The sequence below is a fragment of the Algoriphagus aquatilis genome (assembly GCF_042657405.1).
In the GTDB taxonomy this organism is placed as follows: domain Bacteria; phylum Bacteroidota; class Bacteroidia; order Cytophagales; family Cyclobacteriaceae; genus Algoriphagus; species Algoriphagus aquatilis.
In genome coordinates, this window is sequence record NZ_JBHSKS010000009.1 from 1 (window position 1) to 57,671 (window position 57,671).

Annotated in this window: 37 protein-coding genes and 1 pseudogene (1 of these 38 running past the window's edge); 10 read left to right on the top strand and 28 right to left on the bottom strand. The window is 43.8% G+C overall.

Features of this window, described 5'->3' with window-relative positions; translation table 11 throughout:
• Positions 1-97: 97 nt before the first annotated feature.
• From ACFPIK_RS11945 to ACFPIK_RS11955, 3 genes are all read right to left on the bottom strand, one after another.
• Entirely contained in the window at positions 98-1,060 is a 963-nt protein-coding gene (locus ACFPIK_RS11945; protein WP_377915530.1) for an NAD-dependent epimerase/dehydratase family protein, read from the bottom strand.
• Positions 1,061-1,376: 316 nt separating this feature from the next.
• On the bottom strand, positions 1,377-2,780 hold the full coding sequence (locus tag ACFPIK_RS11950) for a S1C family serine protease (protein WP_377915532.1): 1,404 nt from the start codon (positions 2,778-2,780) through the stop codon (positions 1,377-1,379).
• A 230-nt stretch (positions 2,781-3,010) separates the two neighbouring features.
• A complete protein-coding gene (locus tag ACFPIK_RS11955) occupies positions 3,011-3,292 on the bottom strand; it encodes a hypothetical protein (RefSeq protein ID WP_377915534.1) in 282 nt (93 codons plus the stop codon).
• A 208-nt stretch (positions 3,293-3,500) separates the two neighbouring features.
• On the opposite strand from ACFPIK_RS11955, the pseudogene ACFPIK_RS11960 reads away from it, so the two are divergent.
• Positions 3,501-3,626: pseudogene (locus ACFPIK_RS11960) on the top strand (HNH endonuclease); the annotation flags it as partial.
• Between the two features lie 67 nt (positions 3,627-3,693).
• Here the strand turns inward: ACFPIK_RS11960 and ACFPIK_RS11965 are convergent.
• From ACFPIK_RS11965 to ACFPIK_RS12015, 11 genes are all read right to left on the bottom strand, one after another.
• Positions 3,694-4,089, bottom strand: coding sequence for a bactofilin family protein (locus ACFPIK_RS11965; protein ID WP_377915536.1), 396 nt, complete (start codon positions 4,087-4,089; stop codon positions 3,694-3,696).
• Between the two features lie 2 nt (positions 4,090-4,091).
• Positions 4,092-4,754 (bottom strand): M23 family metallopeptidase, encoded by a 663-nt coding sequence (locus ACFPIK_RS11970; RefSeq protein ID WP_377915538.1) that lies wholly within the window; start codon positions 4,752-4,754, stop codon positions 4,092-4,094.
• Between the two features lie 582 nt (positions 4,755-5,336).
• Positions 5,337-8,477 carry a VPS10 domain-containing protein gene (locus tag ACFPIK_RS11975; RefSeq protein ID WP_377915540.1) on the bottom strand — a complete coding sequence of 1,047 codons (3,141 nt, stop codon included), beginning with the start codon at positions 8,475-8,477 and terminating at the stop codon, positions 5,337-5,339.
• 201 nt (positions 8,478-8,678) lie between these two features.
• Entirely contained in the window at positions 8,679-8,918 is a 240-nt protein-coding gene (locus ACFPIK_RS11980; protein WP_377915541.1) for a toxin-antitoxin system YwqK family antitoxin, read from the bottom strand.
• 397 nt (positions 8,919-9,315) lie between these two features.
• Positions 9,316-10,728, bottom strand: a complete 1,413-nt coding sequence (locus ACFPIK_RS11985; RefSeq protein WP_377915543.1) for a DUF6600 domain-containing protein — start codon at positions 10,726-10,728, stop codon at positions 9,316-9,318.
• A gap of 382 nt (positions 10,729-11,110) precedes the next feature.
• Positions 11,111-11,962, bottom strand: a complete 852-nt coding sequence (locus tag ACFPIK_RS11990) for an N-acetylmuramoyl-L-alanine amidase-like domain-containing protein (RefSeq protein WP_377915545.1) — start codon at positions 11,960-11,962, stop codon at positions 11,111-11,113.
• Positions 11,963-11,982: 20 nt separating this feature from the next.
• A complete protein-coding gene (locus tag ACFPIK_RS11995) occupies positions 11,983-12,984 on the bottom strand; it encodes a Gfo/Idh/MocA family protein (RefSeq protein WP_377915547.1) in 1,002 nt (333 codons plus the stop codon).
• A gap of 658 nt (positions 12,985-13,642) precedes the next feature.
• Positions 13,643-14,149: a heme-binding domain-containing protein gene (locus tag ACFPIK_RS12000; RefSeq protein WP_377915549.1), complete on the bottom strand. Its 507-nt coding sequence runs from the start codon at positions 14,147-14,149 to the stop codon at positions 13,643-13,645.
• Between the two features lie 146 nt (positions 14,150-14,295).
• Complete coding sequence (locus ACFPIK_RS12005; protein WP_377915551.1) at positions 14,296-15,069, bottom strand: hypothetical protein; 774 nt, start codon at positions 15,067-15,069, stop codon at positions 14,296-14,298.
• Positions 15,070-15,233: 164 nt separating this feature from the next.
• Complete coding sequence (locus tag ACFPIK_RS12010; protein WP_377915553.1) at positions 15,234-15,431, bottom strand: hypothetical protein; 198 nt, start codon at positions 15,429-15,431, stop codon at positions 15,234-15,236.
• 17 nt (positions 15,432-15,448) lie between these two features.
• Positions 15,449-16,489, bottom strand: a complete 1,041-nt coding sequence (locus ACFPIK_RS12015; protein WP_377915555.1) for a zinc-dependent alcohol dehydrogenase family protein — start codon at positions 16,487-16,489, stop codon at positions 15,449-15,451.
• A 161-nt stretch (positions 16,490-16,650) separates the two neighbouring features.
• Here ACFPIK_RS12015 and ACFPIK_RS12020 point away from each other — a divergent pair, with 161 nt between their 5' ends.
• Complete coding sequence (locus ACFPIK_RS12020) at positions 16,651-17,961, top strand: DUF3472 domain-containing protein (RefSeq protein ID WP_377915556.1); 1,311 nt, start codon at positions 16,651-16,653, stop codon at positions 17,959-17,961.
• 52 nt (positions 17,962-18,013) lie between these two features.
• Here ACFPIK_RS12020 and ACFPIK_RS12025 read toward each other — a convergent pair whose 3' ends face one another.
• Both ACFPIK_RS12025 and ACFPIK_RS12030 read right to left on the bottom strand, forming a co-directional pair.
• Entirely contained in the window at positions 18,014-22,366 is a 4,353-nt protein-coding gene (locus tag ACFPIK_RS12025) for a fibronectin type III domain-containing protein (RefSeq protein ID WP_377915558.1), read from the bottom strand.
• Positions 22,367-22,770: 404 nt separating this feature from the next.
• A complete protein-coding gene (locus tag ACFPIK_RS12030; protein ID WP_377915560.1) occupies positions 22,771-24,237 on the bottom strand; it encodes a Gfo/Idh/MocA family protein in 1,467 nt (488 codons plus the stop codon).
• A 454-nt stretch (positions 24,238-24,691) separates the two neighbouring features.
• Here ACFPIK_RS12030 and ACFPIK_RS12035 point away from each other — a divergent pair, with 454 nt between their 5' ends.
• The 4 genes from ACFPIK_RS12035 (at position 24,692) to ACFPIK_RS12050 (ending at position 28,042) form a co-directional block, all read left to right on the top strand.
• On the top strand, positions 24,692-25,816 hold the full coding sequence (locus tag ACFPIK_RS12035; RefSeq protein ID WP_377915562.1) for a Re/Si-specific NAD(P)(+) transhydrogenase subunit alpha: 1,125 nt from the start codon (positions 24,692-24,694) through the stop codon (positions 25,814-25,816).
• Between the two features lie 16 nt (positions 25,817-25,832).
• Positions 25,833-26,120, top strand: coding sequence for an NAD(P) transhydrogenase subunit alpha part 2 (locus ACFPIK_RS12040; protein WP_377915564.1), 288 nt, complete (start codon positions 25,833-25,835; stop codon positions 26,118-26,120).
• Positions 26,117-27,505 (top strand): NAD(P)(+) transhydrogenase (Re/Si-specific) subunit beta, encoded by a 1,389-nt coding sequence (locus tag ACFPIK_RS12045; RefSeq protein ID WP_377915566.1) that lies wholly within the window; start codon positions 26,117-26,119, stop codon positions 27,503-27,505. Before ACFPIK_RS12040 ends, ACFPIK_RS12045 begins: the two co-directional genes overlap by 4 nt.
• A 90-nt stretch (positions 27,506-27,595) precedes the next feature.
• On the top strand, positions 27,596-28,042 hold the full coding sequence (locus ACFPIK_RS12050; protein WP_377915568.1) for a hypothetical protein: 447 nt from the start codon (positions 27,596-27,598) through the stop codon (positions 28,040-28,042).
• Positions 28,043-28,269: 227 nt separating this feature from the next.
• Here the strand turns inward: ACFPIK_RS12050 and ACFPIK_RS12055 are convergent, their stop codons facing one another.
• Together ACFPIK_RS12055 and ACFPIK_RS12060 are read right to left on the bottom strand one after the other, a co-directional pair.
• Entirely contained in the window at positions 28,270-28,872 is a 603-nt protein-coding gene (locus ACFPIK_RS12055) for a ribonuclease HII (protein WP_377915570.1), read from the bottom strand.
• A complete protein-coding gene (locus ACFPIK_RS12060) occupies positions 28,844-31,516 on the bottom strand; it encodes an MGH1-like glycoside hydrolase domain-containing protein (protein WP_377915572.1) in 2,673 nt (890 codons plus the stop codon). Before ACFPIK_RS12060 ends, ACFPIK_RS12055 begins: the two co-directional genes overlap by 29 nt.
• Before the next feature lie 321 nt (positions 31,517-31,837).
• Between ACFPIK_RS12060 and ACFPIK_RS12065 the strand changes: the two genes are divergently transcribed.
• Together ACFPIK_RS12065 and ACFPIK_RS12070 are read left to right on the top strand one after the other, a co-directional pair.
• Positions 31,838-32,203, top strand: a complete 366-nt coding sequence (locus tag ACFPIK_RS12065) for a BlaI/MecI/CopY family transcriptional regulator (RefSeq protein WP_377915574.1) — start codon at positions 31,838-31,840, stop codon at positions 32,201-32,203.
• Positions 32,203-33,438 carry a M56 family metallopeptidase gene (locus tag ACFPIK_RS12070; protein ID WP_377915576.1) on the top strand — a complete coding sequence of 412 codons (1,236 nt, stop codon included), beginning with the start codon at positions 32,203-32,205 and terminating at the stop codon, positions 33,436-33,438. Before ACFPIK_RS12065 ends, ACFPIK_RS12070 begins: the two co-directional genes overlap by 1 nt.
• Positions 33,439-33,440: 2 nt before the next feature.
• On the opposite strand, the gene ACFPIK_RS12075 is transcribed toward ACFPIK_RS12070, so the two are convergent.
• Together ACFPIK_RS12075 and ACFPIK_RS12080 are read right to left on the bottom strand one after the other, a co-directional pair.
• On the bottom strand, positions 33,441-34,571 hold the full coding sequence (locus ACFPIK_RS12075; protein ID WP_377915578.1) for a glycosyltransferase family protein: 1,131 nt from the start codon (positions 34,569-34,571) through the stop codon (positions 33,441-33,443).
• A 3-nt stretch (positions 34,572-34,574) separates the two neighbouring features.
• Positions 34,575-35,447 (bottom strand): UDP-2,3-diacylglucosamine diphosphatase, encoded by an 873-nt coding sequence (locus ACFPIK_RS12080; RefSeq protein WP_377915580.1) that lies wholly within the window; start codon positions 35,445-35,447, stop codon positions 34,575-34,577.
• Positions 35,448-35,682: 235 nt separating this feature from the next.
• Between ACFPIK_RS12080 and ACFPIK_RS12085 the strand changes: the two genes are divergently transcribed.
• Positions 35,683-36,642: a glycosyltransferase gene (locus ACFPIK_RS12085; RefSeq protein WP_377915582.1), complete on the top strand. Its 960-nt coding sequence runs from the start codon at positions 35,683-35,685 to the stop codon at positions 36,640-36,642.
• A 102-nt stretch (positions 36,643-36,744) separates the two neighbouring features.
• On the top strand, positions 36,745-39,219 hold the full coding sequence (locus tag ACFPIK_RS12090; protein WP_377915584.1) for a S9 family peptidase: 2,475 nt from the start codon (positions 36,745-36,747) through the stop codon (positions 39,217-39,219).
• A 422-nt stretch (positions 39,220-39,641) separates the two neighbouring features.
• On the opposite strand, the gene ACFPIK_RS12095 is transcribed toward ACFPIK_RS12090, so the two are convergent.
• From ACFPIK_RS12095 to ACFPIK_RS12130, 8 genes are all read right to left on the bottom strand, one after another.
• Positions 39,642-41,858 carry an ATP-binding protein gene (locus tag ACFPIK_RS12095; protein WP_377915585.1) on the bottom strand — a complete coding sequence of 739 codons (2,217 nt, stop codon included), beginning with the start codon at positions 41,856-41,858 and terminating at the stop codon, positions 39,642-39,644.
• A gap of 314 nt (positions 41,859-42,172) precedes the next feature.
• Complete coding sequence (locus ACFPIK_RS12100; RefSeq protein WP_377915587.1) at positions 42,173-48,790, bottom strand: S8 family serine peptidase; 6,618 nt, start codon at positions 48,788-48,790, stop codon at positions 42,173-42,175.
• Positions 48,791-49,105: 315 nt separating this feature from the next.
• Positions 49,106-51,898 carry a formylglycine-generating enzyme family protein gene (locus ACFPIK_RS12105; RefSeq protein ID WP_377915589.1) on the bottom strand — a complete coding sequence of 931 codons (2,793 nt, stop codon included), beginning with the start codon at positions 51,896-51,898 and terminating at the stop codon, positions 49,106-49,108.
• 60 nt (positions 51,899-51,958) lie between these two features.
• Positions 51,959-53,653 carry a SulP family inorganic anion transporter gene (locus tag ACFPIK_RS12110; RefSeq protein ID WP_377915591.1) on the bottom strand — a complete coding sequence of 565 codons (1,695 nt, stop codon included), beginning with the start codon at positions 53,651-53,653 and terminating at the stop codon, positions 51,959-51,961.
• 190 nt (positions 53,654-53,843) lie between these two features.
• Positions 53,844-54,263: a hypothetical protein gene (locus ACFPIK_RS12115; protein WP_377915593.1), complete on the bottom strand. Its 420-nt coding sequence runs from the start codon at positions 54,261-54,263 to the stop codon at positions 53,844-53,846.
• Positions 54,264-54,402: 139 nt separating this feature from the next.
• Positions 54,403-55,695 carry a M20/M25/M40 family metallo-hydrolase gene (locus ACFPIK_RS12120; RefSeq protein WP_377915595.1) on the bottom strand — a complete coding sequence of 431 codons (1,293 nt, stop codon included), beginning with the start codon at positions 55,693-55,695 and terminating at the stop codon, positions 54,403-54,405.
• A gap of 367 nt (positions 55,696-56,062) precedes the next feature.
• Positions 56,063-56,494 (bottom strand): PH domain-containing protein, encoded by a 432-nt coding sequence (locus ACFPIK_RS12125; RefSeq protein WP_377915597.1) that lies wholly within the window; start codon positions 56,492-56,494, stop codon positions 56,063-56,065.
• Positions 56,495-56,602: 108 nt separating this feature from the next.
• Positions 56,603-57,671, bottom strand: the 3' portion of a protein-coding gene (locus ACFPIK_RS12130; protein WP_377915599.1) for a sensor histidine kinase. 275 nt of this gene lie beyond the right edge of the window; 1,069 of the gene's 1,344 nt are visible here — the last part of the coding sequence; its start codon lies beyond the right edge, outside the window; the stop codon is at positions 56,603-56,605.

Below are 57,671 nucleotides of genomic sequence, written 5' to 3' on the forward strand. Positions count from 1 at the left end.
GAGCTGTACTTTAGTCGGATAACCCATATCTAGTCTAATAACTAGATACAATATCCATAAAAAAAGGCCATAACTCCAAATTATGACCTACTTTTTTTCATCGACTAGTAAAGAGCCAAACATCAGTGGCCCACGGTTTAAACCGTGGGCCAAGAAAATGTAACTTTTGTTCCCCCTTCACATACTTTCTCCAGTTGTGCTGCTCCTTGAATCCAAGTACTTCTTTGATTTTTCGGTTGGAGAAAAGTGCCTCGTGCTCTTCCAATTCCCGTGTCAAGGGTACTCCGGGGAAAAAGCGTTCTGCCAGTTCCTTGCTTGGGATAATTGCTCCATTGTGATCATTGCCGGCATTGAAGACCTGATAACCCAAACCGTCTTTTTGCAAACACAAATCCACGATCTGACCCAGATCACGGGCATCGATGTAGCAGAAAGCATTGCGACGGCGAACCTCAGGGTGCTTGAAATAGTGTGGGAAAAGGGACTGGTATTCATGCGGCTCGATCACGTTGCCGATTCGGAGGGCATAGATGTCTACTCCTGTTCTTCGCTGGAAAGCTCTTGCAGTTTGCTCATTGACTACCTTCGAAAGGCCATAGCTGTCCATGGGATTGACATCGTAGTTTTCATCTAAAGGCAGGTAAGCAGGGTCTGTTTTTCCATCGGAAAAGCAAATGCCATACGTTGTCTCAGAGGAGGCAATGATGATTTTTTTGATACCCAGTTTCACAGCCGCTTCGATGACATTGTAGGTACCAACGGTATTGACGCGAAAAGTCTCATTGTCCGGCTTGATCAGGATTCTTGGTACAGCAGCAAAGTGAACCACCGCATCAAAGGCTGGTACACCCGTACCAGGCTCCATTTCGTCAAATCCTGCATACATGCTCATGGCGTTAAACATCTGCCCGGAATCTGTAATGTCTGCAGTAAGGTTGTCCACACCGGGATGGTTGAGAGGAGTGAGATCTACATTCATGACGCGATGACCTTGCTCTTGCAAGTAGGGTATGACGTGCCGTCCGGCTTTTCCGGACCCTCCTGTAAAGAAAATACGCATGGTTTTAGGGTAAGATTGGGGTGAGTAGTTTAGGATAAGTTAAGGTTTGATCTATTCTTGGGTTTTGTCCAACTCAAGTTACATTCTGATTATAGGATTTAAATTTTATTTGAATATCCGCAATCTTACCACTAGCCAAGTCATCGGTTCTAAAGATCGCGGATATTCGTCGACTGACCACGGACGACAGTCCACCGCACATCTAAATGGACTTCAAACCTTGTCTTATTTGGTCAATGGTAGAAAAGCGGATAATCAGAAAATTTTAATTGGGAGAATAACTTACAAGACAGGCAATGACTTATTTTTTAGCAATCTATTCCAAGTTTTCCAGAGATTCATTCACCTGAAAATACCCCAATCTTCCACTGCGACATTCTAATAAAACAGCTCCTCCCTGACTCTTTTTTACGATTTTTTTCAAATCCTCAAGGGTGTGAATTCTTAGTTTATTCGCCTTGACGATAAGTTCGCCAAGAGGCCACTCCATCTCATCAGCCTGAGTGCCTTGGTAAATATGGGTGACGACCAAGGTGGGTTTTTCCTGATCGATGGTTTGCAACATCTCCAACTGAGCTGCGGGGTCCACTTCCTGAATTGCCCGGATAATTTCAAAACTCAGGGGTTGAATGATCATGCCAAAAATCTCTAAGTATTTTCTGTCATTCAAAATCGGGATAGAAGTGATGCCTTTTTCAGGATTTCGCATGGCAATGGCTTTCGTCTTGTGAATCACCCCATCTCTCTGAAAGACGATCTCCGTGGCCTCACCGATGGGCACGAGTTTCATGACATCATAGATGTTTTTGTGTCGATAGAGTCCGTCTTTTCCTATGACTATCCCGTGTCGGTCAAATTCCATCTTGTTGATCGAAAGGATGACATCCCTCGGTTTGATTTTGGCTGAGTCCAGAAATCCATTCGGCAACACTTGGGATACGATCACCCCTTTAGCTTCCGACTGCTTCAATAGCGGATTAAAGTTTTCAGCATTCTTCTGCAATTTTCCTCCGATGTCGGCAAAGTGAGGTTCATTGAGCAAGAGTAGGTTTTCGATGATGATTTTCACGAAACTGGCGGGGGTGATGAACCCGATGTTTTCAGCATCAATCATTACAGCCGTATTCAGTCCCACTACTTTGCCGTCTTCGTTGACGCTTGGGCCTCCCGAATTGCCGGGATTAATTGCGGCATTGGTGACAAATCGCTCTGTGGTATACTCTGACCCCGATATGAAATTAGTGATTTCGCCGCCCGTGATATTGGGTTCGATCATTCCCATCGGGTATCCGATTGCTTTGATAGCCTCCCCTCGGGTTGGGCTTTTACCTTCTTTCAGTTCGAGGTATTCGATCTCTTGGATAGCCAGTTTTTTAAACCTAATCAGTTCTTTTTCAGTCAGTCTGATCAAGGCTACATCCGGTTCCAGCTGTTTTACCAATCCGACGACCTCTGCGTCAAAGCGTTCTTCGCTGGTAAGCATGGAGCTGATTTTAACTTTCACCGCATTTCGCACCACATGGGCATTGGTCACGATGTAGCCCTCTAGATCCTTGTATTTCACAAAAAATCCCGATCCAGACCATACTCCTGGGACTTTAATGGATGGATTTAAGACTGATTGGATGTCCTCTTCGATGTAGCCTTCTACGAGGATTTGGACCACCCCGCTCATCATTCTACTTGCACTGCTGGTAAGTTTATTTTTTGACTTTGGCATAGGTTATTAAAAATAGGGATTTCTGGGAAAGCCTCGTAGAATTCTCGAAGGGGAAACGAAATGTGTCTGATTTAAATAAATAAAGGATAAAAAAAGAAGCGTAGCCCCATGGATAATTAAGTAAAGTCGTATTGAAGAAAAAGGAAAAGTGGTAAAGTGCATTATTTACCTTTTCCGGCAGTGCCAAAGCTGGACACCGTGTCCGATGTGTGAAGTAATGGGATTTGCTTTTAGCCCATGATCATCCCTACAAGTAAGGTTATGGAAATGATAAGGGTGAGGAGAATTAGTGATCGGATCTTGAATTTTGCCTTTGCCCACAAAAAAATAGAGACTGCAGGAATGCCAAAAGCCAATATCAAAAAAGGCAGCCAAAGCAGCTCATAGATAGCTCCCATCAATGCAAACTGATAAACATCCATCACTTGACCGATGCTCCAAAAAGCAGAAGTTCCAAGGCTTAGAAAAAACACCAATCGCTCTGTTTTTTTATTCGGTATTGCATGCTTCATTATGAATAAGTTACTGCTTCAATTTAGAAGGAGCAATTTTATTTCGCAGGTTGTCTGTTTTAAACTCAAATTCTTTGTCCCTGGAGAATGAAACTAAGATTTGCCAATATCGAAGACGAAGTAAATGTTGTGAAATTCTTTTCTAAATACCCTTAATAATGTTCAGGATAGTGGTTGGCGAAGAGATCAAGGCAAATGTGTTAGTTGTGGATCTCAAGAAAAATTGGAATTTGACCACGTTATTCCTTTTTCAAAAGGTGGTTCAAATACCTATCGTAATGTGCAACTACTCTGTGAAAGTTGTAATAGACTCAAATCTGATAAAATAGGGTAAGCTTTGTTTAATTCTATTGCGCTTTAAGATTGCTCTGAAGTCATGGGCCTTTTTAGACGACATCAACTTATTCGCTAGGAGTTTGCACTATAATTTTTTCTGACTCGATTTTCATGTCGAGCTTGCCGTTGTATCTGCCACCCATCTCAATCACTAGATTTTCTGTTTTTACATCACCTTCGATTCGCCCGGTCTGCTTGATTTCAAGATGTTTGACTTTCAGATTTCCATTTACTGTACCAAAAACAATCGCCGTTTCTGACTCCAGATTCCCATGAATAATTCCTTTTTCTCCTAGAATTACCCCTTTTTTGATCGATACATCTCCGCTAATCTTTCCTTCTATACGAGCACTGTTAATGCATCGGATGTTTCCTTCACATTCAAAATCCTCACCTAAAATCGTCAGGATTTCCTCTTGGTTTAGCTGGGTAATTGGCGATTTTTGATTTTTCTTGAACATACCTAGTTTACATTAATGAATGTTTTGGGATTGATTTTTTTATCGTTTTTGTGGATCTCGTAGTGTAGATGTGGTCCGCTTGAACGACCGGTAGAACCCACTTTTCCAATGAAAGTATTTGCTTTGACCTCCTGCCCTTCCTTCACCAAAATTTCGGACAAGTGGCCATAGAGTGTTTCATAATCACCTCCGTGACTGATAATGACCAACTTTCCATAATCCCCTTTGTATCCTGCAAATACAACTTTCCCATCCGCTGTGCAACGAACAGGGCTACCATGACGGGCACTGATGTCAAGCCCTTTGTGGGATTCTCTTTTTTCACCGAAAAATGGGTTTGAACGAATGCCAAAGCTTGATGTAATCCGTCCTTCGATGGGTGAACCTATCGGAGTGTTTGAAATGGTCCGTTTGAATTCTTCAAGGTATTTTTCAAACTCAGAATTATCCCCAACTTCTAGCGGGGAATTGAATTTTGGAACGATGACCTCACTTTGGTGAGGGGGTTGGGGGATGCCTTTACTGTCCAATAATTTATTTACTTCAGTGATTTGCCGAGTAATAAAGTCATACTGTCGATTAAGCTCTTGTGAAAAGGTTTTGATCTGTGCATGCTGAGCCTGGATTTCATTTTTCTGTTGAATGAAATAGAGTTTGCCAATCATTACGAATGTGTATATCCCGAGTCCAAGAAAAAGAAGTACACTCACTGAAATGAGCTTCCAATAATCTAGCAAGAAGGTGGGTATCAAGATTGGTTTTTTGAACCTTTGATTGGTATCCACTAGAATAACTGTAGTCTTCTTTATCAGAGTAGGATTTTTTCTTAAAGGAAGCATAGCATCTAAGAAATGATTCTATTTGGAGGTGAATTTCCAAAAAGAGATGTCAACTACTATTCAGAAATACATCTCATTATTCTATGATTAGATTGTTAAACAATTGATAATCAGATAAATAAGTGTATCCAAATTTCAGGCAACTTATACAGGGTGATAGAAGGGTGCCGAAACGGGCCTGATAATACAAAAAATAATCAGAGGATTAAAAAGTTTTTAGCTTTCCTCGAACGCCTAAAGAGAGGATAATGGGTTGATTTACTGTAGAAAATAGGTTTCGTTTAGACCTATAGTTTGATCAATACGCTTCTAAAAAAAAAATAGATCTCCACGATTAAAAAAAATGCTGGACACTCTGCAGATCTTTATCTCCACTAGTGCCCAGCAAATCTTGTAGGTAGCTTTATTCTATTCCTTCACAAACAACACCCCCACACCCTTCTCAGTCGCTAGCTTGTTGAATGCCGGAACGGCGGTTTGGATCAGGCGATCGCCTTCGGCTTTGAGGGGTTTCCACTGCTCCATCAGTTCGGCATAGCGAGCTTTGGTGCCTTCGTTGATTTTCGGGATGGAGCTTTCGCCGTGGTTCATCATGTACATGAAGTTGGCTGTAAACTTATTCGGGAAGTTTTCCACGTCATCGTAGGCGGTAGACTTCCGTTGGATCATGTTTTCATCCCAAGTTTGGATTTCTTTGATGAGGGTTTCAGCAGCGGTTTTCAGGTCTTTGTATTCGGCTTTTTTGTCCAGTCGGCTGACTAGATCCTTTAATTGCTCTTGGTAGGCTTTGGCTGTGTTTACCATGGTGTGCATGGTGGTGACCTCGCTCTCCAGCTGACTCATCCATTCGTGGTAGGCTTGGTAATCGGCAGGTGTCAGGTTGTAACCCAGGATATCCTGGATTTCCCCTTTGGCTTCGGTCTTCACTCCACCACCGCTGAGTCGGAGCGTATATGTGCCAGGAATAGCCTTGTGTCCGGCATAGCTGGATTCGATGTATGCTGTCGGAATACCTGGTACGGTAGGATAGCGCAGGTTCCAGACAAATCGGTTAACTCCCTTTCGGGTGGAAAGCGTAGGGTCTGGGGCTGGACCTCCAGCATAGGCTTGGAAGTCTGGATTGCGCTTGGAGCTAAGCTTTCTTACCAATTCGCCTTTGGCATCGAGTATTTCCAAAGTCAGTTCGGTGCTGTCAGCAAAGGTTTCTGGTAAGTGAAAGTAGATCACCATGCCGTTGGCTGGATTTTGACCTTGGAAAGGATCCGTTCCGGTGAATCCATCCAAATTTCCTCCGTTCATACTGGAATACCAGTTACCCAAAAGGGCTTTTTCTGGTGTGTAGAGCGTGATTTTTTCGACTTTGGCTTGAACTTCTCTTACGGCATTGAGCTCATCGAGGATCCAGTAGGATCGGCCGGCAGTCGCCACGATCAGGTCGTCATGGGCAACTTTCAGATCGGTAATCGGAGTGAGCGGGAGGTTGAGTTGGAAGGAAACCCAATTTACACCACCGTCCTTGGAAATGTACATCCCAGTCTCAGTACCTGCGAAAAGCAGGTTTTTCACTTTCGTGTCTTCCCGTACCACTCGGGTAAAGGCTCCGTAAGGGATTCCTTTGGAGATGTTGACCCAGGTCTTTCCGTAGTCGGTAGTCTTGTAGAGCGCTGGCGTGTAATCGTTGAATTTGTAGCGAGTCGTAGCGATGTAGGCAGTGCCGGGATCGTGAGGGGATACCTCAATGGCATTGACGAGACATTCCTGTAGACCTTTTGGAGTGACATTGGTCCAGGTTTTTCCTCCGTCTCGGGTCAGCTGCACGAGGCCATCGTCGCTTCCTGTCCAGAGTACGCCTTTCTCATGTGAGCTTTCGATCACGTACGCGATGGTGCCGTAGTTTTCGGCACCCACAGCTTCATTGGTATAAGGCACACCGCCTTTTCCTTGCTTGGATTTCTCATTGCGAGTCAGATCTGGGGATACTTCTGTCCAGGTTTGACCCCAATCCTGAGTTTTCAATAATACTTGCGCGGCATGGTAAAAGGTATTGGGTTCGTGCTGGGACCAGATGATCGGTGCGTTCCAGTTGAAGCGGTACTTCATGTCTTTAGCATCCATGCCCAGGTATTGGATCGGGGCGGCCATGATGTTGGTCGAACCTTGAGTTTGCATGTCAAGCACCTCGATCGTGCCCTGATAGCTTCCCCCTAATACATATCTAGGATTATTTGGGTCAAATGCCAAGAAGGCACTTTCCCCTCCTGCAGAATAGCTCCAATGCTCTTGCGTAATGCCACCTCTTCCCAAAGCCATGCTGGAAATCACCACTGAAGTATTGTCCTGTTGCCCTCCATAGATACGGTAAGGCCACTGATTGTCGGTGTTGATTCTGTAAAACTGGGCCGTAGGCATATTGCCTTGAACTGACCAGGTTTTACCTCCATTGAATGAAATCGATCCGCCTCCATCATCAGCTAGGATCAGGTTATTGGCATTTTTTGGATTAATCCATAGGTCATGGTAGTCGCCGTGGGGACCGTCGATGTCTTCGAAGGTTTTGCCTCCGTCGATCGATACTAAGAAAGGAGCGCTTTGCACATAGACTTTGTGCTCGTTCACAGGATCTGCGAATACTTCGATGTAATACCAGGCCCGCTGAGTCAGTCGGTTGCTTTTGTTGACCAAAGACCAGTTTTCTCCTGCGTCGTCGGAGACAAAAAGACCTCCGAGATCCTTGTCGGAATCACTTTCGATGAGCGCATAGACTTTATTGGAATTGGCTCTGGAGACCGATATGGCCATCTTTCCTTTTTCTTCCGGCAAACCGTTGTGGATTTTCTTCCAGGTTTTCCCTGAGTCGGTGGACTTGTACAAGCCCGAGCCCGGACCACCGGATTTCACCTGCCAAGGGAATCGCTGGTGCTCCCACATGGCAGCGTAGAGGATTTCCGGATAATTCATGTCCATGGACAATTCCACCGCACCGGTCATGTTGTCCACGAAAAGGATTTTTTCCCATGTCAAACCGCCATCAACAGACTTGTAAACACCACGGTCTTCATTTGGAGCATGCAAAGCTCCTTGAGCGGCTAGGTACAAGATGTCTGGATTGGTAGGATGGATTTGGATACGGGAAATGTGCTGGGTTTTTTCCAATCCCATTTTTTTCCAGGTTTTTCCTGCATCGGTGGATTTGTAGACACCGTCTCCATAGGAGGTCATCACGCCTCGGGGAGCATGCTCTCCCATTCCGACATAGACGATGTTGGAGTTGGTTTCGGCTACGGCTACCGCTCCTACCGAACCTGTGGTGAAAAATCCGTCGGAGATGTTTTCCCAGTGCTGTCCTGCATCGGTGGTTTTCCAAAGACCACCTCCCGTGGTGCCGAAGTAGTAGGTGAGTGGATCATTGACTACTCCAGTGGCAGCAACCGACCGGCCACCACGGAAGGGTCCGATGTTTCGGTATTTTATCGGTAGGGAGGAATCGTAAGTTTGGGCAGTTGCAGTAATGCTCCCCAGCAGGAGCAAAAAGGCAAGGACTTTTTTCATAAGAAATCGGTGGTTTTGAAAAAGTAAGTTAGAAAAAAGAAATCAGAAGAAGGTTTTGGGATGGTTAAATCCTATTTCGTGTGATCAAATGGCTGTCATGGATAATTATTTAGTCAATCTCGTTTTATTTATTGACTTGAAATAAAAAAACAGTAATTGACCATTCCTCAGGGATGAAAATGGTTCACTAAATTAAGTTTACTAGAAATTACATTCTGTTTTGATGCCATCTTTCCAGTATTCTTTACAGAAGATTTTTCCGTCTTCAAAGTAGTAAATCCATTCACCATCCTCTTTTCCGTTTTTTAACATGCCTTTCCATCGAACATTTCCATTTTTATAATAAAAACAGAATTTGCTCTTCTGATTTTCAAAATCGTAAGTCACCTTGTATTTCAGGTTCCCATTCTCAAAAAAAGATTTTTTAGTAGTAGCTCCCATGACCGTATGATTTTAAATCTGCCTGATAACTTAAATCTATTTCACAATCCCTTTCCAAAGAATTCTTTTCTGGAAATCAATGACTAACTACATGAAACTATACTTTAAAAATCTTGATTAAAAGATATTTTAGGTAATTTAGGTTACTTACCTATTACCTGAAATGGATTAGAATTCTTCCAATTCTTGAGAAGAATGGTCTTCTTTTTTTGTGCAATTCAAAAATTAAATCCAGGATAAATTTTGTTGATGTTGTTTTTTGAGTCACTCCAAAAACAAATTGAGGAGGTAAAAATTGTTTGCTCAAAGGTGGGGCACATAAAATGATTCCAAATGGAAAAGCCCCACCGGATTTCCGGTGGGGCTGAGTTGGTTTAGTTTACTCTGTCAAAAGGGCTTAATTATTACTTCGTTCTCTGCTGTTTCCTCTGCTTGGTGAGGTGGATTCGGTTCTGCCTGCAGGTGCATTTCCCCTGGATGGTGCAGATGATCTGACCTGAGGCTGATTTCCCTGTCTAGAAGGAGCCTCCATTCTTGATTCAGAACCTCTGGACGGAGCGGTTCTCACCTGAGGAGCTGGCTGCTGCCTTACTTCTGAACCTCTCGAAGGAGTTGAACTTCGTGATTCCACTCGTTCCCTAGGGGCTGACTGTGGTTGGGTTCTCACCTGACTTTCTCTGGAAGGTGCAGGCTGGGTTCTTACCTGATTTTCTCTTACAGGGGCGGGTTGAGTCCTCACTTGAGATTCTCTGGAAGGTGCCGGTTGAGTCCGGATTGATTCCTGACGTGATGGCTGGGTAGATCGAGAAGGTTGATTCATTTCTCCACGGTTACGGGTATCAGAAGGAGCAGGTCTCAACTCAATGTCACCATTTCCTCGGGTACCGGATGGAGAGGCGGCTCTTCCTGAGGAACCATTTTGACCATTGACAGAGCGACTAGGCTGATTGCTTTCACCTGCACCAGAAGGATTCACAGTTCTGCTCGCACGGGCTGATCTGGCTTCGGTAGATTCCAATACTCGGGAAGGTCTAGCCTCAGCGTTTCTGCCTCTTGATTCTTCCACTTCAGGACGATACATTTTGACCTCATTTCTTCCCACTGCTGCTCTTCCGGGAGCCTCCGCAGATCTAATGTTGTATACCGGCACCACTTGTCTGGTGACCCGCTCTACTTCCCGATGGCTGGGTCCCGCGTAATAGTTGTGGTTGTTGTAGACCACGGTATTATTGATCACAGTAGTCCGGTTGATGATTTTGATCTTAGTGCGGTGATGCGCATAGGGCGCATAGTAGTTGAAGACATTTCGGTGGTGAATTCGTCCATAAGGGATAAATACCCAATGTCTGGTAGGAATGTTGATCCTCACATTGATCGATACACCCGGACCAAGTGGAGCCCAGCCGTAGTATCCTCCTCCTGATCTCCAGCTTACCCAAGCCGGTGCCCAGTCGTATCCTGGAATCCAAGCCCAGCTCTGATAGTAGTCGTCAAAGTACCACCTTCCGTAATGGAAGGTTGCCCAACCCCAATCGTAATCAGAGACCCAGGTGTTGCCGTATTCGGTCATCACCCAGTGACCATTGGTACCATAAGGATGAAATTCCTCATACACGGCAGGTAACCAGATGTAGCCGTATCTGGCATCTTTGACCCAGTCACCATAAGGAGTGAGCGCATCGTAGAAAACCTGAAAAGATACCCCGCGATAGTAGTTGGATTCGGCTTTTGCGTGGGAGAGATTGCCGAAAAGGAGACCGAAGAAAAGCGCCAGAACTCCGAGTTGATTTTTGCTGAGGAGGGTTTTCATGGTGTTTGTGGTTTAGTGTGAGTAGTGGGTAATTTTGGGTTAGGTTATAGTTGGCTTTTTTTTTTAGATGCAGAAAGCGTTTTTAAGGTTGCATGTGAGTGTTCTAAAATCCTGCCAGTTTTTGAAATTTATTCGTGAACACACGGAATAAGGTTTTGTAAAAAATCACATTTGATGAAATAAAATTTTACTTAATTAAAAAAATTAAAAATGATTTTTTATCTCTGAAAAAAAATTGAAAACGTCTTTGCTCATCCGAAAATAAAATCAATTTGGACGCGCTGCCTTGGAGGATTTTTTTGGCCAAGATTTTTTTGAAAAAATCAGATGATACCCAAGAAAAGGGAATTTTTTTTGGCTCTGTAAAAAGTTGGGCTGAGACTTAAGGTAAAATCAACCGGCTGACCATGATCCCGGATTGGGACTTGTTGCCAAGTAGGTAATCGCTCAGAGGTAGGGTGCTGATTTCAACTTTTTTGGATACCGAGCTGGCATGCATGAGATGGATACGTCCGTTTTGTCGGACTGCGAAACCGACATGCACGATGTCGAGATTTTTCAAAGGAGTAGTAATCGCAATCAGATCACCGGTTTCCAGTTTCGACTCCAACTGCTGGAATTTTTCTTTAGGAATAAAAAAGTAAGGTCTGGTTTTGATGAGGGCTTCCCGTTCTTTGAGTTTTTCGACCAAAGTCAGATCAGCCAACTGAGGGTAAAACCGGGGATTTTCGGACATGAAAGTGGGTTGATTGGGATAGGTTTCTCCTCCGATTTCCTTCGTGATGTCTTTCAAAAGACCCTTTTGCTGGTTTTCATAAATCCAATCGCTGAAATAATGAAGCCGAGAAGGGTACCCGGTATTTTGCCCGTTTAGGTAGCGGAGGTATTCTAGTTTTTCCTCAAATCCTTCAAAGCTGAACTCCCTTTCCCGAATTGTCTGTGCCACAGCCACTACTGATTCGAGGTAAGTGGTGCAATCCAAGCCCATGAGATTGATCACGAGCTTTTCCTCTCCGGAGAGTTCAAGGGTTTTTTCGACATAGGGAGTGCCGAGAAAGCTTTTCCCGATCTCCAAGATTAGGTCTTGAGAAGTTTTTGCTGAAAGTTCGGCCTGGGAAAACTCCTGCAAAAGCCCTTCTAATCTTTCCCTGCTTTCCAAACTGCAAACGGTCGATTCCTGAGCAAATAAGCTCATGGAGAACAACCAAATCGGAAGAATCAGGAGAAGTCGCATTTTGATGTAGAGGAAGATTTTTATACGTTGGATTTTACAAGTTGGTCCATCACCCAATTGGCACGGGCTCCAGATTCACCGGTGCTTGGGCATTGGTCGTGCCCGAGGAGTTCGCCTACGATGTGCTGAATCAAAGGCTGCTGAATGTGTTTTGGCAAGTCTACCTGGTAATTGATGGGGGCCTCATGATCTTTGATCAGGGTAAACTCACCTTTTCCAAAAGTGGCAAATCGAATCTGACCTTTTGCGCCATCGATGATGACTTCGTCGATCTCAGCTGATGCTGAAGTGCTGAAACACCAATTTCCTGTGCCCAAGACTCCGTTTTCAAATACAAAACTTCCCACCACAATGTCTTCTGCAGGGTACGCTTGGGCCTGATTGGAAGAAAAGCCGCTGGCATGGATGATTTTCCCAAAAAAGAAATCCAACAAGTCCAGTTGATGCGAGGCGAGATCGAAGAAATACCCTCCGCCGGCTATTTCGGGATTAATTCTCCAATTGTTTTCCAACTTGGCAATGATTTCAGGCTCTAAGACTTGCTTGAGGTTGATATGAACCGTTCGTATCTCACCGATTTCCCCTTCATCCATCAGCTGCTTGATTTTGACAAAATGCGGAAGTGCCCTGCGGTAGTAGGCGACAAAAAGAGGGACTTCGTGTTTTTCACAAACCGAGATCATTTCCAGGCATTCGGCATGGTTGCGAGCCATGGGTTTTTCCACATAGACAGGCTTTCCTGCTTCAGCAGCCATTCGAGTCAATTCCAAATGGGCATTTGGAGGAGTGGCAATGTAGATGGCATTTACTACGGGGTCATGGATGAGATCCTGTGCCGAGGTGTACCACTTATCTATGCCATGTCGGGCGGCGTAATCTTTGACTTTGGCTTCGTCGCGACGCATGACAGCGACAAGTTTGCTGTGTGGAATATGGTTCATCGCAGGGGCAGACTTGAGTTCGCAAACGTTGCCCACACCTAACACTCCCCATCTTACTTCCGAACCGGTAAACTTCTTCATGCTTGAAAGTAGGAAAAGATTTAGGCTTGTGAAAGGAGAAATAGCTAGGATGTCAGGGAGTAAGGATGTTTGGGAGGTCTCATAGCAAGTTGGAAAAACTGGGATTTGTAGAAGAGAAGTAACGAAAGCGAAATCTATTCTTTGTTCGGCTATTTCTCTTTTAAATACCTTTTTGACCACTAAACTTAGATCAGATGGGCGCGTGGGGGAGACACAGCCCTGCCTTTGCCGGCAGGCAGGAGCGAGCCAGCGTCCGGCCTTGTGCGGTAGGAGCTTTGCTGCGTCTTGACCTTTTGGTTCTTTTGGGTCAAGCCAAAAGAACGAAGAATAAAATGTTTCTTTAGCACTATTCAGTAATTCAAATGATGTAAGTATCATTTTTAACTGGGTTCGAAAATTAAATTTTGAAAAATCAAAAACCGCGTAATAAAGCTAAAAACATGATTGGTGGAGCTTTTTACCTTCTTGAGACAAAAAAACAAGATGACCTTCCCCAAAGATCGACCTTTGTTCTAAGGTAGATAGGCAATCTCTTAAAATAGTTTTCCTTGATTCTTTAGAGCTTGGGCAGACATCCTCTTCTATCAGTTAAGTTATACCCTTTGTAAGAAGAAAACTGAAATAAAAATGCCCCGAAAATTTTCGGGGCAGATAGACTTTATTGTGCCGGTGCAGGTCTTGGTTTCATTTTCAGACTGTCTGCTGGGTATTTCGAGGCGAGCATGGCCATTTGTTCATTGGCCCAGTCAACAAGAATTTGTCTTTGTTCACCGCTTAGATTGGCTTCAGGATGGAGTCCGAGGTAGGTGTAGTCCGCCAGAGGCATTTCTCCACTTTCGACCGTTTCTACGATTTCTTCAAACTTATGATTTTGAACCCGTAGGGGTATTTTGGTGAATTCGGAGAAGTTTAGATGTCCTTTTCCTTCCTCCACGTGGTGGTTAAGCCAAAAGCCAACAGGTTGCACCTTGCTGTACCAAGGATAAATCGTGGTGTTGGAATGGCAATCGTTGCAGGCCCCCTTCAGAATCATGGAGACATTGTCCGGTACGTTGTAACTCTTCGTGATGTCAAATTCGGTAGGGCCTGACTCGTTTTTTTCCATAGGGATAAACTGAATGGCCACAAGCAGGACCACGAGCACTAAGGTGATTTTCTTGATCATAGTGTGTTGGGATTTTGGGATTGGATCAAAAGTTAAATCAAAGGTTTAATTTGAAGTATGTGATTGACCTAATTTGTATTCAATCCAGTCAAATCTTAATCATTTCAAAAAAAATCACCGGCTTTGAACCGGTGATTTTTACATTTTTAGAATTTGATTCCTAGCGAAAGTCCTCCCCTTAAACTGGCAAATGGCCCGTTGAAATCCAACTTTGCCCCATTTCCATCCACTGTTACCGTGTAGTCCAAGACGGGAATGTCCAGATTGTTCAATTCATCTCTCAAGCCATCTTGCTCGTTTTTATCCAGATTGGTTAGCGCATTGATCAGACCCGAGGAAGTCCCCACCGAACCTCCAATGATCCACCAATCCAGATAGACAGCCTTGCCCAGTCTCCACTGAGCTCCAAACATCAGTCCTCCGGTGATCCCGGTGATGTCTCCATTCAATTCTACCGTTCGTGTTTCTTCGAATGTCTGACCGTTTAAGGTTTCTTCAAAAGTGAATTCGAATTCCTGAAGATTCACTTGAGATTTGGAATAGCGCGCGTAAGGGGCGATGTAAAATCCTCTTGGTCCACCTTTTCTACCCAGGTAGAAGCGGATTTCAGGTGTGAACGCTGTGTTGCCATAGCTGATTTTTTTGAGTTCTGAAAAGGTCTCCGGATCATCAATTTGGTTTTCCAAAAAACCAAGGAGTGGAAGCTCACCTTGAGGCTGAGTTCGAAAGCCTAAGGCAATCGAGGTCTTCCGGCTGAGCATACGTTCGTATTGGAATCCGTAATTTTTGAATATAAGCCCTGTAAGGTTGACTTTGAGGACGTTTTTGTCATAGGATTCTTTTGTGAAATTTTCTTCTTGGGCTAGAGAAGGAGTAATCAGGATACAGCTGAACAGTGCGAGGAGGGTGATTTTTTTCATGACTGGGTCGAGTAAGATGTATTCAAAAGTAACTAAACCCTCAATGGAAAATGAATTGATCCATGAAGTGATGCTACTAATGACTGGGCGTTTGGTTCATTTTTTTGATTTAATCCTTTTTTCTTTCTGGCAGGAACTATCTTAAAATGAATGGGATTTAGTCACTATTTGATCCTAAATCTAAATCCGTCTATAATCAAGCAAAGTCCAGCCTGAAAAATGACCAAGGCAAAGGTTCCATACCAAAACCATTCACTTCCTGCAAATCTGGCAAATCCAGCATCTATGGTCATACAAAGACCTGTGCCTGTAAGTAGTAATCCAGAGATTGACTGGACAAACCAGCGGGTTTTTGGGGTCATTTGTTCCTCATTTAGATTTAAAACCGATCAATCATTATCATCCCGTTTTCCTGAAAGCTATCCATCGAGATCAAGGCATCAACAGCTTCATCTAGACTGATTCGCTTCCCAATGAGCGTTTCGGGGGCGATTTTACCCTGCAAAATCATCTGCATCATCTCAGGATAGGCATGCGCCTGCATCCCATGGCTGCCGAGTAGCTCGAGTTCTTTGGCGATCACCAAATGCATGGGAACTTGCGGATTGGCTTGGTCTCCGGACATCAGTCCGATTTGAATGTGTTTTCCTCGTTTTCTGAGACAGGAAATGGAATTGTAGCAGGTGATTTTGCTACCTAAGGCATCGATGGAGACATGAGCTCCTCCTTTTGTCAGTTCAAGAATGGCTGCAGGTACGTCTGAATTGGTTTTTCCATTGAGCAAAAAGTTGGCTCCGGCTGCTTTGGCCAAGGCCAGTTTTTCCTCTGAAATGTCCACTGCAATGACATTGGCGCCTAACGCTGCGGCAATCATAATGGCAGAAAGTCCCACACCACCGCAGCCATGCACGGCCACCCATTGTCCTCCGGTGACTTTTCCTTGCGCCACCACACCCCGAAACGAAGTGGCAAATCGGCAACCCAAGCTAGCAGCCGCCTCGAAACTCACCGAATCCGGCAGTCGGACCAAGTTGGTCTCAGCGCGATAGACGGCTACATACTCCGCAAAAGATCCCCAATGGGTAAATCCAGGCTGGAATTGATCGTCGCAGATCTGCTGGTTTCCGCTGTGGCAAGTGGGACAAGTACCGCAAGCGCAGACAAAAGGAACCGTCACGCGGTCACCCACTTTCCAGTTTTTTACTCCTTTTCCCACTTCTCTGATCACGCCGGCAAACTCGTGACCGGGCACATGCGGCAATCGGATATCCGAGTCATGTCCCATCCATCCGTGCCAATCGCTGCGGCAGAGTCCGGTCGCTTTGACTTCCAAGACCACTCCGTTTTCCGGTACTTCTGGATCGGGTACATGTGTAATTCTTGGTTTTTCTTGAAAGGATTCGACGAGGAGGGCTTTCATTTAGGGGTGATTTGGGTGTTGAAATTTAGAAAACAGAGCTGGAAAATGTTGATTAAAGAGAAAAGGAATTCTTGAAAATGGGTTATGCGGTGATTTCTTTCTGCTAGGGGTGGAGATCAATGTCGCTGGGCTTCCTATCTTTCTAGCCTATTGCCTGACTTATGAAAATCAAATTTCCCCCTTTGTTTCTTGTTTTGCTTGCTTTTTCTACCGCCTGCATGGCTTCCGATTTGGAAAAAGATGGGCCGGTAAGTGAGTTTTCAAATTATATAGCTATTCCTCTGGGAGGAAACGTCTACCAGACAAAGGGTTCACAAAAGGAGGAAATTAAAGAAGATGGCTTGGTGACTTGGCAAAATCCAGAAAGTGAATTCAGTGTATTTTTTAAGTCCTCGCTTGCCACAGAGGCTGTCTTGGAACTTTATCTTTTGCCGCAGGCAGCTCCTTCCAGAATTGTGGTCGAACTAAATGGGAAATCGCAGGAACTGAGTCTGAAATCGGGCGATTCTGGACTGATAAGGATTGGAAAAGTGAGCCTATCCGCCGGGTACAATGAGGTGAAGTTTCGTGGAATGCAAAAGTCCGGAAGCGATTTTGCCAAGATCAAGGCACTGCGTGTTGGGTTTGAAGGAGAACTTGAGTTGGACTTTGTCAAGGATAATATCGATGGTCGCTTCTATTGGGGCAGACGGGGCCCATCGGTTCACCTGAGTTACACGGCTCCCACAAACGCAAATTTCAAATGGTTTTACAACGAAATGACCATTCCTGAAGGGGAAGATCCCATCGGTTCCTACTTCATGGCGAATGGATTTGCGGAGGGTTACTTTGGAATACAGGTGAATTCGCCTACGGAGCGTAGGATTCTCTTTTCTGTTTGGAGCCCTTTTGCCACCGATAATCCCAATGCCATCCCAGAGGATCAAAAAATCAAACTGCTTAAAAAAGGCGAGGGAGTCTACACCGGCGAGTTTGGAAATGAAGGTTCGGGAGGACAGAGTTACCTCAAGTATTCTTGGAAATCCGGAACCACCTATCGCTTTTTGAATTCTGTGGAGCCTGACGGGAAAGGCAATACAATTTATACAGCCTATTTCTTTGCTCCTGAAGTCGGGGAATGGATGCTGATTGCGAGTTTTCTCAGGCCCAAAACGGATACTTGGTATAAAAGGCCTCATTCTTTTCTGGAAAATTTCATCCCCGAATCAGGCCGAATCGCCCGCCGTGTAATTTATGACAATCAGTGGATGGCTGATGCCCAAGGAAATTGGGTGGAGCTTACCGAGGCCAAGTTTACCGGTGATGACATAGCCCGAAGAGGCTACCGCAAGGACTTTGCGGGTGGAAGTGATGCAGGTAAGTTTTACTTGAAGAATGGAGGATTTTTTAATCAGTCCACAGATCTTCAAAGTATGCATCAGCGGCCTGCGAACGGAAAAAAGCCTGAGGTTGATTTTGTGAAATTGAAGTAGTGTTAGATGATAAAGAAAAAAAAGCGAGTGATTTTCACCCGCTTTTTCATTTCTATTGTATGATGATTTTTCGATTCAGGAGTGTTCGATTGGATTGCATCCGCAGGAGATACATTCCTGGTTTTTCTCTGCTTAACTCCATAATTATAAGGTTTTTACCCTTGATTACGTCTGGGTTGACCACACGCACCACTTTGCCGGATGGATCTAGCAACTCGACAATGGCAGTATATGCAATAGGAGAGTAGAATTCGAGGTGGATTTTATCTTTTGTCGGATTTGGATAAAGCCTTACCGCTTCATTTTCCACCATCACCATAGGATTTGTTTTTTCGGTTTGCTCAAAAATCTCGTCCGAAAGTTCTCGGAAGGCTACCGGGTAGGCTTTGGTGTTATTCTCTACCAGCAGTCGGTAGCAGCTGCTTGAATTTTCTCCCGCAGCACTGATCACTCGGACAAAATAAGTGGTGTTTGTTGCTGCATTATTGAATACAATTTGCTCTGGATTGGTACCTCCATTGGTAGAGGTGCCGATCAATTGACCGGTTGAGTTGTAGAAATACAAGTCTAGATTCACAGGGAGGCCATCCAGTGTGATTCTCAAGTTGGCTGACTTTCCTTTTCCGGAAGTAAATGCAAACCAATCTTCATCTCCGGAATGGGAGATGGTGGCATTGATTCCTGTTCCCGTAGCTATGGTCTTTGCTTCAGCACGGGTATTGTTGTTTTCGTAAATGTCCACGCATGTACTGCTCGCCGTAGTAAAGGTGCTTTGTGCATAGGAACTTGACGATGCAGAGCAATTAGTGCGGACTCTCCAGTCATACACCTGGCCCTCCAACAAACCTGTCAATGAAATGGAGGTGCTTTGAACCTGGGTAGCAGCCACAATCCAAGTTGCGGAAGTGCCTAACTTATATTCAACCAGGTAGCTTAGACCTCCAATCACAGCAGACCAATTGACTGTTGCAGCACTTAGGTCAACATTTGTTGCATTCAGTCCCGATGGAGGATTACATGCCAGAGGATTAGAATACGCCTGTGTATTTGTCTCTGCAAGTAAAGTGTAGCAGCTGTTTGAGAAACTGGCTCCATCACCTATTACTTGGACGTAGTAGGAAACCCTTGTAGCACTTGAGTTAAAGATCACAATCTGCCCTGTAGCTCCACTTTGTTCGGAGGAGGCCAATAAGGTTCCGCTGGCATTGTAGAGATGGAGGTAGGTGTTGCTTGGGAGATTGCTCAAGCTCACGCGGACGTTGGTGGATTTTCCACTTCCAATCCTTACTTCAAACCAGTCCTGATCTGTAGGGCTTGCTATTCTAGCATTGATCGGAGTAGTGCCAATTAGTTTTGCAGTGGCACGAGTTTCGTTGGATTCATACGGATCAGGGCAAACTTGGACTAGGGTAGTGAAAGAGGATTGAATGAAATCACTTGCGCCACTGAGGGGTCCGCAATTTGTTCTCACTCGCCATTCAAAGGTAGTTTCGCTACTTAGTCCTGTGAGGCCAAAACTGTTTCCGCTGATGTTGGTGCCCAAAGAAATCCAAGAGCTATTGCCTAAAGTTCTGAATTCAAGATCATACCCAGTGGCGCCAGTGACTCCTGTCCAGTTCAATTGAGCGGAAGAAGAAGTGATTCCTGTAGTTTCCAAATTGCTTGGCGCCAGACAAGTGATGGCTGTAGTAAACTGGGCTTGAGAATAGATGCCAAATTCAGTCGAACAGGCAGCCCTTACCCTCCATTCATAGCTAGTACCTTCTTCAAGTCCGGTCAGCTCCGTCTCTGTTTGGGTGACACCCATGGCCCAGTTCAACCAAGTGGTAGATCCTGTGGTACGGTATTCTACTTCATAGGAAGTGGCTGGAGTGACAGCGGTCCAGCTGAGCATCGCAGAATTTTTTGTGACCGATCCTGTCTGTAAACCAAGTGGTGCAGGGCAAGAGGTACCGGTCGTAAATTGGCTTTCGGTGTTGCCACTACTTCCTGCGGAGCATATTGTGCTTACCCTCCACTGATAGGTGCTTTGTTGGTTTAGTCCAGTCAGTGTGTAAGAAGTTGAAGTTGTTGATGCAATTGCTAAGGTCCAGGTTGAAGCGATGCTTAGCTTGAATTCCACGCGGTATCCAAGAGCCCCTGTGACAGCATCCCAATTCAGCGTAGCTGACGTAGGTCCTACCTGAGTGGTGCTAAGTTGAGTTGGACTAGGACAAGAGACATAGGTTGATCTTTCCCAAATTCCTCTACCATAGGTTCCAATTCGTATTTTATCCGCATTCGGAACGATTTCAACCTCATTTATAGCAACTAAAGGGAGGTTTTCAGAGAGGTTGACCCAGGAGGTCATCTGATTGTTTTTATAATATACGCCAAGGTTCATTGCGACATAGATGCCATCGGAACTCGAATTTTCTACGGCGACACTTCGCGCAGCCAAATTGGGCAGTCCTGTCGAGAGGTTGGTCATCGTCTCTCCTGCATTCTCCGAATAAAGTAATCTACTGGCGGTGGTTGAACTTGCAATCCAGATTTTTTCAGGATTAGTAGGGTGAATGCTAACTTGAGAAATCGTGCCTGCTATTGGAAAAGTAAGCCAGGAACTGCCTCCGTTTTTGGTGACATAAAGTGTGGATCCCACGGAAGCATAGATGTATTGAGGGTTGGAAGGGGAAACTGCTAAGGTGTTCAGATTGCTGGTAATTGTTGTTCCCGAGATTTTAGTCCAAGTGACCCCAAGATCGGTGGATCGGTAGACTCCATTCCAACCTGCATAGATGGTATTTGAATTATTTTCAATGGCTACAGGCGTTACCCAGTTTCCGGTGGCAGGTTCTGAGATACTGCTGTAAGAAGAACCACCATTACTGGTTCTATACAAGCTTCCGTTTTGGCTGGTGCCCCAAATCAAATTGGCATCCAAAGGACTTACTATGCAATCCATACCATCAGCCCCAAGCCAATCGATCCAACCGGTGGATTTATATATACTGGTCCCATTGTCCTGAGCTCCTCCCATGACGAGTGCCGGGTTGGTTTTTGAATTGGAGATCCTGTAAAACTGACGAATCCCTAGCCCACTCGTAAGGTCTGTCCAATTGTCTGCAAAGTCAGTGCTTTTATAGATTCCGCCATCCGATCCGGAGTAGATGGCATTTCCTACCCATTCCAAGACATGGACATCGGCATGGTTATACCCAATTGAATTTGGCAATGACCAAGCCGTGGTGGGGACAAAGGACGTGCCCCCGTTGGTGGATTTCCAACAGATGATTCCTGCAATGTGTATTTCGTTAGCATTATTAGGGTTGACTGTCATGGCCATGTCATAGCCTGCTTGCCCTGTGGTTCCTCTTCCGGTGGTCTCATAGCCAAAATAGTTGGTGCCCAATGAGGGATCTCCAGTGACTGTGACATAAAAACTGGCTCCTCCATCATCAGATCGAAGCAACCTTCCAAACAAACTTCCGCTTGCCTGAACTGCATAAACCCGAGATGGTGACGCCGGTGATACAGAGACTAGGGTTCGGGCTGAAAAATTCACGCCTTGGTTGCTTCCTAAAGTAGCCCAAGTTTCTCCTCCGTCAGTTGACCGCTGTATTACATTGTCAGAAGCAATGAGAATATTAGGATTAGCAGGTAAAAATTCAATGTCTTCAGTCATGACATTGGATTTGAGCGTGAAGGAGGTTCCGCCATTGATGGATTTGCTGATTCCTGAAGTGCCCACCGCAAACATGATAGACGGGTCAGCGGGATGGAAAGTAATCTTCCAAATCGTTCCTACCCCTGTGCTTGCGGCAGTCCAAGTGTTGCCACCATCTGAGCTCCTGACTACCTGCCCATTACTTTTTCCTGCATAGACCAGATTTGGGTTTGTCGGATGTACAGCCACGGCAAACATGTTCATCATGCTGTTGTCATAGTCTGCCAGAGGAATCCATTGATTGCCCCCTTGAGTGCTTTTCCACATTCCTCCTCCTGGTGTACAGATATATATGAAACTCGGATTGGAAGGTGAAACAGCTATTGAAGTAATCCTGCCCACACCCGGATTCCAGCTCGAAGTTCTGTTCCAATAAGTGGGGCCAACTTCGGTCCATCCGGTCGTTGTTGCCTGTGCTTGAGGGGCTGTTAGTTCGTATTGCTGCTGATCAAATCCTTCTGGCAGAATGTAACCGTTTTGATCAAGATGAAACTGCTGTTCATATTTCCATCGCTCGTATTGCTTATAGCCTGTACCTCGCTCTCTTCCTACTGCATCAAAGTATCGCTTGGCGATTGCATCGATCTCCTGAAGTCTCAGATCTCGTCGCTGCATCAGTTCCCAAACGTTTACTCGATTGGCATCCGATTGTCCCTGAGAAAAGGTCTGAATAGATGCTCCCAACCAAAGTAGCAGCATTATCATAAATGGTACTAGTCGTGTTATTTTCATAAAAACAGCTGGTGGTAAAAAGTTGATGTGTTGGCAATTATCTGGAATAAAATTTTACAATTTATTACTTTTAACCATTTTTTATTTCAAAAAATAATAGAAAAAAGAATAAAAATTTATGTAAACATGATACTAACTGTAAAAATATAGAGTCAAAATCCACTTTTTTATGTTATAATTTTTCTAAATGAAGATAAAATCAAAGTCTGGATGAATTGGTTTTTGTGGGTTTTACCTGAATTACAGGTGTGATTTTTATAAAAAAACCGTGAGCGTTTCCACCCACGGTTTCTTCATTTTTGATCTTTTTCTGTTTGCTGCGACTGATCACTGATTCCGATAGCTATCGGAACTGACCACCGCCTACTGAATTATACTTCGAATCCTTTTCTATAGGTTCTGCCCACAAACTGATTGGCTTCTTCCAAGTTGGTGATGCGCATGTTTTCACCATCCCAAAGGAGCTTGCGACGACCGAAGAATTCATCTCTACCCTGTGCATTTTGACGCTTCAGCATGTAGCTTCGGATAGCCAAGTTACCCATCAATACCGTCTCAGTCATCGGTCCGGCGTAATCGAATGATGAAGTCAAGGACTTGTGTTCAGCCGAGCCAAATCCTGCCTTGCAGGCATCCACCCACTTGCGCTGATGTCCGTACTCAGGCTCGGTACCTTCGATACGATCCGGACCAAATTCCTGTGTGCCGTCATATAGGTAAAGCTTTGGCATCAGTGGCGAGCTGTCGTTGATGTTGTGGGTGATGATTCCTTTTTCACCAATCATCATGACGCCATTTGCTGAATTGGCGCCACCTAGATCGTGATCTGCAGGGATGATATCAGGATGTGAAGGTCGGATACCGCCATCCATCCAGGTCATTTCCAAAGGAACCGGGTTTTTGGCAGTTGGGCCATAGTGAAGTGTGATGAATGAGGAAGCGGGGCAGCCTTCCGGATTGTAATCTGCGGTCCACATCTGAGAGAATACCGATCCCACAGAGCATTCTGCATCGGTTGGATAGTTCAGTCCAAGCATACGGAACGGAATATCCATCAAGTGACATCCCACATCACCAAGTGCGCCTGTTCCATAATCCCACCAGCCTCTCCAGTTGAATGGATGGAGGTTTGGAGTAAAAGGGATCTCAGGTGCCGGTCCCAGCCAAAGGTCCCATTCGAGTTCGCTTGGTTTTTTGCCTGCATCTGCTTTAGGGAAAGGACCACCCTGAGGCCATACCGGACGGTTGGTCCAGATTTGTACTTTGGAGACTTTACCGATTTTATTGGAATCCATCCAACCTCGGATCATGTCCATCAGTGGGTTGGATGCACCTTGATTACCCATTTGAGTCACGACTTTTTGGTCGCGTGCCATTTGAGTGAGCATTCTGGCTTCACGGATGTTGTGTGTCATGGGCTTTTGCACGTATACGTGCTTGCCTCGCTCCATGCAAAATTTGGCAGCAGGGCCATGCACGTGGTCAGGTGTGGAGATAGTCACCGCATCGATGTCTTTTTGCTCCTCGAGCATTTTCCGGTAGTCAGCGTACAGCTTAGCATTTGGAAAGCTTTTCACCGAGTCTTTGGCAGAACCCGAAAAGTCCACATCGCAAAGTGCCACCACTCGCTCTCGTCCGTTGACGGAGGCATTCAAGATGTCACTTCTACCTTTTCCACCCGCTCCAATCGCAGCAAGGTTGAGTTGGTCAGAAGGGGCGGTGTAGCCTGACCCACCCAACACGTGGCGTGGGACAATAAAAAACGACGAAGCGATCGCCGCATTTTTGATAAAGTCTCTCCGGGATTGACCCGAGGAGGGAGATTCATTTTTCTTCATGGGGTTTATGTCAATTAGAATTTATGGATTAGGGTTTTTTGACTTGTTTGGAATGAATGGAAGAGTGACGATTAATCCAAGAAAATAGAGTTTTCCTTAAATCGATTTTTAAAATAGCGAATTCTAATTCCTTGTGGATATCAAACAGTAAGTTTTTCAAAAAAATTGGATAAGTGGTTTAGTAGGGTGAAAATTTTAATCAATAAAAACCGACAGTGGCAGACGGATCGGTAAGGATTCCGTAATTTTTTTGAAAAAAGTTTAATGAAAGTGAGTTGCTGTTAGAAATCGATTACGGTAAAGCCTAGCGATGAAATTGGGCTTTATTGAGGCAATAATTTCTCAAAGATCCTTCAAAAGTCAATTTGATCCCTTTTCTCTTTTGCCAAGCATTCTTTAGCTTTATCTTGATTACCCTAAATAAATTTTGCAATAGCCCTGTAAAACATAAAAAATGCTAATTGGAGTCATCAAAGAAACCAAGGAATTTGAGCATCGTGTGGCATTGAGCCCCGATGCAGTCAAACTATTGAAAAAGAAAGAATTTGAGGTCATCATCGAGTCAGGCGCAGGTCAGTCCTCTTATTTCTCTGACCAGGATTACCTGGATGCAGGAGCCAAAGTGGGATCTCCTTCAGAAGTATTCCAAGCAGACTTGCTTCTCAAAGTAAACCTGTTTACTCCCGAAGAAATCGCCCAAATGAAAGACAAATCGGCATGCATCTCCTTTATGTATGCCTATCAGCATCCTCAAATCATCGAAGCACTGAATGCCAAATCGATCACGTCCATTTCGATGGATGCTGTACCACGCATTTCCCGTGCTCAAAAGATGGATGCACTTTCTTCCCAAGCCAACTTGGCCGGATACAAAGCCGTGCTTTTGGGAGCAAATCACCTTGGGAAAATTTTCCCCCTGATGATGACAGCTTCCGGTACGATCACCCCTGCCAAAGTCTTGATTTTCGGAGCAGGAGTAGCCGGGCTTCAGGCCATTGCTACTGCCAAAAGGCTCGGTGCGATCGTGGAATGTACCGATGTGAGACCTGAAACCAAGGAACAAGTCGAATCACTCGGTGGGCGATTCCTAACAGTAGAAGGTGCGGAAGGTGTTAAAGTAGAAGGCGGATACGCTAAGGAAGTATCTGCCGAATACCTTGAAAAGCAGCAGCAACTCATCCGTGACAAAATCAAAGATGCCGACTTGGTCATTACTACGGCTTTGGTGATGGGGAAAAAATCTCCAATTCTGGTTACCGAAGAAATGGTCAAAAGCATGAAAACAGGCTCGGTCATCGTCGATATGGCGGTGGAGTCGGGTGGCAACTGCGCCCTTTCGGAAAAGAATAAAACCGTAGTCAAGCATGGCGTGACTCTGGTTGGAGAGTCGAATTTGCCATCGTTGCTGCCAGTCAATGCCAGCAACCTCTATGCGACCAATATCACTACGCTTTTACTTCATCTGGCTAATCCTCTTGGGCTCAACCTTGACATGGAAGAGGAAATCACCAAGGGTGTTGTCATTACCCACGAAGGACAGCTTGTCCATCCATTTACCAAAAGTATTCTCCAAGCTTAGACCCTGAAATAAACCTATGGATGCTTCAGCACTGATTATTTTGATTTATGTGTTGGTATTGGCGAGCTACTTGGGATTTGAATTGATCACCAAAGTACCGCCTACACTTCACACCCCATTGATGTCGGGTTCCAACGCCATCTCAGGCATAACGATTGTCGGTGCCTTGATTGCCACTTCGGAATTGGGATTTACAACCCTGAGCAAGTGGATGGGATTGCTTGCCCTTGTCCTTGCCACCATCAATGTGGTCGGAGGATATGCTGTCACAGATCGTATGCTAAAAATGTTTAAGAAAAAATGAGCAATCTCGTCCAAATCGCCTATCTGATTTCTTCGGTTCTGTTCATTATCGGAATCAAACTTCTTGGCAAAACGAAAGATGCCCGAAAAGGGAACGTCATCTCGGCTGTCGGTATGCTCTTGGCAATAGCAGCCACTCTGGTCAATCTGAATTTGGCTACTTTTCCGGAGATGCTGGCTGCCATGCTCCTCGGTGGAGCGATCGGGCTTTATTATGCCAAAAAGGTAGAAATGACCCAAATCCCGGAAATGGTAGCCTTATTTAACGGCTTTGGTGGATTGGCTTCACTCGGTGTGGCCATTTCAGATCATTTTCTCAAAACCCAAGTACAGGCTGTGGAAATCGAAATGGTCAACTCAGTCAGTATCATCGCATCGGTACTAATTGGTGGGGTGACCTTTACAGGTTCGGTAGTAGCATGGCTCAAGCTAAATGGGAAAATGTCCGGTCAGCCCATCACTTTCAAAGGGCAGCATGCCCTCAACTTGATTTTGCTCATCTCATTTGTGGTGATCGCAGTTTTCACGCATCTCAATCAAGTGGATCCCATGTATATCACCCTCCTTGTTATTGTGGCCCTGCTGGTAGGGATCTTGATTGTAATCCCCATTGGAGGAGCGGATATGCCGGTGGTGATTTCACTGCTCAATTCCTATTCGGGGATGGCTGCTTGTGCTACTGGTTTTATCCTTAATAATAACGTGTTGATCGTAGCTGGATCCTTGGTGGGTGCATCAGGTATCATCTTGACTCAGATCATGTGTAAGGCCATGAATCGATCCTTGACCAATGTACTGTTGGGTGGATTTGGCCAAACAGTCGCAGGGCCTGCTGCAGACGGACCGCAGATCGTGATCAAAGAAGTAGGAGTGGAGGAAGCAGCGATGCTGTTTGATTCAGCTTCTTCCGTACTTGTGGTTCCTGGTTACGGGATGGCAGTTGCCCAAGCGCAGCACGTCATCCGCGAACTGATGGAGCAATGCGAAAAACGAAATATTGATTTCCGATTTGCAATCCATCCGGTGGCAGGACGTATGCCGGGACATATGAACGTGCTTTTGGCAGAAGCAAATATCAGCTATGACAAACTGATCGAGATGGAAGCGATCAATGACGATTTTCCGAATACGGATATTGTCTTTGTGGTCGGTGCCAATGACGTAGTCAACCCCGCTGCACGAACTAATCCTGCCAGCCCAATCTATGGAATGCCGATCTTGAATGCAGACAAAGCCCGAACAGTTATCGTCTCTAAGCGTAGTATGGGCAAAGGTTATGCAGGGATTGAAAATGAGCTCTTTGGCTATCCTAACTGTCTCATGCTTTTTGGCGATGCCAAACAGACCATCACCAAGGTGGTGGGAGAATTGAAAGAGATGAGTTGATTGAAAGATTAATTTACTTCCTTAACAAGAGGCTGGAAATTCATTTTCCAGCCTCTTTTACTTTGGCAAAATAATTGCCCAGTGAGCGACATGAAAATTTCTGTTTTTCTCGCTGCCTGTGGGATGATGTGGTCTATTTGGATGACCTCCGTAATGATTGATTACAAAGAATTGATCGGATCTTGGCAGTTGGTTCATTTTGACGGGATGGAAAAAATTGTCTATTCGCCTCAATACCAAAATGCTACTCCTGCCCAACGTGCAAGCATGGACGCCAGAATCAAATTCAGACTGGAAAACACCGTGTATGAATTTCTGGAAGGAGGAAAGCTGAAATACATCGAACTCCAGGACCAAACCATTGTTCGAAAAGAAGCTAAAGTAGAGCTGAGTGAAGGAAATCTACTATTGATTCACGACGAAAAAGGTGACCGACTCGCACAGATTGTGGAGTTTACTCCTGACAAACTCGTCCTTCAGCCTATCAGCAAAAATGCCAATACGGGAAAACTCATCTTCGAACGCATTAAGAAATAATTCGCCCTTAAAATAAACCGAAAGCCTCCGGAGATTCTTTGGAGGCTTTTTTAACCCGCATTATGCATTAGGATCCGTAGTGAGAGCTCAAAATGCAAGAAAATCAAGCATTTAACGAATGAGTCATAGCACCGCTCTGGTGAATGAGTTAAATGCAGAAAAGCGATTGATTTTGAAGCATATTGGGCTCGGAATAGGAAGTCTAATGCATATTGCGGGTTTAATGCTTATAGATCGAGTCCCAATTGACTGGGAAGCAGTTGAAAGCTTTTTCGGTGCCAAATGGTGCTTCCATGTTTTTCGATTCCCTCTCTGTGGGCTTTGGTGGGATAGCCGGCATTTCGTTCCCAGGCATAGTGGGGAAATTCGATTGCCAATTTCTCCATCAAATCATCCCGATACACTTTGGCTAGGATGGAAGCTGCTGCGATGGAAGTGAATTTTCCGTCTCCTTTGATCACACAGGTAAATGGAATAGTCAGGTCGGATTTCCATCTATTTCCATCAATCAATAGATGATCAGGAACTTGATTTAATTGTAAGACGGCTCGTTTCATGGCCAAGAAAGAGGCATGAAGAATATTGATTAGATCGATTTCATCTACACTGGCTTCTGCAATTGCCCAAGCAAGGGATCGTTCTTTGATCTCGGAAATGAGTTCCTCTCGGTTGTTTTTACTCAGCTTTTTGGAATCATTGATCCAAGGATTGTGATAATCCGGTGGTAAAATCACAGAAGCCGCCACTACAGGGCCTGCCAAGCAGCCTCTACCTACTTCATCGCAACCTGCCTCAATTCGATTAGCTTCTAAATAGGGGAGAAGTGACATCCTTGTGGCCGTAGGAAGGTTTGTAATACTTGTGAATCATTTCGGCTACGAGGGCCGTCCAGCCTGTCTGATGCGAAGCACCAAGACCTTTGCCCGTGTCCCCATGGAAATACTCATAAAAAAGGATGTAATCCTTGAAATGAGGATCTTCTTGGAATTTGCGCTGATTTCCATAGACAGGGCGATCGCCGTTTTCATTGCGCATAAAGATCTTCATGCAGCGAAGGGAAAGCTCTTTGGCAATGATATCCATCGTAAGGAAATTCCCCGAGCCAGTAGGATACTCGATGGAAAAATCTCCTCCGTAGTAGTAGTCAAACTTTTTCAGGGACTCAATGATCAGGAAGTTGATTGGAAACCAAATCGGACCTCTCCAGTTGGAGTTACCTCCAAACATTCGGGTGTCAGATTCTCCCGGAGTGTATTTGATGGAAAGGGTATCTCCATTGATCTTCATCGCATAAGGATGCTTTTCATGGTATTTGGAAAGCGAGCGGATACCAAATTCACTCAGAAATTCATCCGAACTCAGCATGCGATGAAGTACGCTTTTCATCCGGTGTCCCCGAAGAAGAGAAAATAAGCGACGCTTGTCGTAGCCAGGTTGAATCCAGCTTGATACCAGTGCGGCGAGTTTTGGTTTTTCCCGTAGGAAAAAGTCCAAGCGCTTTTTGAATTCGGTTAGCTTATCAAACAAGTCTTCCCGAATCGGCTCAACAGCAAATAATGGGATCAAACCTACGATTGACCTTACTTTCAGTTTTTTAGGTTCTTTTCCCTGATAGTGGAAAATATCATAGAAGAAATTATCCTCGTCGTCCCAAAGTGAAATGTGCTCAGAGGAGATGTTGTTCATCGCACCGGCGATGTAGAGGAAGTGCTCCAAAAACTTGGTCGCGCTAAATTGATAGACCGTATTGAACTCACACAAGTCCAAGGCAATGCGCAGCATATTGAGCGAAAACATCGCCATCCAGGAAGTGCCGTCTGCCTGCTCTAATTTCCCTTGGTAGTATTGGGCGTGGTTTCGGTCAAAAAGGGAAATATTATCCAATCCCAAGAAACCACCTTCGAAAATGTTGTTGCCTTCATTGTCTTTGCGATTGACCCACCAGGTGAAGTTGAGCATCAGTTTGTGCATCGCACGCTCCAGAAACTCCCTGTCGCCAACCCCACCGTTGCGTTTTTTGTCTATCTGATACACACGCTGCACCGCCCAAGCATGGACGGGCGGATTGACATCAGAGAAATTCCACTCATAAGCCGGAATCTGTCCATTGGGATGCATGTACCACTCATTCAGCAGGAGTAAAAGCTGGTTTTTGGCAAACTCAGGATCTATTCTTGCGATTGGGATACAGTGAAAGGCAAGATCCCACGCCGCGTACCATGGGTATTCCCACTTGTCGGGCATGGAGATGATATCAAAGTTTTGGAGGTGGGTCCAGGTGTGGTTTCGTCCCTTTTTTCGCTGCTGAGGAGGTTGGTACCTTCCTGCATCTCCTTCCAGCCAGCGATTGACATCGTAGTAGTAAAACTGCTTGGACCACATCAAGCCAGCATAAGCTTGTCGCTGAATGGATTTGTGCTCTGGATCGGTGATGTTTTCCTGAAGGCTGTTGTAAAACTCGTCCGCTTCTTTTTTTCTCAGTGTCACACTTTCCTGACAAGACTTGAGTGGCTGCTCCTCTATCTGGTGCTGCATCCTCATTTTTACTTGGACTTGTCCTCCAGCTGGGATGGTCAATTCATAAAGTGCAGCGGCTTTGGTGCCTACGTTTGCAGGGTTTAGCTTAGAAGCATCGCCATGGACGACATAGTCATTGATTCCGTCTTTGGTGTACTTTCGCTCATTTGGGATTCCATAGAGGCGCTCTCTGTTGGTCTCGTTATCACAAAAGACGAGTTTGGAACTCTCGCAGAAATTAAAAATATAATTGCCTGACTTGGGATTAAAGGCTTTAAAGGAATGCTCGTTGAGTTTGGTGATTTTGGGCATGAAAGGCTCGTGCCCGGTAAACCAAAATTTACGAAACCAAACCGTTGGCATGACCCAGATTTTAGCTTCTTCAGGCCCTCGGTTGTGGATAGTAGCCGTAGCGACAATATCTTCTACATCGTTTTTGGCATATTCCAGAAAAATGTCAAAATACCGATCTTCATCAAAAATTCCCGTGTCAATCAGTTCGTACTCGGTCTGGAGTTTTCCGGCTTTTTTATTTTCATCGATGAGTTTTTGATAGGGGAATTCGCTCTGAGGATACTTATAGAGCATCTTCATGTAGCTGTGAGTAGGCGTGGAATCTAGGTAAAAATAGATCTCTTTAACGTCCTCTCCATGATTACCCTGATTTCCGGTCAGACCAAAAAACCGTTCCTTGATAAATGGATCTTTTCCATTCCAAAATGCCCAAGCCATGCAAAGGATTTGGCGATGATCGCAGATGCCACCGATCCCTTCTTCACCCCAGCGATAGGCTTTACTTCTTGCATCATCATGGGTTACATTTTCCCAAGCAGCACCATCAGGGCTATAGTCTTCGCGAACGGTACCCCATTGCCTGTCGGTGAGGTAGGGGCCCCACTTCTTCCAATGCTTTTTGCGCTCCTTATCTTCTTGTAATCGTATATATTCAGCTGACATGTACTATTCTCCTTTAGGCAGGGGTCGAAATTATCATTTTCAACCAATTAAAGGGCAAAATGATCAAATCTAACGGAATAAAAATGTGCAGTTTATTTCAGATTTTGAGCAAAACCGCAATTGCGATGGAGAAGATTTTATTCATTTCTAATAAGGAAACCGATTGATATGTAAGGGTGGAGTGATTTTTAATTTTGGTCAGACGTTTAGATTACCACGCCCGATTTTCAAGATTTTTTCCAAATTCGCTATTATTTTTTCTTCTACACTTGTAGAAATAATATTGTATTCTACATTTGTAGAATATTGATACTTAAAATTATGTTGCCTAAAGCTGAAGAAGAATTGATGAACTACCTGTGGGAATTGAAAAAGGCCTATTTGAAGGACTTGATTGATTCCTATCCCGAACCCAAGCCTGCTGCTACGACAGTTTCTACCTTGCTCAAGCGGATGCAGGATAAGCAGTTTGTAGGCTATGAATCTACCGGCAAATCCAGGGCTTACTTCCCTTTGGTGACCAAAGAGGCCTATTTCGGAAAGCATATTCAGGGTTTGATCAAAAACTTCTTCAACGATTCTCCTGCCCAGTTTGCTTCCTTTTTTGCGCAGCAAACCTCCTTCACGGAAGCCCAACTTCAAGAACTTAAATCCATGATCGACGACCAACTTAACCGCAAGAACTAATGGAATACTTGCTCAAATCCATCCTTTGCCTCCTTCTCCTGCTGCTGTTTCATCGTCTTGTCCTCCAGCAGGAAGTGCTGTATCGGTTCAATCGCTTTTTCCTGCTTGCTGCGGTGATCGGTTCATTTTTGATTCCTATGGTTACGATTGAGGTAGCGCAAGAAGAGGCTAATTCACTTGTTCTGGAAGATGTTTACTCAGAGGAAATTACTTCAGTTGAGCCTTTTCAAGCGGTGGTAGAAATGCCGGTTTTGGAAGGAGAAAACCATGGGGCTGACAAGGTCCAAATCCCTTGGAAGGAAATCGGTTGGACGGTGTATTTGATCGGTGTGGTTGTTTTTTTGGTCAGATTTCTACGAAATCTTCGATTGATCTTTAACCAGGTCAACGGCAACCTTAACGTGACCTACCGTCAGGAAACCTTGGTGTTGATTCCAGAACTTGTCTCGCCGTTTTCATTTTTGAAATACATTTTTTACTCAAAGAATGCTTTTGAAAAGTATGGGATTTCCGAAGCGGTCTTTCTCCACGAGCAATGTCATGTGCGCGAGAGACACAGCTGGGATGTGATGTTTATCGAGGCATTATTGGTGGTTTTTTGGTTTCATCCAGGTTTGTACCTCGCGATACAATCCATCCGACTCAACCATGAATTTATCGCTGATCAGCAAGTCATCCAGCGATTGCCCGTCAGTGAGTACCAGTCGCTTTTGCTTTCCATTCTTTCAGGTCAGCAAGTCTTTGCACTTGGCAGTAGTTTGAATTTTCCATTAACCAAAAAACGATTTGCTATGATGAATAAAACCACTCCAAAAGGAAAAAAATGGGCGTTGATAGTGCTTTCATTTTCCTTAATCCTAGTTTCTGGATTCCTGTTCTCGACAAAGGTGGTAGCTGATAAAGCCGAGAATAGTCAGTCTACCTCTGAGACAAAAAAGAGTGTGGCCTTTTCTCCTTCCTCTCAAAATTTATCAACTTACACAGCGCTTTACGGTAAGTATCAAACCCAAATCAATGCAAATCGGCTTTTTTCCACCTTTACTCAAGAAGAAATTATTCGCATGGAAGGGGATTTTCGTTTGTTGGAACTTGGTTTTGCAAGACTTTCTCTAGAAGAAAGAAGACAAGTCAAACGCCCATCCTTTCCTTTTGCCAAACTAACCCAAGATGGGAAAGTCATCTATAAAAAGATAGAAGACCTGACCGAAGAAGAACGGAAAAACATGGCCTGCTAGGTTTAGCTGAATGCAGGTGAGGTTGGGTTTGCTCTGTTTTCAAAGACCTGTTTTTCAATCGTGTGCTTTTCGATAAGGTCACGCAAGATCCTTGGCCAGGCGAAATTCCATGTTCGGACTTCCAAGCTAGCCTCGAAATTGGATTGAGTCAGGTTTTTCAATTTCCCAAAGTCGAAGCTATCTGAGGCCATTCCCGCACCCGAAGCTTCCGCATCCAATGCATTGCAGGCTTGTTCGTATTGTCCTGCTACTGGGATCATGAGGACCGGTTTGCCCAGATACATCGCCTCGCATACGGATTCAAATCCCGCGGTACAAACCAGTCCTTTGCAGGCTGCCATGGCTTGAAGGAAAGTTTGGTCATTGACGCGGTGAAAGCTGAGATTGGGCAAAGGTTGCTCTATTTCCCTTGCCTCTTTCTTATCCCAAAAGGCTTTGATGCTGATTTCAGGATGTTTGTTTGCAAAATCTAGTACTTCTGTGGCATAGCCGGAATTGACCATGTAGGCTAGGTAAAAATTTTCTTCTGAGCCGGACAATTGCTTGACTTCCTTTCTCAATAAGGGTGGGACCACTTGTAGGTTTCCGTAATTTTCTTTCGGCAGAAAGGAAAGTGCCAATCGCTCCTCTGCACCCATTGCGGTGATTCGGGTGTGGGTTCGAAAGAGGAATTTCCCCAAAGGTCTACCCTTGGCAAAGTGGAACTCGGGGTGCGCTTCCAAGTATTGGTGCCCGATGGCCCACCAAGTCGCTTTGGATTGAAAAAACAGGTGGTACCAGCCACCTAAAGCTTCGTAGAAATTCACCACAAAGTCAGGTTGGGTTTCTTCTAGGATCTCATTTATTTGCTCAAGGCTATTCCAAAATTTGGGAAGCTTACCCAAATTTTTGAAGATGGTCTTTCCAAGTAAAATTCGCTTTTCAGCCCCGTCAGATTCAAAGTTGGGGCTGCTGACAGGGAATACTTCGGCTCCGATTTTTTGGAGGAAAAAGTCAGGAATAACTCTGCGTTCGCTTTTTCCCACTACTACCGCTGCAAGTTCGTGACCTTGCGACCGGATCAATTCAGCAAAAGAGAGTGCCTGTGTCATGTGTCCACGACCTTCACCCTGAACCAAAAAGACAAATTTCATGGCTTAAATCCGGAAAGAGTTGGGTTGGATCGAATCATCCTTGATCAGATCAAAAGCGACTCGGTGAAGGGGGATGATAGAAGAAATTTCTTCATCAGTTGTTAGTGATGCTGTGACTTCTGTTTTGAAGTTCTTGAAGTCTAACTCGCGATAATGGATCAATTCCCAATTACCCTCGTGGTCTTCGGCCAAAGCGCTCATGGATTCCACCCAATCTCCGGAATTGAGGTAGTGGATCCCATCAATCATCCGGTTTTCCGGCTTGTGGATATGCCCACAGATGATGCCGTCACAGCCTTTTGCTTTAGCCATTTTGGCAAGTTCGGATTCGTAGTCGTCGATGTAGGAGACTGCTTTTTTTACTTTTCCCTTCACATATTGAGAAAACGAATAGTAGGGTAGGCCGGCTTTGAATCGGTAGTAATTCACGATTCGGTTGAGCCAAAGCAAAAAAGTGTACCCAATGTCTCCCAAAAAGGCGATCCAACGAAAATGGGTGGTGACGCTGTCAAAGATGTCGCCATGGGTGACGAAGTATTTCCTACCATGGGACTCATAAGTCATGTCTGACAGAATCTGCAATCGACCGATTTGTAGTGGCAGGATTTGATCCAAAAAGTCATCGTGATTGCCACGGAGGTAGTAGACTTGAGTCTGATGGTTTTCCATCAGTTTGAGGATTCTGTTGAAAAAACGAGTGTGCTTTCTTTTCCAACTACCTGATTTTTTGAGTTGCCAACCATCAATAATGTCTCCATTTAATATGAGGTTTTCACAGCGAAACTGCTTCAGAAAACGTGCGATTTCTTTGGCCTTAGATCCCTTGGTGCCCAGGTGGACATCGGAGATAATGAGTGTTTTGTAATTGGTTTTCAATGTGTTGGTTTTAGTCGAAAGCTAGCTTTGAGATGTAAATCCATCATGTTTAGGTTGTTAAGGATTTGTTTTGATTTTAGAGTTTTTGGATTTGAATATGAAAAATGGATTATTGGAAGATGAACAAATCCTATTATACACTAAAAAGTTTTTTGGACACTTGGTTTAATTTATAACTTTAACCTTGTTCTTTGCTATCTCACCCCAAAGCAAGCAAAGGTTTCACGCTACAACTATGGATATCACAATCTTATTAGAATGGGAAAATGCGATTCTTTCAGAATTGGATAGATCAAAAAGTCTTTTGAATGAGATTTTTTCCCAAACACAGGCACGTTCAGAAGAATTTGAACTACTGATTCTACATAATGAAAAGCTTGTAAGCAAGTCGTTTATTGAGTCATTTATTCAACAGATCATTGAGGAATTCGATGGAGAGCCAAAAGTTCCTTTTTCTGTGATTAATGTAGATGATGCTCATTACTTTCAACTTAAAAACAGAGGGGTGGAATTGGCCAATGGCAATAAAATTATCTTTTTTGATAGTGATATTATTCCACAGGAGGGCTGGTTTGAAGCTATTTTGGAAGCAAGCAATCAACACCCCAATTCCATTATTTCGGGTTGTTCTTACATAGACAATTCCGATCTTACAGGAAAAGCCTTTGCCCTATCCTGGTTTTTCCCACTCCCTCCTTCAGACACTAAGCTCAATGAAGTTTCATTGATTTTTTCAAATAATTACCTGGCACCTAGGGAACTCATGCTGTCTAATCCTTATCCTAAAATGGAAGAAGGAGTCACTAGGGGTGCTGACACACTGCTTTGGCAAAGGTTGAAAGAAAAGGGGATAAAACTCTTGACTCATAATGGGGCTAGAGCAACGCATCCAGCACCCAATGGAATTCAGCATATATTGAAAAGAGGTCTGGCAGAGGGTAGAGATGATTATAAGAGGTTATTTGAAAAGGAGTTTGAAGTAAGAAAACCAATGCTTCGATTTTTCAAAATTTATCTTTACCGATGCCGAAAAGTCTTCAAATCTACTCTGATTAATGGCAAAAAAGTAGGATTAAAAGGGCTTGAAATTCCCGGTGCGATAGGGCTGATGCTTTTTTATTATCAACTTTACCTGATCGGTGCTTTGACAACCAAGTTTCTGCCTTCTGTGGCTAAATCGAGTTGGAGGATATAATTTTTTGTGCTTCTTCCTGACTTTCAATTGCTGTTTTATGTAAGCGGTAATTGCGTATGAAGCCCTTCATTTTAGTTTCGTCTTGCTGAAATGTAAACTCAAATGAAAAAAGTACTACTTGTTTTAATGTTAGCTTTTGCCTTTGGAATGGCAAATGCGCAAGAGCCTATTTACAAGGGGAATTACGAGCTCGCAGCTCGTTTTTCGCCTGAAAAGCTCCGAAAAATGATTTATTCCACCAGTGTTGACCCGCATTGGATGAAAAAGTCTGACCGATTTTGGTATGAATACGAGACTAGTGAAGGCAAAAACTGGTACATCGTAGATCCTGTCCGACGAACCAAATCACCGATGTTTGACCGTGACAAGCTGGCTGCAGAAATCACCAAGGCAGTCAAAGATCCCTTTGATGGACAGCACCTGAAGTTGGACGACCTCAAACTCTTGGAGGACGAAAATACGATCCAGTTTAAGGTGAAAAGCACTGCAGACGTCGTAAAAAGTGATTGGGCCGAGATCAAAGCTAAAAACAAAAATTCCAAAGATTCACTTGAAAAGAAGGTTCATACATTTCGTTTCAATCTGACTTCTCAGCAACTCACAGAGATTAAAACCGAAAAAGACCCTAAGCGCTTGGCTTGGGCGAATATTGCTCCAGACTCATCCAAAGTGGTTTTTGTCAAAAATTTCAACCTCTATTGGATGGATAAAGCCAATTTTCTCAAGGCAGTAAAGGATGAAAAGGACTCGACGATTGTGGAGAACCAACTCACCAAAGATGGTGAAAAAGACTTCCCTTACGGTGGAGGTAGCTTTGGGGACGATAATGAAGAGGTGGAGAAAAAGAAAAATGACCGCAAGCGCGCAGCAGTCCTTTGGAGCTCAGACAGCAAGCAATTTATTCTGACCAGGACCGATCAGCGAAAAGTGAAAGACCTGTGGGTAATCCACAATACCCGTGACCCGCGCCCTACCTTGGAGACCTACAAGTATGCGATGCCGGGAGAAAAAGAACAACCACAGACTCACCTGTTGCATTTCTCTTTTGATTCCAAAGAGCTAAAAAACCTACCGATTTGGACATTTGCCGACCAGACGGTTTCCCTATGGTCCACCACTCTTCCAACCAATTCCCGAGATGATGACTTCAGACCGGCAATTTGGTTGGGTGATTTGAAGGAGTTTTATTTTGCAATTACCTCGAGAGATCTGAAGCGCGTGGATGTGGTTCGTTGGAACCTCGCAACTGGCCAAAAAGAAGTGGTAATCGAGGAACGTAGCAATACCTACATCGATTTTGAAAAATTGGAGATTGTCGGAAGCGAACTGATCTGGTGGTCAGAGCGTGATGGTTGGGGACATTTTTACCTTTATGGAAAAGACGGTTCACTGAAGCGGCAGCTCACTTCAGGTCCTTATCACACCGCAGGTGCTGCCCGAGTAGATGCCAAAACACGCAGACTTTTCTTCACTGCCAATGGCCGCGAAAAGGGTGAGGATCCTTATTATGAGCACCTGTACAGTGTAAGTTTGGACGGAGGTGCTGTGTCTTTACTCAATAAAGGAGATTTCAACCACGAGATCAGCATCAATGACAATGCCTCTTTCTTTGTCAATAATTTCTCCCGAGTGAACACCACACCCGCCTCAGTGCTCTATGACCGCAACGGGGCAAAAGTGATGGATTTGGAGACGGCAGACTTGAGCCAGCTTTTTGCAGCAGGCTACAAATTCCCTGAGCCATTTAAGTTTAAGGCAGACGACGGCATCACTGATTTGTATGGGGTGATGTACAAGCCATTTGATTTTGACTCTACCAGAACCTACCCATTGATCCAGTATGTGTATCCAGGACCTCAAACTGAAGCTGTGAATAAGTCTTTTGGTAGAGGAATGGATCGTACAGACCGACTGGCGCAGTTTGGATTTGTGGTCGTTACCTTGGGTAACCGTGGAGGACATCCTGCCCGATCCAAGTGGTATCACAACTATGGCTATGGCGATTTGAGAGATTACGGTTTGGCTGATAAAAAGGCTGCAGTAGACCAGTTGGCTGACCGTCATTCGTTTATCGATCGCAACAAAGTAGGAATTCATGGACATTCCGGAGGTGGATTCATGTCCACGGCAGCGATGCTTGTTTATCCAGAAGTATTTAAAGTAGCTGTTTCCTCTGCCGGTAACCACGAAAATAATATCTACAACCGCTGGTGGTCTGAGAAGCATCATGGGGTGCAAGAGCGAGTTTCACCTACAGGTGACACGACTTTTGTTTACCAGATCGAGAAAAATCCAGACTTAGCTAAGAATCTAAAAGGTCATCTCATGTTAAGTACTGGTGACGTGGACAATAACGTGCATCCCGCCGGTACCATCCGAATGGCCAATGCGCTCATTAAAGCTGGAAAGCGTTTTGAGTTGGTGATCCTACCCGGCCAAAGACATGGCTATGGCGATATGACCGAGTACTTCTTCTGGAAAATGGGAGATTACTTCGTAGCGCACCTGCTAGGAGATCATAATCCACCACCTGTTGATATGGTGGAAATGCAAAGGGACAAGCCAAAGGATAAGTAATTGTGTCAGGCTGAGCATAGTCGAAGCTTCTTATGAGAACCTTTGATTCCGATATATCGGGATCAAAGGTTTTTTTTTACCATTTAAGTCACTGCAAACTTGCCTTTCAATGGTATGGTAGGGGGCTTAGAAATTTTTAGCTTAAAAAATTCAAAGGAAAGGGTGGATGAGAATCAAGGCTTTCAAAGGCCCTCATCTTTCTTGATTTATTCAGGTTTTTGTCATTGAGATCAAGGAAGTGAAAAGAATACAACGCATAGGGTTTTAATTGCTAAATAGGGTTACGGTGATGTTGGTAAAAATCTTTGATCGTGGAAATTGGATTTTATTTTATCTCCTGAAAGATTCAAGAAAAGATGGTCTAGCGTTGGTTCGGTTTCAAATAGCTGACTTTTAAAAATTGATATAAGGATTTGATGATTTTAGGCTAATGGTAGTACAATTGAAAAGCTTGATCCTACATTTTCTTCAGATTTCAAATCTATGAAACCTCCATGAGCCTTTACAATATCATAGGCTAGACTAAGACCCAAACCAGTTCCTTTCCCAGTAGGTTTGGTGGTAAAAAAAGGCTGAAATATTTTCTCTTTAATTGAGTCTGGTATTCCTGTTCCGTTGTCTTTGATCGTAATTTTTATACTTTTTTGATTGGAAGTGTGGCTTTTCCCTATTTCAGGTGATTTGATTTCAAGTTTATCCAGACAAGTGGAAACTTCTACCGTTGGGATATAAGAATTACTTTCTTTTTTAGCTCGTTCAGTGACAGCGTAGAAAGCGTTGTTAATCAAGTTTAAAATTACTCTTCCAATATCCTGGGTAACCACTTCGAGTTTAGGTAGTTGAGGGTCAAAATCAGTGGTGAACTTGGCCTTAAAATCCTTGTCTTTGGCCATTATTCCATGATAGGACAATCTTAAAAACTCGTCCACCAATGTATTTATATCTGTTTCTACTTTATCTCCTACGCTAGACCTACTATGCTCCAGCATTCCCTGAACAATTGAATCTGCTCTTTTTCCATGCTGATTGATTTTTTCCAAATTTACCTTAATGTCTTCCGTGATCTCAATTACTGAGGGAAGGTTACCTTGGGACAATTCCTCTTTCATCTCATCAAGTAATTCAATAGAGACCTCAGAGAAGTTTTTCACAAAGTTCAAAGGGTTCTTTATTTCATGAGCAATCCCGGCAGTAAGTTCGCCTAGACTCGCCATTTTTTCGGACTGGATGAGTTGAGCCTGCGTAGATTTTAACTGATCTAATGCTTGCTCTACTTTTTCCCGTTGCGTGTTGATTTCTTCTTTTTGCTCTTGGAGTATCTGATTAGCTTTTTGTTTATTGATGTTATTTCTGAAAAGATAGATACTCAATAAAATAAAAATCAGCAGACCTGAAAATGAAGCGAAAATGATCAGTCTTTGGTTAAAAACTGCTGCATTTTTCAATTCGGTATCCTTTTGAAGTAATTCGATTTCAGCCTCTTTTTTATTTAGTTCGTATTCAAATTGAAGCTGTTGAATCATCTGCTCTGTGCTAGATTTTGCAATTTCTTCTTTTACAATTTTTGAGTTTATCTCATTTTCATAAGCAGCTTTGAAATTTCCAGTAATGGCCTGGATTTCGGATAGATTTTGGTAAATATCCAAAAGTTCATTTTTTGCATCGACTTCGATTGCAAGACCTTTTGCTCTTTCAAGAGTGGTCAGGGAATTTTCAAAGGCATTTTGTTTTTTTTGAGTTTTAGCTAAGCCAATCAAGCTTTGAGTTAATTCAAACTTAGCTTCTAACTTTTCAGAAAGTTGGATAGCATTACGATGAAAATTATATGCTTTTTGGAAGTTACCTATGGCTGCATTTATCTCTCCAAGTTGGGTCAGTGGAAAAGTGGCATCTATGGTCCCATCTGATAATTTCAAGGCTTTTTCATGAAAATAAATTGCAGAATCGTAATTGGCTTCCATGAAATATACCTCTCCTATATTCATCGAAGCAGTGGCCATTCCCTGCTGTTCATTAATTTCTTCAAAAACAATTAATGATTTTTTGAAGAAAGAAAGCGCCTCTTGAATAGTGCTTGTGTTTTTAAGATACACTGTTCCAATGTTATTTAAAGAAGTCCCAATTCGTAATTTATTCCCTAGTTCTTCGGATAATTTCAACGATTCAAAGTGTAACTCTAAAGCTTTTCGGCTATTGCCCAGCATGTAATAAATTGATCCCATGTTACTAAGGATATTGGCTTCACCTGTTTTATTGTTGGTTTCGTGGAATAATTTTAAGGCTTCTTGAAAACTTAAAATTGCATCTTGAAATTGCCCTTGTTGGGCAAATGCTCTCCCCTTGGCATTGTGGGCCTTCCCCAATCCGGATTTAAAATCAAGTTCTTCTCCCAGTTTGATGGCTTTGTCAAGATAAGTTAATGCGGTTTTGAGATCTGATCCTAGGTATTCTAGACCTAGCTCCAGATAGGCTGTCACTTTGGTACTGTCTTGATCTAGACTGTTAAGCTTAGTCAAAAGGCTGTCTTTCTTGGATAGTTGCGCAAATCCTTCAGAATAACTAAAATATAAGAAGGCAATAAAGAGAATAAGTGTTCTTGAAAAAGTCATAACTTTCTGATAATGATGTTTTTTATTCATTCAAAATGGTTTCTTACCTTATCCAAAAAAACCTTTTTAGATTAAAGTGACGACTTTATCCGATTTAATTTTTTCAACGATTTGATTGGATACAAACCATCACCTTTTTTCCGATGAAAGGTTAGTGGCAATTTTATAAGTTGCCTTCCCTCATTTGCGGCTGCAGAAGATATTGAATTTTTACTTATTATTTCTCAATTAGTGAATGGCTTGAGTTTAAAACGTTTTTTTTTAATAAAAAACTTGATCTGTAGAATTGAATAAAAAAAAAGAATGGAGGTAACCCCATTCTTTTTTTCAATGTTAAGTCAATATCAATTTTTCAAGACTCGTATTGACTTTAATCCAGATTTGGTTTGGATCCTGATAAAATAGATACCTGCATTCAAGTCTGAAAAATCCAGTTCAATTCTACGGTTTGCTGAATTCCATGTCCCTCTCCATGTCAAATCCCTTCCCATGGCGTCGGTTAATGTTAAAGTTGAAGCAGAAGGAGCCTCATCTAAATGACCATTCAAGCTAATGGTAAATTTGTCTTTAACCGGATTTGGATAGGCATTGATCATTCCCAGTTCTTCCTCCACAAAAACAGAAGGATTTCTTTCAAGACTTTCTGCCGGGACGTTGCGTAGATTTATTACTGATACTTTTGGTCTAATCGCGATGGCTTGAGCAGCCCAACTTTCTCCTACGCTTGCTCTTGCACTGATCTCACCAGTTTGTCCAGGATCATTTTGAATGGTGAAGGCCATCATGTTTGAAGTTAATCCTTGTTGGTTATTTGGATCATCATACACTTCAGTATAACCTGAAGGGGCGGTCCAAGTTGCATTTTGTTTATTAGTGAAATATGCCAAAACCAAAGTTTTGCAATCTGCTATTGTGAGGGATGGTGCAGTCGCTATCATACCAGATGCGCCAGATGCGCCACTGTCTGTTACAATAGGCCCATGTTCATTTTCAACATCAGCTCCGCTTATTCTTGTAATACCCATGGTCCATTTTGGACTCTGACTGATTCGGAATCCATAAGTTGGAGGTTCGTTGGCTGTGGCGACTTTATAGAAGGTAACTATGGCTACCTGATTGAGCTGATTAGTTCTTCGAATTAATTGCCAACCGGCAGGAGGAGTCACTGCCGGTGATTGACCTTTTTCAAACATCAATCCTACTATCAGTAAATCTCCGGCTACCGTATTTGCTGGTCTGGAAATTATTGCAGGATTGCTCGTGTTTCCTCCGCCTTTTGCTGTGGCAAATCCTGCAACAATTGGAGCTTCGTTTACACATCCTATAATCGTAATCAAGGCAGGATCTGAACTTGCCTCACTGTAGTTTTCGTCACCGATAAAGGTGGCAATTACACGGTAAGTTCCTGGCCAAACAGGAGCGATATCAGTTGGGCTGTAAGTTGTCGAACCTGTTCCGGTGTACTTGAGTGTTAGCAAGCTTTGATTCAAGACATCTTCTGGTCCTCCTATTCCATATGCGGTAGCTGAAGCAGAAACAGGATCGCCTGTAAATTCAATTGGGCTTTTTGGGACAGAAAGAGTTACTATTGGAGTAGCCTTGTTTACCGTAAGATTTCCCTTTTTGACGGATGATACCACATAATTTGAAGGAGAAATTAGTGAGATAATTGGTTCGATTTCATAGGTTCCTCCCGGTATTCTATCGCTAATCTCAGTTGAAGTATCATCTTTTTTCAAAGAATAGGAGATTGTTGCGACAACAGTATTCTCATTATCCTCCAACAGTACAGTAGAATTATTTTCATCTTTAAAGGATGTGCTCAATCCAAACCCTTCGAATGTAGTAGTAAACTCTGGTGTGGAATCACCAAATGTAATCTCATCTGGATCTGCAAAAGTAGATGCAGTCAGGTCTCCAGAAGTAATAGTCAGTTCTGCTGGCAAATAGGAAATTTTGAAGTTTCTGGAAGCATAGGTTCCCGGTATTATAAAATGATTACCCACGTCAGTTCCAGTGACCATATTTATGGCAAAGAATTGAAGATTAGCTGCAGTGGTATCTGTCTCTTCACCAAAGTCATAGAAATCTCCCACTTCATCATTTTGGCCTAGTTGGGCTTGCTCTAGATCTTTTTCTCCGAATACAACCAAGGTTTTTTCCTCTTCCTGAACGCTTCCTTCGGTGCTGTTGATTATCGTGCGTGAATTAATGAGCGTTCTGCCATTGATGATTGAACGTGCATTGATTATTGTTCTTCCATTGATGATAGTTCTTCCATTCACAATGGTTCTAGCGTTGATCATGGTTCTAGCATTGATCATTGTCCTACCATTGAGACTGACATCCTGAAGTGTCTGATTATCCTGATTTTCCAAAAAGTCTGTGAATGAAGCCGCAGGAACATCAAATGCTGAATTGATGATTGGTCTACCATTGATCAATGATCGGGCATTAATCATGGTTCTGGCATTGATCATTGACCTTGCACTTACCATGAAGCTCATATTTGTCAGAGTCGCCTTGTTGATGATGGTTCTTCCGTTGAAAATTCCCAATGGTAAAGTATTGTCACCTTCCAGTTTTGCAAGCTCAAGTTGATTTAAGTAATCTGATAAAATTTCACTTTTGAGTTGATTCAAATCTGCAATCAATAGTTTACCATCTGATTCAATAAATTCTTGAGGGATGATGATTTCAAACTTGAGTTTTTCGCTGATTGATTCACCATACTTCAGTGAAGATTCTCCAGTCAAATCCACGGGTTTGATTGTAATAGGTAATCCTTCGATTTTTAAGATTCCAGGGCCATAATTGCCCAAGGCATTATTAGTGCCGTCATAAAGGATGCTTCCATTTTCCTGTAACACTCCGACATAATTGAAGAAGTCTGAGAATGTAATGCTTGTTTGAGGATGTGATGCAGTGATAACATAGCTTCCCACCTCCGGAGTCTCACTAGTAATTGTACTTGAAAGGGTAAGGGGAACTAGATCATTATTTTCACCCACTTCGGTCAAGGTAATACCAACATCTTCCAGGGTTAAATCACTTTTTATCCAAGAATTATTCGAACGTTCATAAACGCTTGCCGTGAATGGATCAATTCCTTGTCCATATTTTTTGGATTGATCATCCGCACGAATAGCAATTGTCTTTTTGGTAGGATCGAAGAAAAATACAGGGCCTGCAGTCCCACCGTCTATCTTGGTTTCAGAAATAGGGGTATTAACAACCGTAATACCTGGATTGCCCTCAAAAGTTGGGACAGTTAATTCTAAATATCCCACCCCATTTTCATCCACTTTATAGGTGGATCCGACTGATTCTCCTCTAATAAGTACCTCAGATCCTTCGTAAATATTGGTGCCTTTTATTATCAAGGTAAATTCTATTTCCCCAGGAGTGATGTTTTCGCCATATACCAATTCAAGATTTTCTGGTTTTGGCGCTGCCAATTGTAATAGAGCTTTGTCTGCCCGTACAAGTCCCGAACCTGATTTGTTATCTGGTCCTGTTTCGTGCATGTCTTCTGCACTTGTGGTTAAAACTCTGCGTATATCAGCTGGTAAGCTTTCACCTACCTCACCTAGCCAGTTTTCAGGTTTGGTATTTGGGTAATATTTTAGTCGCGCTTGTTTAATCAAGGCTGCCACAGCTGCTACATGGGGAGCTGCCGCAGATGTACCAAAGAAGTTTGGAAAATTATCTCCTTCTAACTCCGGCGCAAATAGATTAACAGTGGTGTTTACACCATTAGGACCAACGAAATCCGGCTTAGCTCGAGTAACTCCATTGGTCAAGGTTCCCCCTCTTGAAGAGAAAGTTGCAACCGTAAACGGAGGTGTGCCTGCTGGTACAAGGGAAGAATTAAAGCCAAACACTTCTGTATTAGCATAAAGCACTGCACCTACAGTCATTGCACCTTCTGAATTGGCATGTCCGACCACGGTAGATGCATTTATTCCATTCTGATTAGTAGGATCCAATTCCCCTCGGAAAACCACATATTTAAACTTGATTCCCTTGTTTGAATCCAAGTCCCCACAGCTCTCGCATTCTCTTGCAATCACTAAATCGACGGTAGTTTCTTCGGTTACCGTAAATGAGAGAATTTCTAATGGGTCCCCATTGGCATTGTTTCGGTTGAATCCAAAAAGTGGTACCCCAAAATCTTTGAGATAAATATCAAGATCATATTCACTTCCTACTTGATCAATGGAATAAAGTGGATCATCCCATTGAAGCGCAATCATATACACAGCAGGACCATCTTTAGCAGGATAGACGTTGATGGTTTGAGTTGTTTTGCCATCGGCAAATTGGTGAACTCTGCCTCCATCATTCCATTCACCAAACTTCAAAGGCAGGCCTATAGAAGAATCGACCACGGGATTAAATACCCCCTCAAAAGATTTGGTGCCAAAATTTCCTGCTGCTGTGAAATAAGAAACACCTTGTGCAGTAACTTCATTTACAGCCTTTGCAACTTTCCCATCTGTGAAAAATGGTTCGGTGATGTAGGTAATATCGTCCACAATGATATCACTACCTGCAGTAGCTAAATCTCTTATCCCTTGAGCAAAATCCCCAGCTGTGATCACCCCTGTCCTGAATCCAAGTTGAGCACCGGGAGCTATATCATGTATGATCTGCAGCATGGCACGTCCTTCATCTGTGCCTGTTCCAAATCTGCTAGGTAAATCTCTTCTAAAATATAAGGGCTCACTGGGTAGATCTCCATTGGAGATATCGGCAGCAAGTGAATTGACGCCTGCGTCTGTTCTTGTGGCATAGCTATCTGATAGTACTCCGATTTTTATTCCCGTGCCATCAATAGGCTGATCATCCTCACTATGTTTATATCCAGCTCTTACCAGATTTGATCTCATGACCAAATCACCTTGAGTGGTAGTTGCACCTTTGTTTGGAATGCCTGGGATTGCAGGTCGAACGTAATTGATTATCTCTTGGTATTCACTGCTGTTGAGGTCAAGAAGTTTTGGAATGGGGATGAAACCGGCAAGTATTAATGAATTTGGATCTTGCTTTAATTCTTCCTCGGTAGGGGTTACGAATCCCAAGTTTTCAAGAATGAGTTTGACATCTGAAAACCGATCCTTGAAATATATGACTTCTATAAGCACATCAGTCCCGCTAATGTAGAATACTTCATTAGACTTTACGGATTGACCTTTTCTTAAAGTTTCATGGAGCGCCCTAAGCTCTGAACCGATAGGTTCGTAGACTTTTCCTTGAGAACATATTCCGAAAATCTGCCGATCATTGACTGTGATTTTGAAGACCTGAGGAGCACTGCATACTACTGATGAAGATACTTCAATGACGTCTCCATTAGTGACCAAAACAGATTCAGGAGTGTCTATAGGTGTGCCATTTCTCTTGAAAATCAACTGCGGACTGTAGCCAAATACATAATCTGTTAAATTGGCAATGGCTGTTTTTCCTCCATTTTCAGTGCTACAGAGTACGGCATCGATTACATTAATCTGAGTGGATGGATTTACTGTTATTGTAAAAGTTTTAGAAATGCCACACTCTCCCGTTGGGACGACTTCGATCACATCACCGTTTGTAACTAGGACGGCTTCTGGGTTTGCTAGTTCTACTCCTTCTCTTTTAAATTTCAATAAGCCAAAATTCACTTTTGCGAATTCAGTCAAATTTGCAATTGTCTTATTGGCTCCATTTTCTGTACTGCAGAGGATTGCATTGGTTACATTCAGTGTGGGTAGCGGGCTGACGGTTACTTTAAATGTTTTTGGTGTACCACAATTACCTTCTGAGATTACTTCAATAATGTCACCGTTTGCTACTTCGTAAGATTCAGGTGAAGTGATTTGAATACCACCTTTCTTATAAATTATAGAGCCCACATCTACTGAAGCGAATTCAGTCAAATTTGCAATTGCGGTAGTTCCTCCATTCTCCTTACTGCACAGAAAAGCATCTTTAACAGTGATGGTTGGAACTGGACTTACATTGACATTAAGGCTGCATTTTGTAGGAAGGCAAGCACCCGTGTTATCTACATAAACCGAAACAGTGCCCGGAGAGGTCCATTTAATCTGAATAGTATTAGTTCCTTGGCCAGATGTAATTACTCCTCCTCCAGTGACTGACCAAGCATATGAAAATGCTCCGCTCGGTACAGCGTATGTGGCTGAGGTACCTGAGCATAAATCTGAAGGACCAGCAATGTTGCAATCAGGGTTTGGATCGATGATTCCTGATGCAGCTTGAACAGAACGGTTTTGATTTCCGACTGAATTTCCATTGATGGAAACAGCACGGGTATGATAAGGCGAACCGCTGATACTAGAAGCTGAATTTCCTTCTCCCCAATCCTGTGCACTTGCAATATGCCCCCCCCAAGCAATGATTACTGTGTTATTTGGCCCATTCGTACCTACTACATTAAAAGTGATGCTGACTCGAGTGATTGCGGTTGATAATGTAGTGCTTTCTTGTACTAAATATTGGATGGACGAGATTGTTCCACCATAGATGGCCATTCTTTTTTCAGAATCTTTTAGCTTGCTAAAACTTTCGGAGGGTTGGGGAATGCCAGAAGGTGCTGGAATCTGGAAGTAGCTTGGGGTCCCAGGGTTTGGGATAACTGTTTCACAAATTCTATCAAAACTGGTGATGTAGTCAATAGCACTTTTACCGCCAGTCCGGGTGTCCCATTCGATGACGACCGTATTTGTTCCTGGCCTTAATCTGGAAATGGTCATTCGGTAAGGGATGGATTGCCCTTCTAAAAAATGACTATTACCCGAATTGGAATTTCCTGTAGCCCAAGTAACCGGGCTTACTGGATCTCTGTCTATTCCACCATTTTGCCCTTGTTCTAGCGTTACAGATTGAGAATAAGAATGGTTGGCGGTAAAAACCAAGGCCAAAAACAGCCCGATAGTTAATGAGTAGAAGCTACGCATTTGATTTTTTTTTGAAATTTTTGAAACAATTGAGACTAAAAAGATTTTGAAAAACCCAAAATCCACCTGTTTCATCTAAAGCACATATCATTTATTGATAATCCACTTTATATCAGATGAAAAGCACTTCAAAAGGTATGTAATTTTAAATAAAAAAAACAGGTTGAAAAATATAATAATCTGTAAATAAATCTATTGCGGCTACTAGGTTTATTTATCCTGTATTTCTCAATGGTTTTTTGAAAAATTATGATTTGAGTTTTAGACTTTTAATTTCTAAAACTTGATTTAAATGTCTACTTGAGCATTTGATTATTAATCCCTCACACACCGAAACCCCACCGTCGCATTTCGCTCAAATCCCTGACCGACCCGAAGCAGTTGCTGCCTGTGGGTCAGTTCTCTTGGTCCGCCTTGCACATACCACCAGCTACCCGATGGCTTGAAATAGGAGCCTCCTTTTAGAATGATGTAGCGGTGACTCCCGGACATATACTCGTCTTGGGTGAGTTGCCAGACCGAACCGACCAAGTCTTCGATTCCAAGTGGATTGGCTCCTTTGGGATAGCTGCCGAAAGCGTCCAATTTTCCATTTCCAAGATTGACCAAGGTGGAATCTATTCCTTCCAGATGCACAAAAGTCAAGGTCTCGGTGACGGGTTCTAGTCTGCGGATCACAGGAGTGATTTGCTCCCAAGGCCATTCCCTGCCAGTTTGTCCTGCCTGTGCTGCGTATTGCCACTCCGCCTCTGTAGGAAGCCGCTTACCCGCCCAACGAGCGTAGGCTTTGGCATCTTCCAGGCTGACATAAATGACGGGATGATTTTCCTGACCGGATGGAATTTTTCCGTTTTTCCAGTGCTTTAGGAAATTGGCGGTGTCAGAAGGAGTGTACTTGCTGGCTTTCAAAAAGGCTTCAAACTGCGCATTGGTCACAGGATGTTTGTCCATCCAAAAGGATCCAATGCTCAAGATTTTCCCCTCATCCTGCTTGGGATAAGGAATAAAGGCATCTCCATTCGTGGTTTTCAGCTCAAACTCACCTGCTGGAATCCGGATCATTCCTTTTGGGCTGGAATTGGCGGCAGCTGTTTTTCCCACCTTGGAAATCCTTCTTGGCGTTCCAGGTTTTAAGTTTACGATCGTCTCGTCCACCAAAATTCCATCCTCCAAATACTGAATCACCAAATCCCCTTCGAATCTCCCAAAGTGCTCCGAAATACGGACGTGTTGCACTTTTGCCTCAAGTTCCAAGGCATCCTTGGCATAGCTTGGCGCACTTGCCCAAACTCGAATTTGTCCCTTGCTTCTCGAAGTTTGAATATTCAGAAAATCCCCATCTAAACTCGCCTTAAGTACGATTGGTAATTGAGCGATGCAATCCACCGCGCCTTCATTGTTGGTACCGAGTTCATACTCAGGGTAAGCCTCTGTCTGTGCCTCGATCCACCACTTTCCATCTTTCTCCAGCGGAGTCAGGAGTTTGTGATGCCACAAATCCACAAAATGGGTTTCTTCTTTTGGTTCTACCTTAAAAAGCAACCCCTTAAATCCCTGAGGCCGGATGCTGTAAATGGTGTACAGGGTCTTTTCGTTGGATTTCCATTCATTTACCCAAAGGCTGTCTACTCGTGTAGGCAGCAGCGGGGTAAATCCTCTGGAAGTGAAATTAAAGGTGTTCTCCCTCAGAATTCGGCTGGTTTTGCCTAGGAAAGCATATTGCTCTTCTACCCAGTCCGGTTGACCAGGTGCCATGATGTTGAGCTCGGTCCCGTAGCCGTTGAAAAAAGCCGTGGCAAATTCCCGCCGGATTTTTTCCTTGAATAGTTCTGCTACCCGGAAGATGGCAAATTCCGGTTTAATCAGCTTGTTCAGGTTGAGCATGGGAGGGTAGTAGAGGGCATTATGAACTCTTCCAGAGACGATGGTCGGCATAGCTTTGGGAATCGCCATTCCCTCGCTGTACATGACCACACCTGGCTTAACCCGATCTGCCGCGTCCTGAAATTCTCTCCCAGCTTCAGCTTTGGTGTCTAGAACTACTCCATCCGCATCAGTCGCCAAAAGCAGATCGTACAACCCTTCAAAGTGGTTTTTGCTGTTGGTGCCTTCGTCCCAAGGATTGTAGCATACAAAAAACCGAGTACCTTTTTCCCTGCTTAAGCTTGCTTGATTCTTCATGGCTTCCAGTCCTCCGGGTAGGTCTTTGAAAAGGTCAAACTGGTTGCGTTGATCCAGTCCCAAGGTTGGCCAAGTCGGCCAAATGCTGATGACTTCGTCTCCACCGTAGAGCTTTTTCCCCCGGTTCAGAAAGTCCTGAAGGGTGTATTCTCCCTTTTCCAGGTCGTAATAAAACTTGTCCCAGGCATACATGAGATGCATCACATAGCTGTGCCGAATCCATTGGAGATCCTCTCGTTCAAAAAGTGAATTGTCAAATTCGGCAAGATCAAAGAGCATTTTTTCCTGAAAAACACGAGTCAAACCCACTTGCCAGTCTCCTGAGTAGCTCACCGCGTAGAGGTGATAATTCACTTTTCCACCTGGAAAAAGGACGGTTTCGAAGCGTCGGCGGGTACCGTTTTGGATGCTTTCACGATCTCTGCGAGTTAAGGCAGCGACCTTATCTTTTTCTGAAATAGAAATGGCTGCATAGCCGAGTTCCCAGGCATTGTCAGGTACAATCACATTGACAGGGGAGCGATTTGGCAGGAATAGATGGGTACGGGAAAGGGAGTGTTTTCCTTTTCCAGTGATCAAGGCTTCGGTTTTTTCCGCTGAATAAGGATACACATTATGCAGCTGAATTGTGTCAGCGGAGGTATTGGTAAAACTCAGGATCCATTCAAGTTCTCCGTCTAGGCGGTTGACTTTCTCAAGACTGAAGGTGAGTTTCGAAGAAGGGAAGGAGGTAGAAAATTGCTCTTCACCGACCGAATAGCTGATCAGCGGAGTGGGAGGATTTAGGTCGATTTTTTGATCTCCAAGTTGGATTGCACGAACTCTGAGATTTGAATCCAAAAGGATATTCTGAATCGGATTTTGAGCAAAAAGTGAGGTAATGGTGCCAAAAAATACGATTAGGGTGAATGGGATTGCTTGCTTCATGGTTGAATTTTGGGTCGGATTTAACTTAGGCAAAGTAGGGTGTTTTTCAAAGTAGGAACTTCATTTCCTCACCCGTAGCACTGCGTCTTTGATCGTGTCCCGACGACTGATTTTTCCGATTTCATCTTCGAGGTGTAGCTTTCTCAGGATATCTCTTACCTCAGCCAAAGCTCCTACGATCTTCAACTCTTTATTTTGAGCTTTTAGCTCTTCATTGATTTTGACCAGGGTTTTTCCTCCGGAAATGTCTACAAAAGGACAAGAGGATAGATCCAAAATCACAGTGTGAACCTCTGTCGAATTGGAGAGTATAAGGATCTGATGTGCTACAAATTCGGCATTGAAGTACAACAGATTGGATTCGATTCGCAGGATTTTTAGCCCATTGATTTCGGTATTAGTCGGGTTTCGCTCGATATCAGAGAAGACTTCAGTACCTGGAATTTGACCTAAAATAGCCACATGTGGATTCTTAGATCTCACGATCAAAACCAAAATAGAAAACAGGGCAGCGATCAACACGCCTTTCAAAATTCCAAAAACCAAAACCCCCAATATCGCAACCAAGGCAATGTTGAATTCTCCTTTTTGAAGGGAATAGAGTTCCTTAAGATCCTTGATTTTGATTAACCCAATCACCGCATCAATCACGACTACTGCAAACAATACCTCCGGAAGGTTTTTAAGCATTTGGCTGAAAAAGAGCAAAACTGAAAGTAGGATACCCGAGCAAAGGATCAAGGCCATGGGTGTTTTGGCACCTGCGGAATCATTGACAGTGGATTGGGATAGGCCTCCTGCTACCGGATAGGCTCCAGTAAGACTGGTGCCGAGATTAGCCATACCTAAGGAAAGTAATTCTTGCTGTGGATTGACCGAGTAGCGATGTTTTTCGGCAAAAGTGCGGGCAACCGATACAGTCTCCACATAGCCTACTAAAAAGCAACCTAAAGCGAGTCCAAAAATCCCGTCAATGTCTTCAAATCGAACACTTGGCCTCTTGAATTCTGGAAATCCCATTGGGATTTCTCCTGCCATTTTAAAGCCTTGTTCTGCAAGAGGATACAGGCCAAAAAGGAGTAAAGTGACTATTACAACCAACAACGAAATGGGTTTTCCGGGGAAGAATCGATGGCCCAATCTTAAAAGAGCAAAAACCATTATGCCGAAAACTAATACGCTGGCATTTGTTTCAGTAAGTTCAGTCGTAAGCTCATACATTCGGATGAAAAAGTTGCTTCCGGTTGCTTCCACCGAAAAGACCTTTGGAAGTTGGGTAGAAATGATTGTCAATGCTGCCCCGGCTTTGAATCCAACTAGGATGTTTTCGCTTACAAAGCTCATCAAAGAGCTTAATTTCAAAAAATAGGCTATAAGGCAAAGCGCAAAAATGGCAAATGCAGTGAGGGATGCTATGGCGATGGCCTGCTGCAAGTTGCCTTCGGAAAGTATCCCCACCGTGGTGCCGACCATTAATGAAATCGCGGAGGTAGGCCCTACTGCCATTTGTTTGGAAGTGGTGAAAAAGGCAAACATAAGCCCTCCAATGATGCAGCAATAGATCCCTGCCTCTGAAGGAAGGCCAGCTAATTGGGCATAGGCCATCGATTCGGGTAGGACAAAAGAGGCTAGCGTAATTCCTGCCAAAAGGTCATAACGAAATAAGATCCAGGAATACCCTGAGAGCCATTGCAGAATAGGGAAGTGTTTTTTGAAGTCTAGAGGTAGATTCATGAAGTTTTGGGTGATTGGCATAGGAAAGGTTTGACTTCCAGGCTTTCCTCTTAGAAGTAAGAGTAATCATTTTTTTTAAAAAGTCAGATAAGGATTTACTCATTTACAACCTTCTATTCCACACAAAAAAAGCGGAGCATCTTGCTCCGCTTGATTCTATTTTTTTGAGCAGGAGAATAAAAGAAATCTCCCCAAGGTTAAAAGTTAGATGCTATTCAGGTTTTGGAACTTGAGGAATCTGAAGTCCACGGGTAGATTCCAAAATCGGCAGATTAGCTTCGGTCGGGATGTAAATGACCGTTTTGTCTGAGAGGTTTTTCTGTTGTCTTACCCACAGGTATTGGATGTACTTTTCAGAGATAGCGCCATTTTCAATTGCAATAGCCTCGGCGGCACCTTTGGCGCGCTCGACTTCGGCTTGGGCGTTGAGTTTTTCTGCCTCCAAGTTGGCAGCCGCTTCTTCAATAAGAATGCGTCTGTTTTGTTCAGCCTTGGCAAATTCCGCCCGACCGGACATCTCCTGTTGCCAGACGTTGTAGGTCGGACAGCCCCAAAGTCCAAAACCGATAATTCCAAATAGGATCCAAGACACGATGGTTCCCAGCATGACTCCTTTGTAACTTCCGTTCATAGCTTGTAAAGGTTAAGTTGTGTGATTTTTACAAGCTATTTAAGCGGGGAAAGAGGGAAGAAGGTTGTAGGATTTTTTAGAGTCAGATGAAAAATGCCCAAACTTGAATTTTTCGATAGAAGGATATTTTTTTTTCTGATTAGTCCTTTATTCCTGATTCCGCTACCAAAGTCAAAAGAGCTGGTTTGATGGCCAATGTGCCGTGATCGTCCATCCACCATTCATCGAGGGAGTGAGCCTTATCACTTTGACCTCCCCAACCGATTGTCACTGCGGGGATGCTCCGATACATGAGCCAATTGGCATTTCCAGACATGATTCCCAAACGAGGACGTTGGCCAAAGGCGTCTAATGCTGCCTTGGATCGCTGTACAAGTGAACTTCCTTCGGGTGTCATTCCTGAGGGCCTAAAGCCAATTTGGTCTAATTGAAGCGTCAGGGCTGGGCCTGTATTTCGGTTGTCATTATACTCCTGCAAGGCTTGTTGAATGGAGCTTTTGAAAATCGAATCCATGCTGCTTAGGTTATGGTCTTCTTCTGATCGCATGTCCACTTCCATCCAGGATTCGAAAGGAATGGAATTTACTGACGTGCCTCCGCCGATTTTGCCCACATTAAAAGTGGTTTTGGATGTGGCGGAAGAAGTAAACTGGCTGGCTGCATCTGAAAAGGCATGAATCATCTGACCCAAGGCATGGTGAGGATTGGCCAAGCCAAAGTCTCCCCAAGAATGCCCTCCCGGACCGGAAACTGTTACTTTGTAGCGGAGCGAGCCTGTGCCACGGTTGGCAACCAACCCCACTCCGGAAACGTCGATGGAAATCCATCCATGGAGATCCACATCTCCACGATCCACGAGGTACTTGACTCCGCGCAGGTCGCCGTTGCCTTCTTCGCCTACCGAGGCCACAAACAAAATATTGTCTTTGGTTTGGATTTTGGCCTTTTCTAGAGCTCTCAGGACGGTGAGTACCACCATAAGGCCGCGAGTATTGTCTCCGATGCCAGGAGCAAAAAGCGTATCCCCTCTTCTCTTGACGCTCACATCGGTTTCCTTCGGGAAAACCGTATCGAGGTGTCCATCCAGAGCGATGGTGCGCTTGCCTTCCGTTCCTTTTCTCAGTGCGAGAATATTCCCGATGGAGTCTTTCCAAACGGTTACTCCTCCTGCTGCTTGAAGCAATTCTTGGTACTTTTCTCCACGCTTGGATTCTCCGAAAGGCGGAGCGGGAATTTCATTAAGGAGGATTAACTCCTCGATGGTTTGAGGATTGAGTCGTTCGATTTCTTCAAAAGCAGATTGGATGGCCGGATGATCTTTCAGTTTTTTGGCTTCTTGGGTGTAGTTACCTCCCTTTGCGGATGAGGAGGTTTGGGAAAACCCAGAACCAGCAAGTAATAAAATCGAGATAGAAAGAAAGAGCAATCGCATGGGAAATGGGGGAATGGGTCGGAAGAAACGCTCGGTGTGGGGTGAAGACGAGCTGGATTTTTCAATCTCGAATTTAAAGGATTAAGCTCCTTGGTCAATTTTTTTCTAGCGAAAGAATTTGTAACCTGGAAATTGATGGATTACTCTTTTTTTAGGATCTGATTATCCGCTTTTCTACCAGTAACCAAATAAGATAAGGATTGAAGTCCGATTAGAAATGCTGTGGACTGTCGTCTGTGGTCAGTTGACGAATATCCGCGCTCTTAGAGCCAAGGATCTACTTGGTGGTAAGATTGCGGATATTCAAATTTTAGAATTTGGCAAATTGACTTCTTGGAAGTCGATTTAAAAGCTGAATGTGCTAAAACTAGTTGTCCTTTTCCAAAATCTTGATCGAGGGATTGAGGTTTACCAGATCCTTTATCAGTTCCTCCTTATTTTCTGGGGCAATATAGATTTCATCAAATTTTCCGTATTGGATGATAATGCCTCCGCTGGCAAGTGCAGGTTTAAGTCCTGCCCAAAGGGTAGTGTGCTTATGTATTTCTCGGATTGTTGAAACGGGAATTTTGCCTTTTATAAACCCACTTTTATAAGACAACTGACCGCTTTCCAGTTTATAGCTAGTACCCAGATAAAACCACAGGATGAATACAAGCGGTGAAATCAGGGGTAAGAGAATAATCGGGTTTGTTTCAATCGTCTTGCTGTCTGTCAGGTAAATAAAAAAAGGCAAGCCTGCCAAAAGAAGGATAGTGCTCTGGATCAACGAACCCTTTTTTGCCTTATAGATTTTCATTTTCTATGCCTGATTTTCTTTTCTCTTGGTTAGAATTGTAGCCTATTCGATCAATGTTTTATAGGATTTAATATCTGAAGACTGTTTTCTGACACTGTTTACTTCATTTTATCCATTAAAAATAAGCTTGAAAGTCGTGCCTTCTCCTAGGGTGGAGCGAACTTGAATATTCCCTTTGTGCCGGCGCATGATCTGCTTGGAAAGGGAAAGTCCGATGCCCGAACCTTTCTTTTTGGTAGTGAAAAAGGGAATGAAAATCTTGCTCAAGGCTTCTTCTTCGATTCCCTTCCCGGTATCAGTCACCTCAATGATGATCTTGCCTGCCTCATCGATGAATGCACTTAGGGTGATGATTTTTTCCTCGGAATCTTCTAAAGCCTGAATGGCATTTTGAAGCAAATTGATCAATACCTGCTCGATTTGATGCTGATCTCCGAATAGGATCAATTCGTTAGGATTGAGCTCCTTTCGAAGCGTGATTCCTTGGGCCTCGAGTTGATTTTGGAGTAAAATCTCCAGTTGGTCAAATAGTCTGGAAATCCCGATACTGCCAAACTTGGGCGTGGGAATATGGGCTAGACTTCTGAAATCTGACACAAAGCTGATCAGACCTTGGCTTCGCTTTTCGATCGTGCTGATGCCCATCATGCAATCTTCCATGTCTGCCGGGCTCAGGGATTGATTATTTTCGATTCGATCTTCGAGTTCTCCTTTCAGGGTACCTGCCAGGGAGGAGATCGGAGCGATGGAATTCATGATCTCGTGAGTCAGGATTTTCACGAGGTTTTGCCAGGCTTCCATTTCCTTTTCCTCGAGTTCGGATTGGATGTTTTGCAAGGAAACGAGCTTGAACCGTTCCCCTCTCATTAGCAATTCGATGACGTAGACCGATAGCTGCATGATCCCGTCAGGATGAGCGATTTTGATGAGTTCGCTTCCTCCGGTACGGAGGTTTTGGATGGCAAGGTGAAGTTCTTTGTTGACCTGTTCGATCTCAGAGATGTTTTTGAGCTCGTCTACATTGAGAATGCGCTTGGCTGCGACGTTTAGAATCTGGATTTCTCCATTTTCACCAAATGTGATCAGACCGATGCTCAGGTGCTTGAAGACAGATCGGAAGTACTGGTAGTTGGCTTCTTTTTCTGCTTGGTCTTCTTTTAGTTTTGCCAAGATCGCG

Coding starts and splice junctions, on each gene's coding strand:
- ACFPIK_RS12075 (WP_377915578.1), bottom strand. CDS start 34,571: ATGAAATTTGTCTTTTTGGTTCAGGGTGAAGGTCGTGGACACATGACA.
- ACFPIK_RS12040 (WP_377915564.1), top strand. CDS start 25,833: ATGGATGCTTCAGCACTGATTATTTTGATTTATGTGTTGGTATTGGCG.
- ACFPIK_RS11985 (WP_377915543.1), bottom strand. CDS start 10,728: ATGAAAACCCTCCTCAGCAAAAATCAACTCGGAGTTCTGGCGCTTTTC.
- ACFPIK_RS12110 (WP_377915591.1), bottom strand. CDS start 53,653: ATGCCAATCACCCAAAACTTCATGAATCTACCTCTAGACTTCAAAAAA.
- ACFPIK_RS12050 (WP_377915568.1), top strand. CDS start 27,596: ATGAAAATTTCTGTTTTTCTCGCTGCCTGTGGGATGATGTGGTCTATT.
- ACFPIK_RS12055 (WP_377915570.1), bottom strand. CDS start 28,872: ATGTCACTTCTCCCCTATTTAGAAGCTAATCGAATTGAGGCAGGTTGC.
- ACFPIK_RS12020 (WP_377915556.1), top strand. CDS start 16,651: ATGAAAATCAAATTTCCCCCTTTGTTTCTTGTTTTGCTTGCTTTTTCT.
- ACFPIK_RS11995 (WP_377915547.1), bottom strand. CDS start 12,984: ATGAAGAAGTTTACCGGTTCGGAAGTAAGATGGGGAGTGTTAGGTGTG.
- ACFPIK_RS12070 (WP_377915576.1), top strand. CDS start 32,203: ATGGAATACTTGCTCAAATCCATCCTTTGCCTCCTTCTCCTGCTGCTG.
- ACFPIK_RS11975 (WP_377915540.1), bottom strand. CDS start 8,477: ATGAAAAAAGTCCTTGCCTTTTTGCTCCTGCTGGGGAGCATTACTGCA.
- ACFPIK_RS12035 (WP_377915562.1), top strand. CDS start 24,692: ATGCTAATTGGAGTCATCAAAGAAACCAAGGAATTTGAGCATCGTGTG.
- ACFPIK_RS12115 (WP_377915593.1), bottom strand. CDS start 54,263: ATGAACGGAAGTTACAAAGGAGTCATGCTGGGAACCATCGTGTCTTGG.
- ACFPIK_RS12105 (WP_377915589.1), bottom strand. CDS start 51,898: ATGAAGCAAGCAATCCCATTCACCCTAATCGTATTTTTTGGCACCATT.
- ACFPIK_RS12100 (WP_377915587.1), bottom strand. CDS start 48,790: ATGCGTAGCTTCTACTCATTAACTATCGGGCTGTTTTTGGCCTTGGTT.
- ACFPIK_RS12030 (WP_377915560.1), bottom strand. CDS start 24,237: ATGAAGAAAAATGAATCTCCCTCCTCGGGTCAATCCCGGAGAGACTTT.
- ACFPIK_RS11965 (WP_377915536.1), bottom strand. CDS start 4,089: ATGTTCAAGAAAAATCAAAAATCGCCAATTACCCAGCTAAACCAAGAG.
- ACFPIK_RS12065 (WP_377915574.1), top strand. CDS start 31,838: ATGTTGCCTAAAGCTGAAGAAGAATTGATGAACTACCTGTGGGAATTG.
- ACFPIK_RS12125 (WP_377915597.1), bottom strand. CDS start 56,494: ATGAAAATCTATAAGGCAAAAAAGGGTTCGTTGATCCAGAGCACTATC.
- ACFPIK_RS12085 (WP_377915582.1), top strand. CDS start 35,683: ATGGATATCACAATCTTATTAGAATGGGAAAATGCGATTCTTTCAGAA.
- ACFPIK_RS12095 (WP_377915585.1), bottom strand. CDS start 41,858: ATGAATAAAAAACATCATTATCAGAAAGTTATGACTTTTTCAAGAACA.
- ACFPIK_RS12010 (WP_377915553.1), bottom strand. CDS start 15,431: ATGACCCCAAAAACCCGCTGGTTTGTCCAGTCAATCTCTGGATTACTA.
- ACFPIK_RS12060 (WP_377915572.1), bottom strand. CDS start 31,516: ATGTCAGCTGAATATATACGATTACAAGAAGATAAGGAGCGCAAAAAG.
- ACFPIK_RS11950 (WP_377915532.1), bottom strand. CDS start 2,780: ATGCCAAAGTCAAAAAATAAACTTACCAGCAGTGCAAGTAGAATGATG.
- ACFPIK_RS12005 (WP_377915551.1), bottom strand. CDS start 15,069: ATGAAAAAAATCACCCTCCTCGCACTGTTCAGCTGTATCCTGATTACT.
- ACFPIK_RS12045 (WP_377915566.1), top strand. CDS start 26,117: ATGAGCAATCTCGTCCAAATCGCCTATCTGATTTCTTCGGTTCTGTTC.
- ACFPIK_RS12090 (WP_377915584.1), top strand. CDS start 36,745: ATGAAAAAAGTACTACTTGTTTTAATGTTAGCTTTTGCCTTTGGAATG.
- ACFPIK_RS12015 (WP_377915555.1), bottom strand. CDS start 16,489: ATGAAAGCCCTCCTCGTCGAATCCTTTCAAGAAAAACCAAGAATTACA.
- ACFPIK_RS11945 (WP_377915530.1), bottom strand. CDS start 1,060: ATGCGTATTTTCTTTACAGGAGGGTCCGGAAAAGCCGGACGGCACGTC.
- ACFPIK_RS11970 (WP_377915538.1), bottom strand. CDS start 4,754: ATGATTGGCAAACTCTATTTCATTCAACAGAAAAATGAAATCCAGGCT.
- ACFPIK_RS12120 (WP_377915595.1), bottom strand. CDS start 55,695: ATGCGATTGCTCTTTCTTTCTATCTCGATTTTATTACTTGCTGGTTCT.
- ACFPIK_RS12000 (WP_377915549.1), bottom strand. CDS start 14,149: ATGATCAAGAAAATCACCTTAGTGCTCGTGGTCCTGCTTGTGGCCATT.
- ACFPIK_RS11955 (WP_377915534.1), bottom strand. CDS start 3,292: ATGAAGCATGCAATACCGAATAAAAAAACAGAGCGATTGGTGTTTTTT.
- ACFPIK_RS11980 (WP_377915541.1), bottom strand. CDS start 8,918: ATGGGAGCTACTACTAAAAAATCTTTTTTTGAGAATGGGAACCTGAAA.
- ACFPIK_RS11990 (WP_377915545.1), bottom strand. CDS start 11,962: ATGCGACTTCTCCTGATTCTTCCGATTTGGTTGTTCTCCATGAGCTTA.
- ACFPIK_RS12025 (WP_377915558.1), bottom strand. CDS start 22,366: ATGCTGCTACTTTGGTTGGGAGCATCTATTCAGACCTTTTCTCAGGGA.